Here is a 55,418-nt window from a genome sequence, read left to right as displayed (position 1 = left end):
GAAATTGTTAAAGGTCTGGAACACCGAGTCGCTGATGACCAGCGTCTTGATCATGTCGGTGCCGAGGGCGACCAGGGACTGCTCGAGGTTGACGTTGCGGTGGTGGCGCTGGTAGGCCGAGCTGTTGGCCACGGCCAGCAGCTTGCCGGTCATCCCGGCATCCTTCGAGATCAGGGCGGCCAGTTCCGGCATGCCGAGATCGTCGGCCTGCAGGTGTTCGATGAGACGCACGAGGATCTGCGGCATGGCCGGCAGACGGGCAATCAATAGGCGATTGCGGATATCCTGATCCGATGGTTGCATGATCTCAAAGCGGCCGCTAAGTCGGTTGTCCGAGGCAGCCCAGGACGGGTTGCCACAAGGTCTTTCGCATTGATCTACCAAACAGAACAATGTTTCAAAGTTTGTTCTGGGCACGAAAAACTTATCTTAGCATATAGACATTTCTGATCGGGAACAATACTTTCTATCAAAAGTGTTGCCGAGATGACGCTCTAATAGTAATGCTGCACTGAACAATTTCAGGCAGGATGAAATAATCTGTCGCCATACATACATTTATGAAATTTTATTTCATAAAAGCAAAAACCCGCTCAGTGCGGTGAGCGGGTTTTATCGGGACGTGCCCTGGCCTTCCTCAGGGCATCGGGTGGCCGTTGCGGATCCGCACCCGCCGGTAGCGCCGCGCCGTCACCCAGAACGCCAGCGCCACCAGGGCGAAGCCGGCCTGCCCCAGCGCCAGCGCGAACACCGAGTGCGACAGCATCGGCGTGATCAGGCCGGCCACGATCGCGCCCATCAGGGTGGTCACGAACGACTGGCACGAGGCCACGGTGCCGCGGATGTGCGGAAACAGGTCGAGCGCCAGCAGCGTGGCGCCCGGGGCGATCACCGAGCTGCCGAAGGTGAAGAAGAACATGTGGGCCACGCTCCACGGCAGCGAGGGCGGCAGGAATGCGTGGTAGGCCACGTTGAAGGCGATCGCGCCCAGCATGAAGAAGAAGCCGACACGGATCTGGCGCGCGAAGCTCATCTTGCCCGCCATGCGGTTGGCCGCCAGCGCGCCCAGGAAGATCCCGCTCACGGTCGGCACGAACAGCCAGGCGAACTGCGACGGCCCCAGGCCAAGGTGCTCGGGCAGCATCACCGGCGCGGCCGAGATGTACAGGAACAGTCCGGCGAAGTTCATCGCCACCACGCCCGCCTTCATGTGGAACAGGAAGGAGCCGAAGATGGCGCCGTAGCTCTCGGCCAGGAAGCGCGGGTTGAAGGGCTGGCGCTTTTCCTTCGGCACCGTCTCGGGCAGGTGCTTCCAGCAGAACCAGCCCAGGCCCACGGTGTACACGCATAGCGCCAGGAAGATCGCGCGCCAGTCGAAGAAGACGACGATCCAGCCGCCCAGCACCGGCGCGATGGCCGGGGCGATCGAGAAGATCATCGTCACCATCGACAGCAGGCGCGCCGCCGCGGCATCCGAATACAGGTCGCGGATGATGGCGCGGCCGACCACCACGCCGGCCCCCGCCGACACCCCCTGCATGATGCGGAACACCCACAGGTAATGCACCGACGACGCCGCCGCGCAGCCGAAGGTGCCGATCGCGAACACGACCAGCGCGACCAGGATCACGTTGCGCCGGCCGAAGGCATCGGACAGCGCGCCGTGCCACAGCACCATGCCGGCGAAGGCGAGCATGTAGGCCGTCAGGGTCTGCTGCACCTCGATGGCCGAGGCGTTCAGTTCGGCGCGGATCTGCGGGAAGGCCGGTAGATACGCGTCGATCGAGAACGGTCCGAGCATCGACAGCGCGGCCAGCAGCGTGGCCAGGCCGCCGGCGGTCAGCATCGCGATCTTGTGCGGTTCCGGCAGCGGGACCGGGGTGACCGGATCCTTGGGCAAGTCGTCGGGTTCGGTCGGCGGCAGCATCGGTGTCCTTGTTATTCCGGTTTTTGTTCCGGTTTTTGTTCCTGCTTCTGTTCCTGCTTCGGCTTGGCTTCTTCACGGCGGTTGAAGCCAGCCACCATGTCGAAGCGGAACAGGCGGCATTCGAGCGCGCCGTTGAAGAACGGAGTCTTGCGCGCCTCCTTCAGGCGCAACAGCTTGGGCAGGCCCAGGTCGGCCGTGAACAGGAAGACCGTCCAGCCTGCGAAGCGCTGCTTGAGCGTGGTGCCGAGGGCCGAGTAGAACGACACCGCCATCTCGTCCTGCGGCACCGTGGAGTCGCCGCGCACGCCGATCCGCTCGCCATACGGCGGGTTGGTCAACAGGATGCCCGGTTGCTGGGTCGGCGGCGAGACGTGCTGGGCCTCGATCTGTTTCAGGGGCACATCGAACAGGATGCCGGCCACCTTGAGATTGTGGCGCGCCATCGCGACCATGTCGCCCGAGATGTCGGAACCGAAGATGGTCGGCTCGCCCGGCAGCGGGTTCGGCTTGATCCCGGCCTTGAGTGCTGCCCAGGCGTCGCGGTCGAAATCGGCGAATTTTTCGAAGGCGAAGCGGCGGCGCGCGCCCGGCGGGATGCCCTGCGCCATCTGGGCCGCTTCGATCAGGATGGTGCCGGAGCCGCACATCGGGTCGAACAGGGGGATGCCCGGCTTCCAGCCGGCCACGCGCAGCATGCCGGCGGCGAGGTTCTCGCGCAGCGGCGCGTCGCCCGTCTCTTCGCGCCAGCCGCGCTTGAACAGCGCTTCGCCCGAGGTGTCGAGGTAGATGATGAAGTTGCGCTGGTCGAGGAAGCCGACGATGCGCATGTCCGGCTCGCGGGTGTTGACCGAGGGGCGCTTGTTGAACTGGTCGCGGAAGCGGTCGCAGACGGCGTCCTTGATCTTCAAGGTCGTGAATTCGAGGCTTTTCAGCGGCGACTTCACCGCGGTGACGTCGACGCGGATGGTGTGGTGCACGCCGAACCAGTCTTCCCACGGCTGCTCGAGCACCAGGTCGTAGATGTCGTTCTCGTTGTTGTAGCTGCGCTGGCCCATGCGCATCAGGACGCGCGAGGCGATGCGCGAATGCAGGTTGATGCGGTAGGAGTCGACCAGCGAGCCGGAGCAGTGCACGCCGCCCGGCACCTGGTTGTGCACCTTCATCGTGGTGCTGAGCTGGGCGATTTCGCCGAGTTCTTCGGCAAGCGCCGCTTCCATGCCGCGCGGGCATGGGCAAAAGTATGAGGCCATGAGGGGTACCCTTTGTCCGTTGGAAAACGTAAAACCAGGTCAGCGATATCAGTACCGCCAACTGTCGAGCCGTCATCCCCGCGCAGGCGGGAATGACGGTTTTTAAGCAGGTAGTCGAAACGATGTGGCGGTCTGCTGAGCCGGTCAGAACGGCTTGACGACCACCAGGACCACAATCGCCACCAGCAGCAGCACCGGCACTTCGTTGAAGTACCTGAACCACTTATGGCTGCGCTTGTTCTGCCCTGCTTCGAACTTCTTCAGCAGCGACCCGCACGCATGATGGTAGCCGATCGTCAGGATCACCAGCGCCAGCTTCGCGTGCAGCCAGCCGCCGCGGATGCCGTAGCCCATCCATAGCCAGATGCCCAGCAATACCGCCGGCACCGCCAGGATCGAGGTAAAGCGGTACAGCCGGCGCGCCATGCCCAGCAGGCGCTCGGTTGCTGCCGGGTTGGTTTCCTGCGCCAGGTTCACGAAGATGCGCGGCAGGTAGAACAGCCCGGCGAACCAGGAGGCGATGAAGATGATATGGAAGGCCTTGATCCAGAGGTACATGCAGTTTCCTTGTTCTTGTTTATTACGTATTTAGTTGCGTACCGGGTTGCGTACCTTATGTGCGCACTTCGCCGTGCCCGAACACCACGTACTTGAGCGAAGTGAGCCCCTCCAGCCCGACCGGTCCGCGCGCATGCAGCTTGTCGTTCGAGATGCCGATCTCGGCACCGAGCCCGTATTCGAAGCCGTCGGCGAAGCGCGTCGAGGCGTTGATCATCACCGACGCCGAATCGACCTCGCGCAGGAAGCGCAGCGCGGCGCTGTAGTCTTCGGTGACGATCGATTCCGTGTGCTTCGACGACCAGGTGTTGATGTGGTCGATTGCGCCGTCGAGCCCTTCCACCACGCGGATGGCCAGGATCGGCGCCAGGTATTCGGTACTCCAGTCCTGCTCGGTCGCGTGCTTGAGGTAAGGATAACCGGCCAGGATCGCATGCGCCTCGGCGTCCGCGCGCAGCTCGACCTCTTTCGTCCTGTACAGCTCCGCCAGCTGCGGCAGCACGGTCGGCGCAATGGAGCGCGCCACCAGCAGCGTTTCCATGGTGTTGCAGGTGCCGTAGCGGTGGCACTTGGCGTTGAAGGCAACCGGCAGCGCCTTGGCGATGTCGGCCTTGTCGTCGATGTAGACGTGGCAGATGCCGTCCAGGTGCTTGATCATCGGGACGGTCGCTTCGTTCATCAGGCGCGCGATCAGGCCCTTGCCGCCGCGCGGCACGATCACGTCCACGTACTGCGGCATGGTGATCAATGCGCCGACGGCGGCGCGGTCGGTCGTCTCGACCACCTGGACCGCGTCCAGCGGCAGGCCGGCGCCCTGCAGGCCTTCGCCCACCAGTTTGGCGAGGGCCCGGTTGCAGTGGATGGCTTCCGAGCCGCCGCGCAGGATGGCCGCGTTGCCGCTCTTGATGCACAGGCCGGCCGCGTCCACCGTCACGTTCGGGCGCGCCTCGTAGATGATGCCGATGACGCCCAGCGGCACGCGCATCTGCCCGACCTGGATGCCGCTCGGGCGTGATTTCATGTTGGTGATTTCGCCGACCGGGTCGGGCAGGGTGACGATCTGGCGCAGGCCGTCGACCATGGTCTGGATGGCGCTGTCGGACAGCGTCAGGCGGTCGAGCAGCGCCGGTTCCAGGCCGGCGGCGCGGGCAGCGTCCATGTCCTGTTGGTTGGCAGCGCGCAGCACGGCGGCGTCGCGCTCGATGGCGTCGGCGATCAGGAGCAGTGCGCGGTTGCGCGTGGCGCCGTCGGCGCGCGCCATCGCGCGCGAAGCGGCTCGGGCCTTGCGGCCCATCGAGTGCATGTGTTCGGTGATGTCCATCGTCGTTCCTGTAGGGTGGTCGGCCATGCCGACCGCGCGTTCAAACAAAACTTGAATAACTCAACTGCCGGTGGACGCGCGCTCGGCGGAGCCGAGCACCCTACCGCGCTACGCGCAGCGCCAGCTGCAACATGGCACCCCACGCATCCCCGGCAAACGCCTTCGCGCGCAGGCCCTTGACCATGCGGTCCACCTGCGCCGCTTCCTGCAGGGCCGCCTCCAGCGTGGCCACCGAGACGCGGCGCAGCGCCGGCTCCATCATGCGCTCGCGCGGCCCCCAGATGCGGTATTCCTTGAGCAGCGCGCCCAGCGGGCGTCCCTGCGCCATCCCGGATTTCAATTTTAGCAGCGTGCGGATTTCTTCACTGACAGCCCACAACACCAGCGGCAGCGCCTCGCCCTCCCCTTTCAGGCCGTCGAGCATGCGCGCCAGGCGCGCCGCGTCGCCATGCAGCATGGCTTCGGACAGCTTGAAGACGTCGTAGCGCGCCACGTTCAGCACGGCGTCGTGCACCTGCTCGAAACTCAGCTTGCCCGGCTCGTACAGCAGGCCGAGCTTCTGGATTTCCTGGTGCGCGGCCAGCAGGTTGCCCTCGACACGGTCGGCGATGAAATCCAGGCTCTGGCGCTCGGCGCTCTGGCCCTGGCTGCCCAGGCGCATGCCGATCCAGCCCGGCAGCTGGGCGCGTTCCACGTTCGGGATCTCGATGTAGACGGCAGCCTGCTGCAGCGCCGTCACCCACGATGCCTTGGCCGTCTGCCAGTCCAGCTTGGGCAGGGTGATCAGGGTGAGATTGTCGGGACCGAGGTCCTTCGCGTAAGCCTGCAGCGCGGCGCTGCCGTCCTTGCCCGGCTTGCCGGACGGGATGCGCAGCTCGATCAGCTTCTTGTCGCCGAACAGGGACATGGCCTGGTTCGCCGCCAGCAGTTCGCCCCACTTGAAATTGCGCTCGACCGTGAGCACGTCGCGCTCGGTGTAGCCCTGGGCGCGCGCGGTGCGGCGGATGCGGTCGGCCGCTTCCAGCGCGAGCAGGTGCTCGTCGCTGGTGATCACGTACAAGGGCGCCAGGCCCTTGGCCAGGTGGCCCTCGAGGGCCTCAGGCCGCAGTTGCATGGTTTCGTTCCAGCCCGCTCACAGGGGCTTGATGGCAGCCAGGCGGCGCATGATCTGCTGCACCAGGTCGGCCTGCATGTCGCGGTACAGCATCTGCTCTTCCGATTCCTTGGCCAGCACCTGCGATTCGTCGAAGGCGATGTTGCGGCGCAGGGTGATTTCGGTCGGGCCCAGCAGTTCGCGGTTGTTGGCGTCGCGCACGCGGAACACCAGCGTGTAGCTCAGCGAGTATTCGCGCACCCGGCCCAGGCTGTTGAGCGACAGGATCGACTTGCCGCGCGATTCGCCCAGCACGTCGAACAGCGCCTGCGCCTTCGAGGCGTCGTTCTCGATGCGCACGGAGTCGCCCGCCCGCAGGTTGCGCTTGAGCTCCGTGCCCAGCGGCGAGGTCTCCGGGAAGGCCAGGTAGATGCTCTGGAAGGGCATGTTGTACTGGCCGGTCGAGCCGCGCAGCTGGAAGCCGCAACCGGCGAGGGTTGCAGCCACCAGCACGGTCGAAAGCAGGCGCACCACGATGGTGTTCATCGCTTACACCACGATGTTGATGAGTTTGCCCGGCACGACGATGACCTTCTTCGGCGTACCCTCGATGAACTTCTGCGCCGCTTCCGATGCCAACGCGGCGGCCTCGATGGCGGCCTTGTCGGCATCTTTCGGCACCTTGACCGAGCCGCGCAGCTTGCCGTTCACCTGGATCATCAGTTCGATCTCGGACTGTTCCAGCGCGGCCGGGTCGACTTCAGGCCACTGCACGTTGAGGATGTCGCCGTAGACGGCGGCATAGCCCAGATCCTGCCACAGCGCGTGGGTGATGTGCGGCGCCACCGGGTTCAGCAGGCGCAGGAAGATCGAGAAGCCCTCGGCGATCACGGCATCGGATGCTACGCCTTCCGCCAGCTTGCTCGACTCCAGCGTATTGAGCATCTTCATGCAAGCCGAGACGACCGTGTTGTACTGGATGCGCTTCAGGTCGTAGTCGGCCTGCTGCAGCACCTTGTGCACTTCGCGGCGCAGCGTCTTCTGTGCGTCGGAAAGCAGACCCTGCTGCTGGCCCTTGAGTGCCGATGCAATCCGCTCGCGCTGCGCGTAGCCGTAGGCCCAGACGCGGCGCAGGAAGCGGCTCGCGCCTTCCACGCCGCTGTTCGACCACTCCAGGGTCTGCTCGGGCGGCGAGGCGAACATCGTGAACAGGCGCGCGGTGTCGGCGCCGTACTGCTCGATCTGGGCCTGCGGGTCGATGCCGTTGTTCTTCGACTTCGACATTTTCTCGGTGCCGCCGATCTGGACCGGCTGGCCGTCCGACTTCAGGACGGCGCTCTGCGGGCGGCCCTTGTCGTCGAAGGTCAGCTCGACGTCGGCCGGGTTGAACCAGATCTTCTTGCCGGAGGCGTCTTCACGATAATAGGTCTCGTTGAGCACCATGCCCTGGGTGAGCAGGTTCACGAACGGCTCGTCGAACTTCACCAGGCCGAAGTCGCGCATCACCTTGGTCCAGAAGCGCGCGTACAGCAGGTGCATGACCGCGTGCTCGATGCCGCCGATGTACTGGTCCATCGGCATCCAGTAGTCGTTGCGCTCGTCGACCATCTTCTCGTTCGAACCCGGCGAGGTATAGCGCATGTAGTACCAGGACGAATCGATGAAGGTATCCATCGTGTCGGTCTCGCGGCGCGCCGGCTTGCCGCACTTCGGGCAATCGCACTTCAGGAAGGCGTCGTCCTTGTTCAGCGGGTTGCCGGTGCCGTCCGGGACCAGGTGTTCCGGCAGCACGACCGGCAGGTCTTGTTCAGGCACAGGCACCGCGCCGCAGTCGCCGCAGTGGATCATCGGGATCGGGGTGCCCCAGTAGCGCTGGCGCGAGATGCCCCAGTCGCGCAGGCGGAAGGTGACCTTCTTGTCGCCCAGGCCTTGCGCGGCCAGGTCGCCCGCCACGGCATTGACCGCCGCGATATAGTCGAGGCCGTCGTACTTGCCCGAATTGATGGTCTTGCCCTGTTCTTTGTCGCCGTACCACTCCTGCCAGGCGTCCAACGAGAATTCCTGGCCTTCGACGGCGACCACCTGCTTGATCGGCAGGTCGTATTTTTTCGCGAACGCGAAGTCGCGCTCGTCGTGGCCCGGCACGCCCATCACGGCGCCGTCGCCGTAGGTCATCAGGACGTAGTTGCCGACCCAGACCGGGACCTGTTCCTTGGTGACCGGGTGCGTCACGGTGAGACCCGTCGGCATGCCCTTCTTTTCCATCGTCGCCATGTCGGCTTCGATGACGGAACCCAGCTTGCACTCGGCGATGAAGGCCTGCAGTTCCGGGTTGTTCTGTGCCGCGTGCTGGGCCAGCGGGTGTTCCGCCGCCACGGCGCAGAAGGTCACGCCCATGATGGTGTCGGCGCGGGTGGTGAAGACGTACAGCTTGCCCTCGTTGATGAGTTCACCCGACTCGTCCTTGACCTCGTGCGGGAAGGCGAAGCGCACGCCGGTCGACTTGCCGATCCAGTTGGCCTGCATGGTGCGCACGCGCTCCGGCCAGCCCGGCAGCTTGTTCTCGACGTGTTCCAGCAGTTCGTCCGCGTATTCGGTGATGCGCACGTAGTACATCGGGATCTCGCGCTTCTCGATCAGCGCGCCCGAGCGCCAGCCGCGGCCGTCCACCACCTGTTCGTTCGCCAGCACGGTCTGGTCCACCGGGTCCCAGTTCACGGTGCCGGTCTTCTGGTAGATGATCCCTTTTTCCAGCATCTTGAGGAACATCCACTGGTTCCACTTGTAGTATTCCGGCTTGCAGGCGGTCATCTCGCGCGACCAGTCGATGGCCAGGCCCATCGATTCCATCTGCCCGCGCATGTGCGCGATGTTCGAATAGGTCCACTCGGCCGGCGGTACGTTATTCGCCATTGCCGCGTTCTCGGCCGGCATGCCGAAGGCATCCCAACCCATCGGCATCAGGACGTTGTAGCCGTTCATCCGCAGGTAGCGGTACATCACGTCATTGATCGTATAGTTGCGCACGTGACCCATGTGCAGCTTGCCCGACGGGTAAGGCAGCATCGAGCAGGCGTAGTACTTGCCTTTCGGGAAACGCGGGTCGTTCTCGACGGCTTTATAGGCCTCGATCGACTTCCAGTAGGCTTGGGCGGCCTGTTCTACTTCGGCTGGACTATATTTTTCTTGCATGGTTTCTGCAGACGTAATGAGGGGTGGAACCGGACATTATACTGGTTCGTTTTGCAGTGCGGCGAAAGGCAGATTCAAGCAAGAACCAGTTTCAACGCTGTTGCATCGAGAACCACAAAACTAAAAACCGTCCTCTTTGGCACTGCCAAAAAGGACTTCCCGCGCAGGCGGGAATCCAAGTTCGTCGCATCGCGTTGACCTGGACTGGGCCGCGGTAACGCAAACAAAATTGGATTCCGGCCTTCGCCGGAATGACGGTTTCGAAGCTGCGGGCCGAGGTTCAGCGCAGCACCAGCTCCAGCGCCGGCTTCTCGCCATAATCTTCATAGCGCTCGTTGATGCCGCCGACGCAGAAGGTGATCTCTTCCAGCAGGTCGGGCACGGCCGCGCGCAGCTTGTCGGCGTCGGTAATGACGATCTCCAGCACCTCGTTCGGCTTGAGCCGGAACTTGGTCATGTTTTCCTCGTCGCGCAGGTAGCTCATGCAATCAACCCAGGCGTCGATGGAATCGGCATACGACTCCGGGAAGCCGAACGCGCGCCGGGATTCAAGGTGGAAGGAAGCCTCGTCGACGATGGCGGCGCCGTTCAGTTCCGCGACTGCCATGATCAAGCCTTCAGACCCAGCACGTCGTGCATGTCGAACAGGCCGCTGGGCTTGCCGGACAAGAAGCGCGCCGCGCGCAGGGCGCCGTGGGCGTAGGTCACGCGGCTGCTCGACTTGTGGCTGATCTCGATGCGTTCGCCGGTGCCCAGGAACATGACGGTATGGTCGCCCACCACGTCGCCGCCGCGCACGGTGGCAAAACCGATGGTCGACGGGTCGCGCTCGCCGGTCACGCCTTCGCGCCCGTAGACGGCACATTGCTTCAGGTCGCGCCCCAGGGCGTCGGCGATCACTTCGCCCATCTTGAGCGCGGTGCCGCTCGGCGCGTCGACCTTGTGGCGGTGGTGCGCTTCGACGATCTCGATGTCGTAGCCTTCGCTGAAGCTCTTGGCCGCCATTTCCAGCAGCTTGAGGGTGACGTTCACGCCCACGCTCATGTTCGGCGCGAATACCACGCCGACCTTTTCGCTGCCGGCACGGATGGCGGCCTTGCCGGCATCATCGAAGCCGGTGGTGCCGATCACCAGCTGCACGCCATTGGCGGCGCAGTATTCCAGGTGCTGCAGCGTGCCTTCGGGACGGGTGAAGTCGATCAGCACATCGGCATCCTTCAGCGCGGCGGCCAGGTCGGACTGGATGATCACGCCGGTCAGCTGGCCGGCAAAGGCGCCGGCATCCATGCCGATGGACGGCGACCCGGCGACGTCGAGCGCGCCCGCCAGCACGGCGTCGGGCGCGGCCTGGATGGCGTCGACCAGCATGCGGCCCATGCGGCCGCTGGCGCCGGCAACGGCGATTTTCAGTGGGGCGGTCATGGCTGCGCCGCTCATGGCTGGATCACCGGCGCGCCGCCGACCTTGGCCGGTTCCACCCGGCGGGTTTCCTGCTTGGCCTTGGTGCTCACCTTGGCCGGGCCGGCGATGCGGTCGATGTATTCGCGCTCGGTCGGCAGGTTGCCGCCTTCGAAGCGCTCGACCTGGTCGCCCTTGAAGAACACGGTGACGCGGCTGGTGGTCAGCTCGCCGTTGCCGCGCGCGAGGTAGAACGGGTAGTCCCAGCGGTCGGCGTGGAACATGTCGGTCAGCAGCGGGGTGCCCAGGATGAAGCGCACCTGCTCGCGGGTCTGGCCGACCTTCAGCTGGTCCAGCATCTCCTGCGAGACGAAGTTACCCTGCTGGATGTCGGGGCGGTAGGGCGAGAAGATCCACATGAACTTCTGCAGCTTGGTGGCCTGGACGGTCTGTGCGCCGGCGTTGGCGGCGGCTGCCGCTTTTTCGGCGTCGGCGGCGGTTGCGGCCGGGTCCGTGTTGACCGGTGGCGCCGGGCGCGTCTGGTTGCGCCAGGAGGCGCAGCCGGACAGCATCAAGGTGCATGCGAGGCCGGCCGCGAGCGCTGCCCGGGCAGAAAATCGACGAATTACAGCTTGTTTGACGCGCATAGGTAACCTCAAAACGTTTGAGCGGGAGCTCCAAAACGCTATATCATAAAGCACTCCGCCAATATACGAGCAACAAACATGAGCAACAACCCGACCGACCTGAAGGCCAGCGGCCTGAAGGCAACCTTGCCGCGCCTGAAAATCCTGGAAATCTTCCAGAACAGCGCCGTACGGCACCTGACGGCGGAAGATGTCTACAAGATCCTCTTGGCCGACAACATGGACGTGGGCCTGGCCACCGTCTACCGCGTCCTGACCCAGTTCGAGCAGGCCGGCCTGCTGAACCGCAACCACTTTGAAACCGGCAAGGCCATCTACGAGCTCAACGCCGGCTCGCACCACGACCACCTCGTCTGCCTTGACTGCGGCCACGTTGAAGAGTTCTACGATGAAGAGATCGAGTCGCGCCAGCACAAGATCGCGGTCGAGCGCGGGTACAAGATTGCCGAGCATTCGCTGGCAATCTATGGCAATTGCGTGAAGGTGGGCTGCCCTCGCAAGCAGTAATGTATTTTGCGCGTTCTGGTGCAAGGACGCGCTGGCGGTACGCTACGGAATTGGGTTCCGGCCTTCGCCGGAACGACGGTTTTAAGGTTACAGGTATCTCTTGAGGTTACAGGTATCAATTAGCAGTAGCGTTACTGCGAACTAAACCGACGTCATCCCGGCGAAGGCCGGGATCCAATTCCGCACCGCCGCCACCAACCCCAAACCGCGGCCACGTCGCCTCACGACTGGCTCAAGGCATTCGACAACAGCTTCGCCGTAATATCCACGATCGGAATCACCCGCTCATACGCCATGCGCGTCGGCCCGATGACCCCCAGGGTGCCGACGATGCGGCCGTTGACCTCGTACGGCGCCGTCACCACGCTCATCTCGTCCATCGGCACCAGCTTCGATTCGCCGCCGATGAAGATCTGCACCCCGCCCGCCTTGCTCGACACGTCGAGCAGCTGCATCAGCCCGGTCTTCTGCTCGAACATCTCGAACATCTGGCGCAACGATGTCATGTTCGACGACAGGTCGGACACGGACAGCAGGTTGCGCTCGCCGGCGATGACCATGTCGTCGCCCTCGGCCATCGCCTCGCTGCCCGCCTCCACCGCCACCTGCATCAGCTTGCCCATGTCGTCGCGCAGCTGGCGCAGCTCGCCCGTCAGGCGGTTGCGCACTTCGTCGAAGGTGAGGCCGGCGTAATTCTGGTTCAGGTAATTGGCCGATTGCGTCAGCTGCGCCGGCGTGTAGTCGACGTCGGTGAGCAGCAGGCGGTTCTGGACGTCGCCACGCGGGTCGACGATCACCAGCAGGATCCGTTTCTCGGACAGACGGAGGAATTCGATCTGCTGGAACACCGACTCGCGGCGCGGGCTTTGCACCACGCCGGCGAACTGCGACAGCGAAGACAGCATCTGCGCCGCGTTGGCGATGATCTTCTGCGGCTGCTGGCTTGGCAGGCGCATGTTCTGGGCGCCGACCGCGTGCTCGTCGATCTGCTGCACGGTGAGCAGGGTGTCCACGAACAGGCGGTAGCCGCGCGGGGTCGGGATCCTTCCGGCCGAGGTGTGCGGGCTGGCCACGTAACCCATTTCCTCGAGGTCGGCCATGATGTTGCGGATCGTGGCCGGCGACAGGTCGAGGCCGGAGATCTTCGACAGCGCGCGCGAGCCGACCGGCTGGCCGTCGGCGATGTAGCGCTCGACGAGGGCTTTGAGGAGGGTCTGTGCGCGGGGTTCGAGTTGCATGGGGTCGGCTATGCTGGAAGCGGAAAAGGCGGTGCCTTGTTTCACCCACATATTATGCCCGTTCGGCCGGACACAGCGCCAGTCATCCGTGCTCGCGCTTGAGCCAGTCGAGCAAACCGTCCAGGCTGGTCACTTCGGCATCCGGCCTGATCTCGCCGGCCAGGTCGTTAGCCTTGCCGATCCGGTTCATCCACACGGCGCGCAGCCCGGCGCGCTGGGCGCCCTGCACGTCCAGCAGCAGGTCGTCGCCCACATACACCGCTTCCCCGGGCGCGACGCCGAGGAGGCGGCAGCACTCCAGGAAGATCGACGGGTGCGGCTTGGCCACGCCAAAGGTGGGCGCGGCAACCGACGCGTCGAAATGGCGCGCCAGGCCGATCGTCTGCAGGTCGGCATTGCCGTTCGTAACCGAACCGAGCCGCACCCGGTTCTTCAGGCGCAGCAGCCCGGGCAACACATCATCGTAGGGGATCACCGCGTTGCGCGCGGCGAAGAATTCGGTCATCGCCAGCTCGACCTTGGACGCATCCTCGCCGGCCTGCTCGAACGCGGCGACCAGGCCGGCCCGGCGCAGCGCGCCGAGGTCGAGCTGGAATTCGGGCTGGCGCGCCAGCAATTCCAGCCGCGCCTGGCGCAAGGTCTCGATCGTGAACTGCTCGGCCACCCGCGGTGCGTGTGCGCGCAGCCACGCGAACAGGATCTGCTCGGCCTCGAGGATGACCGGCGCGATCGGCCACAACGTATCGTCGAGGTCGAACAGTACGGCTTTGGGCCAGGGGCGGCGCAGGAGCGTCATGGTGCGGTCCGGGTTGGAAGTGGTGAGCCCAAGGATAGCGAGCCCGCCGGTAGAAATCAAATCCGCACGGCTGCGCGATGCTGCCGCTACCGCCGGTTACACCGTGATACAAAGGCAAACCGTCCAGCGGCTTGCCAAATGGACTAAAATGTTGGGCGATTTGTCTAACCCTACAGTGCGATGCGCAGTGCTCATGCGGTGCAGGTGCGCGCGCCTTGTGCGATCTACCAGTCAGATTTTTTGGAGAAATTATGAAGAGTTCCAACCTGCGTGCCGGTGTCGCGCTGGCGTGCGCGCTGGCGCTGTCCGGCTGCGGCGGCAGCGACGGTGACATGTTCCTGGGAGGCGAGTTTGCCGGCGTGACGAAGCCGGGCCTGGTATTGCAGAACAACGGCGGTTCGGACCTACCCATCACGCCGACCGGCAATGGCTCGGGCAGGTTCGCTTTCGCCGAGCTGGTGGAAACCGATTCGCGCTACAGCGTGACGGTCAAGAGCACCCCGAGCAATGCCGAAAAGTGCGAAGTCAGCAACGGTACCGGCAAGGTGGCCTTCGACATCACGAACATCTATGTCTACTGCACCATCAAGACGCACGCGCTGACGGGCACCATCACCGGCCTGACCGGCAACCTGGTGCTGGTGAACGGTTCGGACCGCATCCCGGTGGCCGCCGGTGCAACCACCTTCGCGATGAGCCGGGTGAACGAAGATGCACCGTACGGCGTTGCCATCCTGACCCAGCCCGACAACCAGACCTGCACCGTCGCCAACGGCAGCGGCACGATGGGCACCTCCGACGTCAGCAACGTGACCGTCAGCTGCGTCAACCGAACCTAATTCTCCTGGAGCTCATCGAATGAAGTTTTCCCTGATCCGTCCGGCAAGCGTGCTGGCACTGGCCCTCGGCCTCGCCTCGTGCGGCGGTGGCGAGGACACCTACCCGATCGCAGGCACGGTCAACGGCCTCGTGTACCCGGGCCTGGTGCTGACCGCGAATGGCAACACCCTGTCGGTCGCACCGCCGGCCAAGGCCGGCGAAGACGTGCGCTTCGTCTTCCCGAAAGAACTCAAGTATGGCGACGAGTTCAGGGTAACCGTCACCGGGCAACCGGCGCACCAGACTTGCGGCATACCGAGGGAGCTCGAGCGCAGCAGCTACGGTACCGGCGGCGAGCTGGCCCAGATCAATGCCTATATCCAGTGCAGCATCAATGCGTACGAAATCGGCGGCGAGATCACCGGCCTGCCCGGCAATACCGAATTGGTCCTGGCCAACGGCAGTAGCGGCGGCACGTTTACGGCGAACCCGACTGTAGACGGCGTCATCAAGTACGCCCTGCCAGCCGTCCAGTATGGCGTGACCTATGGCGTGACGGTGCTGAAGCAACCGGCCGGGCACTTCTGCACGGTACAGAACCCGACCGGCACCATGGGCGACGAACCAGTGACCAATATCAACGTCACCTGCGTCCGGACCTGAGACATTCACAAAAATTATGTCGAGTATTTGAAAGGAAAATTGGACTTATATGCTGTGACGCAGCATACTAACTCCTGTCTCCTCCAACTCTCCTCAGAAAAGAATTGGATTCAAGCCCGCCTCACAGCGGGCTTTTTTTTGCCCGCGCGCCGGGCCGAGGGTATTGCGAACAAGGGGAACGCATCGCTCCACGGGGTACGCTGGATGCAGGACGTGGCGACTGAAGGGACGAACAGCGCGGGCGACCGCGATTGTGCAGCGCCGCACTTGTCTTCATAGAGTGGGCGCCCACTCTACGAAAGGTGTCTAGTAGGGCAAGTTGGCAAGGGCCACGTATTGCTCGAGGCTCACCGCTTCCGGGCGAACACCGGGGTCGATGCCGGCCTCGACCAGTTGCTGCTCGGTGAACATGCCGGCCACGCAGTTGCGGATCACCTTGCGCCGCTGCGAAAACGCCTTGGCGACGACCTGCTCCAGCCGGCCGGCGTCGCAGGCCAGTTGCTCGCGCTTCGGGATCATGCGCACGATCGCCGAATCGACCTGCGGCGGCGGATCGAAGGCCGTCGGCGGCACGATGAACAGCAGGTCCATGTCGTAACGCCATTGCAGCATCACGGTCAGGCGGCTGTAGGCCTTGGTGCCCGGCTCGGCCACCATGCGCTCGACCACTTCCTTCTGCAGCATGAAGTGCTGGTCCTCGACCAGCGGCGCGAACTCGGCCAGGTGGAACAGCAGCGGGCTCGAGATGTTGTAGGGCAGGTTGCCGACGATGCGCAGCTTCTGCCCTTCCGGCACCGGAATCGATCCGAAATCGAACTTCAGGGCGTCGCCCGAGTGCACCGTGAGCTTTTCGCGCGGGTAGGCTTTTTCCAGGCGCGCCACCAGGTCGCGGTCGAGCTCGACGACGTGCATGTGGTCGAGCGCCTTGAGCAGCAGGGCCGTCATGGCGGCCAGGCCCGGGCCGATCTCGACCATCGCCTGGCCGCGGCGCGGCGCGATGACGTCGATGATATTGTTCAGGACATGGTCGTCGGTCAGGAAATTCTGGCCGAAGCGCTTGCGTGCGACGTGTTTCATGTGGGTCTTCTTGTTGTCGTGTTGGTGTTACGGGCGACGCGACGCTGCCATCTGCATGGCGGCGCGGATCGCCTCTTCCATGCTGCCGCAGTCGGCCCGTCCGAGGCCCTGCGCGGCCAGGTCGAGCGCGGTGCCATGGTCGACCGAGGTGCGCACGATGGGCAGGCCGAGCGTGACGTTGATGCCGCGCCCGAAGGTCGCGTGCTTGAGCACCGGCAAGCCCTGGTCGTGGTACATCGCCAGCACGCAGTCGGCGTCTTGCAGGTATTTCGGCTGGAACAGCGTGTCGGCCGGATAGGGGCCGCGGGCGTCGATGCCACGCGCCCGCGCCCCTTCCAGCGCCGGGGTGATGACCTCGATCTCCTCGCGCCCCAGGTAGCCGTTCTCGCCGGCGTGCGGGTTCAGGCCGGTGACCAGGATGCGCGGGGCGGCGATGCCGAATTTCGTTTTCAGATCATGATCGATGATATCGATGACCTGTGTCAGGTTGTCGCGCGTGAGCGCGCCCGGCACGTCCTTGAGCGGCAGGTGGGTCGTGGCCAGGGCCACGCGCAGGTAAGGCTGGCTGCCTTGCGGCTGGCCTGCCAGCATCATCACGACCCTGGACGTGTTCGTCTTCTCGGCCAGGTATTCGGTATGGCCGGAAAAAGCCACGCCGGCGTCGTTGATCGTGCTTTTCTGCAGCGGCGCCGTGACGATGCCGTCGAACCAGCCTGCTTGCGCCCCTTCGATCGCGAGGTCGAGGGTGGCCAGCACGGCGCGGCCGTTTTCCGCATCGAGCTGGCCCGGCACCACATGGGCGCCGAGCGGCACGTCGATGACGGCGAGGCGGTCCTTGCCGAAGTGCGGCAGGCCGCCGTTGCGCAGCGCCTGGACCGACAGTGCCGACAGGCGGATGGCGGGGTCGATCAGGCTGGCGGTGAGCGCCAGGAAGGCGGCATCGCCGACCAGCACGCAGTTGGCCGATTCGCGCAGCGCCCAGGCCGCGCGGATCGAGATTTCAGGGCCGATGCCGGCCGGCTCGCCGACCGTGATCGCAAGGACTGGTCGGTTTGCGGTCGACATGGCCATGGATTACTGCTCCTCGCGGAACTCGACGTAGGCGCGGTCGCGCACCTGGCGCATCCAGTCTTCCATCGCTTCCTGCAGCTTGCGCTCGCGCAGGACCTGGCGCGCCATGGCGCGTTCCTTCTGGGCGCTCATGTCCTCGCTCTTGCGCTCGGCGACGCGGATCAGGTGGAAGCCGAACGGCGATTCGATGACGTCCGACACCTCGCCCGGCTTGAGGCTGCCGAGCGCCTGGTCGAACTCGGGACCGGCATCGCCCGGCTCCAGCCAGCCCAGGTCGCCGCCTTTCGGCGCGGTGGAGGTGTCGTGGCTGTTCTGGCGCGCCAGGTCTTCGAAGGTCGCGGTCTTGTTGTCGATCTTTTCCTTCATCTCGCGCAGCTTGCGCTTGACCTCGTCCACGTTCATGGTCGGCGTCGGCTTGAGCAGGATGTGGCTGGCGCGGGTCTGCTGGACGATTTCCTGGCCGCCGGCGGCCGCATCGGCCAGGCTGCGCTTGTCCGCCATCCGGAGGATGTGGAAACCGACGTTGGTCTTGATGATCGGGGTGACCTGGCCCGGATTGAGCTTGCGCAGCTCGGCGGCGAAGACCGGCGGCAGGCGGTCGGCGTCGCGCCAGCCGATCTCGCCGCCCTTGAGCGCGTCGGGCGCGTCCGAGTAGGTGGCGGCCATCTTGCTGAAGTCGGCGCCGGTACGCAGCTGGCGCGCCACTTCCTCGGCGCGCGCGCGCCGCGCCGCGATCTGCTCGGGCGAGGCGTTCTCGGGCACGGCGACCAGGATCTGCGACAGGTTCATCTCGACCCGTTCGGCCGCGGCCGCTTTCGAGGCGGCCAGGTAGGTGTCGATCTCGGCTTCCGACACCTGGATCTTGGCATCGACCTCGTGCTCGCGCAGGCGCTGCATCATGATCTCGTTGCGGATGTCCTCGCGGAACTGGCCGAAGGCGAGCCCTTCCTTTTCCATCTGGTTGCGCATCTCCTGCACCGACATCTTCTGGTTCTCGGCGATGCGGCCGATGGTGGCGTCGAGGGTGCGGTCGTCGACCCGCACGCCCATCTCCTTGGCCAGCTGGACCTGCGCGCGCTCGACGATCATCGCCTCGACCACCTGGCGCTCCAGGGTGGCCACGTCCGGCAACTGGACGTTGCGGGCCTTGAGGTTCTGCGCAGTCTGGGCGACGCGGTTGCGCACCTCGTTCCTGGTGATCACCTCGTCGTTGACCACCACGTGGATCGAATCGACCACCTTGGCGCTGCTCGATGCGGGCGGCAGGAAGCCGCTGCCCGGCTTGGCGGCAGGCGCCGTCGCCGGGGCCGCCGGTGCTGCCTGGGCCATGACCTGGCCCGCGGTAAGCGCGCACAGCAGCGCGGCTGCCAGCTTCATTTGGTGCAAACGGGTGGAACGCATCATCTGGAAAACACTCATTCAGGTGAAAGGATTTTCAATTACAGCTATTTAGTTTACGGACGGGCAGTTAAGCTGGGCTTAATCTGGCGGCCCTCAAGGACGGCCGACGTTCGTGTTCAACTGCGTATAACCCGGAACGCTCTTGTTGAAGGTGTCCAGGGGATTGCTGCCCAGGCCCAGGCGCGACAGGCCATTGAGCTCGAGCTGGAAGAAGATCGGCGTCGACGTGGTCTGGGCCGCGGTCACGAAGCGCTGTGCACCGAAACGGAACACCCAGCAATCGGCCTTGTACTCGAGACCGACGAGGCTCTCGAGCAGCTTGCCCTTCCCCGGCGTCGCATCGCCCACGGTGTACGAGCGCAGCGCATAGCTCACGCGCCCGACGCCATACCAGCGCGCCGACAGCGGCCACTGCGCCGAGAGATCGACGTTGCGGAAGCTGCCACGCTGATAACGGTATTCGGCGTTGAGGACCTTCATCCGGGCCGGCTGCCACTGCACGCTCAGGTTCGAGCTGTACAGGTTGCTGCCGGTCGCGTCATATTGTACGCCGCTATCGAAGCTCCAGGTCTCGGAAATGCGGCCCGACGCCGCCACCAGCACGTCGGAACGGCTCTGGTGCAGCGGCTCGTCCGGCAGGCGCACGCGCGGTTCGTCGAAATAACGGCGCTGGCCGAAGGCCAGGCGCAGGCGTTCGATCCCGTCCGGCTGGATGAAGCGCGACACCAGGGCGGCGGTGAGCTGGTCGGCGTCGGACACGCGATCGAGCCCGACGTAGCGGTTCTCGCTGAACAGCTGGGCATAGTTGAAGCCGGCGCGGCCGGTGTCGAAGACCGGGAACTGGCTCTGGTCCTTGTACGGCGTGCGCACGTAGAACAGGCGCGGCTCCAGGGTCTGGGTCATGGCGCGGCCGAACAGCGCGGTATCGCGCTCGAACACCATGCCGCTGTCGAGCGAGAAGGTGTGCAGGTTCCGGGAGAGCTTGCGCTCGCCGGTGTAATTGTGCTGGTCCAGGTCGTACTTGCTGAAGTGCCCGATCAGCTTCGGCGTGATGAAATAGCCCGGGCGCACCCACGGGTAGCTGACCTGGGCCACGGCCACGGCGCGGTTGCCGCGCACGAAGTCCGGGTGCCAGAAGCGCACCGCCTCGGCGTCCACCGCCCAGTCGAACCCGGCCACGTCGTAGCGGCCGGCGTGGAAGTTAATCTGCGGCAGGCGGTCGTACGGACGCGGCACGGTCAGGCTCGGATTGCTGGCCGCGGCCGGGTCCTGCAGCACCTGGTAGTTTTGGGCCCGCGCGGACAGGCTCCAGAAGCGGCCGGCATAGTCGGTGCGGATCTCGCGCAGCAGCTGGCGCTCGGCGCTGACCGCCACCGTGCGCGAGAAGTCGCTCGGATACTCGTTGTCCGACGCCCCGTGCAGGTTCCAGCCGTAGGACCAGCCCGGCGCCAGGGTCTGGGTGTGGATCGAATCGACGCGCCAGCGGTCTTCGCCCGTTTCGCGGTCCTTGCGCAGGCCCTCGACATGGGTCTCGCCCTGGTACATGCCGCCGCCGGTCGCGCCGAGGTAGCGGCCGGTGGCGCCCAGCTGCAGGCCGCGGTCGAACATCATGCGCGGGTAGACCGTCAGGTCGCGATTCGGCGCGATGTTGAAGTAATACGGCACCATGACCTCGGCCTTGCCCTTGGAGCCGAAGCCCACCGAGGGCGCCAGCCAGCCCGAACGGCGCGCGCCCGACAACGAGAACGACAGGGCCGGGGTGCCGATGATCGGCACGTCCTTGAAGTAGATGACGGTCTTGCCGGCCAGGCCGACGTCGCGGCCGCTGTCCAGGCGCAGCGTGCTCGATTTCAGGTACCAGTCCGGGTCCGGGCCTTCGCAGGTGCTGTAGGTGCCATCGCGCACCAGCGCCACGTTCTCGCCGAGGAAATCGATGCGCGCGGCCGTGCCCTGGGCGTTATTCATCTGCAAACGGTACTCGGGGCGCAGCACGTAACCCTTGCCGGTCTCGAGGTTCAGCTGCAGCTCGTCGCCCTTGTAGCGGTCGCCGAAGCGCCACATGTTGACGTTGCCGGTGGCCGTGACTTCGTCCTCGACCCGCATGTAGCAGGCGGTGTCGGCAGTCAGGCGGGTCTGGCCACGTGTCAGTTCGACATTGCGCTCGAGGTTTAGCTGGCGGTCGGGACGGCCGGTGATTTCCTCCGCACTGATCGTGATCGGCAGGTCCTGCTCGTCGGGTTGTGGTGCGGCCGGTACAGCCTGTGCATACACCGGACCGGATGCGACAGCAGCCAGTGCATAGAGCGCGAGCGCTTGGCGCGGGGGAAATGGGTGGGCCGTAAACCAGCTCATGGAAGATCTGCAAGCGCCATAAAGGGCAGTATTTTTGGAATGAATCCCTTATTATATGGGAATTAGCTCAACCAACCGGATTCACCAGGCCGCTTCATGTCTTCTTTGTATCAAAATTCCCCCACTTCCGCCGGCCAGGACGCACGCCTGCAGCAGCTGACCGAATGGCTGGGCACGACCGGCCTGGTGGAAGTCGGGACCGGCCGTCCGGCATCGTCGGATGCAAGTTTCCGCCGTTATTTCCGCTACGACGTGGTGCCCGCCATGCGTGACAAGCTGGGCGCGACCCTGGTGGCGATGGATGCCCCGCCGGAGCGCGAGAACGTGCCGGCCTTTATCCACGTGCAGGGCCTGCTGATGGAAGCCGGCGTTACGGTGCCGGCGATCGTCGCCCAGAAGGTCGAGAGCGGCTTCCTGCTGCTGTCCGACCTCGGCGTCACCACTTACCTGCAGCGCCTGGATTCCGACAACGCCGCCTTCATGTATTCCGACGCGGTCGATGCGCTGCTCAAGTTCCAGCTGGCCAGCCAGCCGGGCAAGCTGCCCGAATTCGACCGCGCCTTCGTGCTGCGCGAGATGAACCTGTTCCCGGAGTGGTATATCCAGCGTCACCTGGGCGTGACGCTCAGTGCTCAGCAGCAGGAAACGCTCGACAAGGTGTTCGAGGCGATCACCGCCAACGTGCTGGCGCAGCAGCAGGTGTACATGCACCGCGATTTCCATTCGCGCAACCTGATGTGGCTCGAACACGGCAACCCGGGCGTGCTCGACTTCCAGGACGCCGTCTACGGCCCCGTCACCTACGACCTGGCCTCGCTGCTGCGCGACGCCTACATCCAGTGGGATGAAGAAATCGTGCTGGACTGGGTGGTGCGCTACTGGCAAAGCGCCAAGGGGGTCGGCCTGCCGGTGAACCCGGACATCGACGCCTTCTACCGCGACTTCGAATTCATGGCGCTGCAGCGCCACCTGAAGATCCTGGGCATCTTCTGCCGCCTGAACTACCGCGACAGCAAGCCGATCTACATGGGCGACCTACCGACGGTGATGGATTACGTGCGCCGCACCGCCAACCGCTACACCGAACTCAAGCCGCTGCTGCGCCTGCTCGACGCGCTCGAGGACAAGGCGCCGGCGGTGGGCTACACCTTCTGACGGAGCGCGCATGAAAGCCATGATTTTCGCCGCCGGCCGCGGCGAGCGCATGCGTCCGCTCACGGACGCCTGCCCCAAGCCCCTGCTCAAGGTGCGCGGGCGGCCGATGATCACCTACCACGTGCTCAACCTCGTGCGCGCCGGGATCACCGACATCGTCATCAACCATTCGCACCTCGGCCACATGATCGAGGAAGAGCTGGGCGACGGCAGCAAATATGGCGCGCGCATCGTGTACTCGCACGAGCCGACCCCGCTCGAGACCGCGGGCGGCATCGCCAACGCCCTGCACCTGCTGGGCGACGAACCCTTCCTGGCGGTGTCGGGCGACATCTACGCGCCCTACTTCGATTATTCGCAGGTGTTCGACGTCCTAAAGGACAAGGACATGCTGGGCATCCCCTACCCGCCGGACAAGCGCGACATCGCCTGGCTGTGGCTGACGCCGAACCCGTGGCACAACCCGGATGGCGACTTCGTGCTCGACCTGTACACCCTGCGCAACGAGGGCCCGGTGAAGTGGAACTTCGCCGGTATCGGCGTCTACCGCCCCGAGATGTTCGCGGGGATCCAGGCAGGCGAGTTCGTCAAGTTCGGTCCCCTGATGCGCAAGTTCATCGAGCAGGGCCGCGTCGGCGGCGAGCTGTACGAAGGCCCGTGGGTCAACGTCGGCACCGCGCAGCAGCTGGAAGAACTCAACGCGCCGCTGGGGGCGGCCAAGACCGGCTCATGACGCCGGACATCGCGCCTTACCTGGAACGCCGCGCGCGCCTGGCTGCGCAGATGCAGCCGGGCGCGGTCGCCATCCTCGCGACCGCGCCGGAAACCCTGCGCAACGGCGACAGCGACTATCCCTACCGGCACGACAGCTACTTCTATTACCTGACCGGCTTTACCGAGCCGGAAAGCGTGCTGGTGCTCGTCGCAGCCCAGGGCGACACCCCGGTGCGCTCGGTCCTGTTCTGCCGCGAGAAGAACCTCGAGCGCGAGACCTGGGACGGCTTCCGCTACGGGCCGGACGCGGCGCGCACCGCATTCGGTGTCGACGAGGCGTATCCCATCGGCGAACTCGATGCGCAAATGGGCAAGCTGCTCGCCGACGCGCCCGCCCTCTACTACGCGCTGGGCCACAGCGCTCAACTCGACGCCCAGGTGAGCGGCTGGCTGAAAGCCGTGCGTGCGCAGGGCCGCAGCGGCATCGCGGCGCCCGCCTCGGCCCACCACCTGCCCGGCATCCTCGACGAAATGCGCCTGCTGAAGGATGGCGGCGAGCAGGCCATCATGGCGCGCGCAGCCGGCATCGCCGCCGGCGCCCACGCACGCGCGATGCGTTTTACGCGCCCGGGCGTGTTCGAGTACGAGATCGAGGCCGAGCTGCTGCATGAATTCCGCCGCCACGGCGCGCAATTCCCGGCCTATACGCCGATCGTCGCTTCCGGCGCCAGCGCCTGCGTCCTGCATTACAACGCCAACAACCGGTCCTGCCGCGACGGCGAACTGGTGCTGGTCGACGCCGGCTGCGAGTTCGACGGCTATGCCTCGGACATCACGCGCACCTGGCCGGTGAACGGCCGTTTCAGCGAACCGCAAAAACGCCTGTACGAGCTGGTGCTGCAGGCCCAGGACGCGGCGTTTGCCGCCATCGTCCCCGGCCGGCCCTACAGCGACTTCCATGACGCGGCGGTGCGGGTACTGACCGGCGGCATGCTCGACCTCGGGCTGCTCGACAAGTCACGATACGGCTCGGTGGACGATGCGATCGCCGCCAAGGCGCACCAGCAGTTCTACATGCACGGCACCGGCCACTGGCTCGGCATGGACGTGCACGACGTCGGCCCCTACCGCGACCTGACACAGGCCGCGCGTCCGTCGCGCCCCCTGATGCCGGGTATGGCGCTGACGGTGGAGCCGGGCATCTACGTGCGACCGGGAGAAGGCGTGCCCGAGGAGTACTGGCACATCGGCATCCGCATCGAGGACGACGTCGTCGTCACGCAGGACGGCTGCCGCGTGCTGAGCGCAGCAGCGCCGAAGGGCGTCGCGGAGATCGAAGCGGTGATGCGGGAGGGAGCATGACGGACATGTCGCTGGACGCGAAGGACAATGCGGGCGCTGCCGCCAATGCCGGGCGCGCGATCGACCTTTCAGTCGACATCGCCATCTGCGGCGCCGGCCCGGTAGGCCTGGCGCTGGCGGCCTTCCTGGCCCGGCGCGGCGTGCCGGGAGAGCGGATCGCCCTCATCGACGGCAAGTCGCTGGGCCAGGCGATCACCGACCCGCGCTCGATCGCGCTGTCCTGGGGCAGCGTGCAGCTGCTGGACGAAGTCGGCGCCTGGCCGTTGCCGGCCACGCCGATCCACGAGATCCACGTCTCGCGCCGCGGACAGCTCGGCCGCAGCCTGATGGACCGTTCCGAACACGATTTGCCGGCGCTGGGCTATGTGGCGCGCTACGGCGACCTGGTGGACGCGCTGGCACGCGCCTGCGACCACGCCGGCGTCGCCACGCTGCGCCCTGCGCGCGTATCCGGGCTCGACGAAGGCGCGGACCGCGTGCTGCTGCACCTGGACGATGGCCGCAGCGTCGCCGCGCAGGTGGCGGTGCAGGCCGAAGGCGGGGTGTTCGGCCAGCAGGAAGGCAAGGCGCAGCAGCGCGACTATGGCCAGACGGCCCTGATCGCGCGCGTGCGCGTGAGCGATCCGGTACCGCACCGCGCCTTCGAGCGCTTCACGGACGAAGGCCCGCTGGCGCTGCTGCCGCAGGAGGACCCGGGCGGCAAGGACGGCCACCAGTACGCGCTGGTGTGGTGCATGCGCCCCGAACGCGCGATCGACGTGCAGCTGCTGGACGACGCCGGCTTCCTGGCCCAGCTGGGCGAGGCCTTCGGGACCCGCCTGGGCCGCTTCACGTCCGTGTCGCCGCGCGTCGCCTTCCCGCTCGGGCTGAACGCCGAGGCGCGGGCGACCGGCCGCACGGTCGCGATCGGCAATGCGGCGCAGACGCTGCACCCGGTGGCCGGCCAGGGCCTGAACCTCGGCCTGCGCGACGCCGCCGTGCTGGCGCGCCAGCTGGCGCGCGCGGCCACGCCCGAGTCGATCGATGCCTTCATGGAAGCGCGCGCGCAAGACCGCCGCCTGACGATCGGCCTGACCGACGCCATGGCGCGCGCCTTCACGGCAACCGGCCCGCTGCAGCCTCTGCTGGGCCTGTCGCTGGCGGCGCTAGATGTCGTCAAGCCGGCACGCCTGCTGCTGGCCGACCTGATGATGTTCGGCCGCCGCTGAGGACTCGACAAGAAAAATAAATGGGGTCAGAGTCGAATTATTCGCCAATAAATCAACATCAACTGACACCAGCAACTGTTTCATCTGCTGGCGCTAGATCCTGTGATCAATTGGCAAATAATTTAACTCTGACCCCAATAGAGGGTAAAAAAGCGGCCTACTCGACCGCCTTCACCATCGACTCGATGACTTTCTTGGCGTCGCCGAACACCATCATCGTGTTCGGCTGGTAGAACAGCTCGTTGTCCAGGCCGGCATAACCCGAAGCCATCGAGCGTTTGTTCACGATGATGCTCCTGGCTTTATAGGCTTCGAGGATCGGCATGCCGGCGATCGGCGATTTCGGGTCCTTGGCCGCCGGGTTCACCACGTCGTTCGCGCCCAGCACCAGCACCACGTCGGTCTGGCCGAATTCGCCGTTGATGTCTTCCATCTCGGCGACCTGGTCGTAGGGCACCTCGGCCTCGGCCAGCAGCACGTTCATGTGGCCCGGCATGCGGCCCGCCACCGGGTGGATCGCATAGCGTACCTGCACGCCGTGTTCGGTCAGCTTGTCGACCAGTTCCTTCACCGAGTGCTGGGCGCGCGCCACCGCCAGGCCGTAGCCCGGGACGATGATCACCGACTCCGCGTTCTGCAGGATGAAGGCGGCATCCTCGGCCGAGCCCGACTTGACGGGCCGCTGCTCCTTGGCCCCGCCGTCGGCGGCTGCGGCTTCTCCGCCGAAGCCGCCCAGGATCACGTTGAAGAACGAGCGGTTCATCGCCTTGCACATGATGTACGAGAGGATCGCGCCGCTCGAGCCCACCAGCGAACCGGCGATGATCAGCATCGAATTGTTCAGCGAAAAGCCGATGCCCGCCGCCGCCCAGCCGGAATACGAGTTCAGCATCGACACCACCACCGGCATGTCGGCGCCGCCGATCGGGATGATGATCAACACGCCCAGCACGAAGGACAGCGCGGCCATGATGATGAACGGGGTCCAGGCCGGTTCAACACCTTCCGCGAAACAGAACACCAGGCCCAGTGCGATGATCGCGATGGCCAGCACCAGGTTGAGGATGTGCTGGCCGGCGAAGCGCACCGGCGCGCCCTGGAACAGGCGGAATTTGTACTTGCCCGACAGCTTGCCGAAGGCGATCACCGAGCCCGAGAAGGTCACCGCGCCGACGAAGGTGCCGATGAACAGCTCGAGCCGGTTGCCGAAGGGCAGCGGGGTCTCGCGCGTGGCGATATTGAAGGCCCAGGGCTCGGACACGGCCGCAATCGCGATGCACACCGCCGCCAGGCCGATCAGCGAGTGCATCGCCGCCACCAGTTCCGGCATCTTGGTCATCTCGACCTTCTTCGCCGCATAAGCGCCGATCGCGCCGCCGACGACCACGCCCAGGATCACCAGCGGGAAACCGAGACCGCGCCCGGTATCGAGTTCGGCCTGCAGCTTGAACATCAGGGCCACGGTGGTGAGCACGGCGATCGCCATGCCGGCCATGCCGAAGGTATTGCCCATGCGCGCACTCGACGGCGACGACAGGCCCTTGAGCGCCTGGATGAAGCAGACCGACGCCACCAGGTACAGCAGCGTCACGACATTCATGCTGATGAAGCTCGTGCTTGCGGGGTTCATGCCTGCTCTCCCGCAGTGGAAGCCGGGGCGGCCTTGCCCGCCTTGGGCTCCTTCTTCTTGAACATTTCAAGCATGCGCTGGGTGACCAGGAAGCCGCCGAAGACGTTCACCGCGGCCAGGGCCACGGCCACGGTGCCGGCGATTTGCCCGGTCCAGCCTTCGGTCAGGCCGGCTGCCAGCATGGCGCCGACGATGACGATGGCGGAGATCGCGTTGGTCACCGCCATCAGCGGCGTGTGCAGCGCGGGGGTGACGGTCCAGACCACGTGGTAGCCCACGTAGATCGCCAGCACGAAGATGATCAGGTTGATGATGGTGTGGCTGATGTCCATGCTTCGCTCCTCGTGTCCTGTTCTAGGTACGTAACACCGCGCCATCCGCGCACACCAGGGTGGCGCGCACGATCTCGTCCTCGCGGTCGATCACGAACCGGTCTTCCTTGTCGATGACGAGCTTGAGGAAGTCCAGCACGTTGCGCGCATACAGGGCGGAGGCGTCGGCCGCCACCAGGGAAGCCAGGTTCGGCTCGCCGATGAGGTGCACACCGTGTTTCACTACCGTGCGGTTCAGCTCCGTCAGCGGGCAGTTGCCGCCCTGCTCGATAGCCATGTCGACGATCACCGAACCGGGTTTCATGGCCTGCACCGTTTCTTCGGAGATGAGGACCGGCGCCTTGCGGCCCGGGATCAGGGCGGTGGTGATGATGATGTCGGCCAGCCTGGCGCGTTCATGCACCAGCGCCGCCTGGCGCTGCATCCAGCTGGCCGGCATCGGGCGCGCATAGCCGCCAGTTCCCATGGCGATCTCGCGCTCCTCGTCGGTCTCGTAGGGGACGTCGATGAACTTGGCGCCGAGCGACTCCACCTGCTCCTTCACCGGCGGGCGCACGTCGGAGGCTTCGATCACGGCACCCATGCGCTTGGCCGTGGCGATGGCCTGCAGGCCCGCCACGCCCACGCCCATGATCAGCACGCGGGCAGCCTTGACCGTGCCGGCCGCCGTCATCAGCATCGGCATGAAGCGCCCGTAGGTGTTCGCGGCCAGCATCACGGCCTTGTAGCCGGCGATGTTGGCTTGGCTCGACAGCACGTCCATCGACTGGGCGCGGGTGATGCGCGGCGCGGCTTCCAGCGCAAACGCGGTGATGCCGGCGCCGGCGAGCAGCGCCAGGTTGTCGGAGTCGAAGGGATTGAGCATGCCGACCAGGACGGTCCCGGCGCGCATCTGGGCACGCTCGGCGGCATCGGGACTGCGGACCTTGAGCACCATGTCGGCGCCCAGCGCGGTGGCGGCATCGACGATGGTGGCGCCGGCAGCCTCGTAGGCCTGGTCCGGGCACGCAGCACGCACGCCGGCGCCCGACTGCACCAGCACCTGGTGGCGCCCGGCCAGCTTCTTGACGGTTTCGGGAGTTGCAGCGACGCGGGTCTCGCCCGGCCTTGTCTCGGCCGGTATGCCAATTCTCATGAATCCCTCCGTTCAGTGGACCATTGTTCCTACAATCTACCATGTAATTACAGCAATTGCTCAATCACAAATACCAAAAAGCCAATATTTGATTGTGGCGAAAAAGTCGCGGCAGAACCAGCCAAACTGCCTGGCTGTTTGCAACAGATCAATGCGAATTAACGACAGGCAAGCGCACTGGAGAGGGCATGGATGAGCAGAGGTGCGGTGTGTCAAGGTAAAATATCGGCTCATTTTCAAGGACGCGCATGACCGATATCTTCAAACCATCCGTGACCGTCGCCGCCATCATCGAGCGCGATGGCCGTTTCCTGCTGATCGAGGAAGAGACGAGCGAAGGCGTGAAGCTGAACCAGCCGGCCGGCCACCTCGATCCGCACGAATCGCTCGAACAGGCCGTCGTGCGCGAGGCGCTGGAAGAGACCGCGCACGAGTTCATCCCGACCGCGCTGGTCGGCATGTACATGTCGCGCTACCACTCGAAGTCGCGCGGCGCCGACGTCACCTACCTGCGCTTCACCTTCTGCGGCCACGCGGGCCGCGAGCTCGACCAGCCGCTGGACGACGGCATCCTGCGTACCTTGTGGATGACGCGCGACGAAATCGCCGCCACCGCCGAGCGCCACCGCAGCCCGATCGTGCTGCAGTGCGTGGACGACTACCTGGCCGGCCAGCGCACGCCGCTGGGTCTGCTGTACACCCACCCTTCGGTATTCGAGGGCGGGATCTGATGGCACATCGGCAAACCTGCCGCGCGGCACTGTCTGCCGCCTGCGACGGTTTTCCGATGTCCCATTTATTAATCTGGAAATAACATGAGCAAGAAAAAAGTCGTGATCGGGATGTCGGGCGGTGTCGATTCCTCGGTCGCGGCGTGGATGCTGAAGGAACAGGGCTACGACGTGGTCGGCCTGTTCATGAAGAACTGGGAAGACGACGACGATTCGGAATACTGCTCGACGCGCCAGGACTGGATCGACGCCGCCAGCGTGGCCGACGTGGTCGGCGTGGACATCGAGGCGGTCAACTTCGCCGCCGAGTACAAGGACCGCGTGTTCGCGGAATTCCTGCGCGAGTACCAGGCCGGCCGCACCCCGAACCCGGACGTGCTGTGCAACGCCGAAATCAAGTTCAAGGCCTTCCTCGACCATGCGATGAAGCTGGGCGCCGACCTGATCGCGACCGGCCACTATGCGCGCGTGCGCGAGAACGACGGCCGCTACGAGTTACTGAAAGCGTTTGACCACACCAAGGATCAAAGTTACTTCCTGCACCGCCTGAACCAGGCGCAGCTGTCGAAATCGCTGTTCCCGCTGGGCGAGATCCCGAAGACCGAGGTACGCAAGATTGCCGAAAAACTGAAGCTGCCGAACGCGGCGAAAAAGGATTCGACCGGCATCTGCTTCATCGGCGAGCGCCCGTTCCGCGACTTCCTGAACCGCTACCTGTCGCACAAGCCGGGCCCGATGAAGCTCGACAACGGCCAGGTGGTGGGCGAGCACATCGGCCTGTCGTTCTACACGCTGGGCCAGCGCAAGGGCATCGGCATCGGCGGCCTGAAGTCGCACAAGAATGCGGACGGCACCAGCGAACCGTGGTTCGTGGCGCGCAAGGATGTGGCCACCAACACGCTGTATATCGTGCAGGGCCACGACCATCCATGGCTGCTGTCCTCGCGCCTAGAAGCCGGCCAGGCCAGCTGGATCGCGGGCGAGCCGCCCGAGCCGCGCGCACTATCGGCCAAGACGCGCTACCGCCAGGCCGACGTGGCCTGCACCGTGCAAGCCAATGGAACCGATCGGTTCAGCCTCGACTTCCTTGAACCGCAATGGGCGGTGACGCCGGGGCAGTCGGCCGTGCTGTACGACGGTGACGTGTGCCTGGGCGGCGGGATCATCGACGCCAACACCGCCGTTTGATGTAGGGTGGCCGGCTTCGGCGGCCACCCTACCGCCCTGCCAGCCACGCGGCCAGGGCCCCCGGCACCATCGGCCGCGCATAGTAATATCCCTGGGCCTCGTCGCAACCCACATCGCGCAGCAACTGCGCCACTTCCGCGGTTTCCACGCCCTCCGCCACCACCCGGTGGCCAAGGTCGTGCGACAGCTTGATCATCGCCTCCACCAGCGCCAGCTTGCGCTCGTCCCCTTCGATGCCGCGGACAAAGGACTGGTCGATCTTGACCACGTCGGCCGGCATCGCCTGCAGGTAGGCCAGGCTGCTGTAGCCGGTGCCGAAATCGTCGATCGCGATCTTGACGCCGGCCCGCGCCAGGCGTTCCATGGTGTCTTGCGCCGCCTTGGGTTTGCGCATCAGCGCGCTCTCGGTCAGCTCCAGCGCCAGGCTGGCGGCCGGCAACGCGTGGCGTGCCAGCCCATCCAGCACGCGCTCGCAGAAATCCGGCTCCTCGAGGTTGACGGCGGAGACATTGACGGCCACTTGCAAGGCCACGCCGGCGCCGTGCCATGCCGCCAGCTGGCGCATCGCCGCCTTCAGCACCCATTCGGTCGTGGCGCGCGCCAGCGAGGTGCTCTCGATGATGGGAACGAACTCGCCCGGCGAGATTGCGCCGCTGTCGGGATGATTCCAGCGCAGCAGGGCTTCCACGCCGTGGCAGGCGCTGTCCTGCAGCGATACCTTCGGCTGGAACACCAGGTGCAGCTCGTCCGTGTTTCCAAGGGCGCGCGCCAGTTCGCCGATCAGCCAGAAACGGCGCTGGTAGGCGGCGTCGTGTTCCGGCGAAAAGACACGCAGGCCGGATTCGGCGTCGAGCGCGTCCTGGGCGGCACTGTGCAGATTGCGCAGCACGTCGAGCGGCGCGTCCTCGCCCACCGCGAAGCGCGCCAGGCCGACCGTACTCGTGGTCAGGAAGCGGGTCTGGCCGGCCGGCGCCTGCTCGCCCAGCCAGTCCAGCAGCGCGCCGCTGAAGCGCACCAGCGACGCATCGTGCGGCGCCAGGAACACGAACTGGGCCGTCCCCACGTGGTACACCTTGCCGCCACCGGCAAGCACGCGCAGTGCCGGGACCGCGGCGCGCACGATCTCGTCGAGATGGGCGCTGCCCATCACGCGCATCGCATCGCTCAGCTGCTCCGGACTGGCCAGGCTGACCAGGGCCGCCAGCTGCACGTCGCCATGCGGCAGTTCGATGGCGAGGTCGCGCACGTCGCTGGCGAACTGGTTCCGGTTGGGCAGGCCGCTGATCGGATCGATGCGGCCGAGCGCATGCTGCAGTTCGATCTGCGCCATGACCATCGCCGCCAGGTCTTCCAGCGCGGCGCATTCGGCCTCGGTGACCGTGCGCGGCTCGGTCCCGAGCACGCACATCGCCCCCAGGCAGTGGCCGGTCTTGGTCATCAGGGGGGCGCCCAGGTAAAAGCGGATGCCGCTCTCGGCGAGCGGGCTGTCGCGAAAACATGCGTCCTCCAGCAGGTCCGGCAGCGCCAGCACCTGGCCGCTTTCGGCCACTGCCGCGCAAGGTGCTTGCAGGCGCGGGATCTGGTCGTGCTCCACCCCCACCTTCGACTTGAACCACTGGCGGTCGACGTCGGTCAACGACACCGCCGCAATCGGCAGCTGGAACAGCTGCGCCGCCATGCGCGTGATGCGGTCGAACGCTTCGCTCGGCGCGGTATCGAGCAGCTCGAGCTGGCGCAATGCTTCGAGACGGCCCGCTTCGCGCAGGTGGGGTTCATACGGTGAATTCATGAGCGCCCTGGGGTGTGCGCCCATCCAGGCGCCTGTATTTATCGAAATTGATGACCATGTGCACCATTGTTGCGATAAAAGATGCGGAGAGTCAACAAAAAATGACGATCTCCCGTCGATTTCGTCAAATATGTGCTGTTTCAGGTAGAATTCATGCATTACGCTCAATGTTGCCCACCGATGTCCCATACAGACGACCCGATCCTTACTTCGCGCGAAGCAGCGCATCTGTTGGGCGTTGCCGTCAGCACGACACAGATCTGGATGGAGAGCGGCGCACTGCAGGCCTGGAAAACGCCCGGCGGACACCGGCGCGTGCGCCTGAGCGACGTGTTGCGGCTGCGCCGCCAGCGCGAGGCGGACGGAGAAGGCGATCCGATGTACGACCCGGCAGGAGGGCTGGCGGACAGCGAAGACGCTGGGGAATTCGTTGCAGCCGCTGCCCCGTCGTATCCGGTTCCGGCAGGCGAGCAGGCGCGGCTGGCGGCGCTCGCAGGCTCCGGCCTGCTCGACACGCCGCCGGAGGAAGCGTTCGACCGCTTGGCGCGGCTGGCCGCGCAGGTCACCGACTGCCCGATCGCGATGGTGACCTTGCTCAGCGCGCGGCGCCAGTGGTTCAAGGCGCGTGTCGGCATCGATGCCGCGGAAACGCCGCGCGAGTGGGCATTCTGCAGCCATGCGCTGGCCTCCGGCGACACCCTGGTGGTGATCGATGCGGCAAGCGACACGCGCTTTGCGTCCAATCCGATGGTGACGGGCGAGCCGCATGTGCGTTTCTATGCGGGCGTGCCGTTGGAAGACGCGCAGGGACACCTGCTGGGCGCCCTGTGCGTGCTCGACCGCGAACCGCGCCGGCTGCGCGAACGCGAGCTGCGCGCGCTGCACGAGCTGGCGGCGATCGCATCGGACGAGATCAAGCGGCGCGGCTGACAGGGCCGCGACGGCCGGGAAATCAGCCCGGGTTGCCGGCCCCGCCCTGCTGTTTCTTGACGAACGCGATCACGGTGTTGCGGATGGTCTTGAGCACGGCGTCGGCCTTGAACGGCTTGACGATGAACCCGTGTACGCCGCGCGCGAGCGAAGCCTGGATGGTGGGGGCGTCGAGGGTGCCGGAAACCATGAAGATCAGCGCCTTCGGCAGGTGGATGCGCAGCTCCTCGACCACCCTGCTGCCGTCCTCGACCTGCTCGCGTGCGATGCAGACGATCTGCGGCCGGTGCTTGATCGCGAGCCCGTAGCCGAGCTGGCCGGTGTGCGTCTGCGCGACGACCTCGTAGCCCCCGTCGGTCAGCACGGTATTCAGCAGGCCACGCGCGATCGCGCTCCCGTCCACAATCACTGCCTTGAGCATCCCGTCAATCCTTCAGTGTGATTCATAGGCCAGCATGTTCCAGGTGACGCCCAGCCGCACGTCGAGCTTGAGCTGCACCAGCCGGCGCGATATGTCGAGTATCTCACGCCCGGCGCGCAATCTTTCCCCCAGGGGCGTCTTGAGGATGCCCGCCCCCGCCATGACGGCATCCAGGCTGCCGTAGGCATTGAGCAGGCGCGCCGCGGTCTTCATGCCGATCTTCGGCACGCCGGGCACGCCGTCGGTCGGGTCGCCCATCAGCGCCAGCAGGTCGTGCAGCAGCTCCGGGGCCACGCCGAAGCGCTGGCGTACCCAGGCATCGTCATGCCATTCGTTCTTGAAGTGGTCCCATACCAGCGCTCCATGCGCGATCAGGGGGTGCAGGTCCTTGTCGGTGGTGGCCACGATGGCCTCGCCCCGCCCCTCGAGCAGCCAGCGCATCACGCCGGTCCCGATCACGTCGTCGGCCTCGACCCCCGGCACCGAAATCACCTGCAGGCCCGCCTTGCGCAGGCGCTCGTGGAATTCGGGCAGCGCTTCGCGCAGGTAGACCGGCATCGCTTCGCGGCCCTCGCGGTAGCGCGGGTACAGCGCATGGCGCCAGTTCGGACCGCCGTAGTCGAACGCCGCCAACACATGGGTCGGTGCATGCGTCTCGAGCAGGTTGCGGAAGGACGAGAAGGCGTGGCGCAGCGCGATGCTGGCCTTCAGGTCGGAGTCCGGCTCGGGACTGGCTTCGTAGACGCGGCGCACGATGTTCAGGCCATCGATCGCGAGCAGCTTTCCCTGTTTGCTCATGTGCTTATGGTGTTCGGACAGAAAGTTACGGCGCCGACATGATAAACCCGGCAGCGCGCCCGGGAAAGGCGCGGCGCCGCTCCTGGCCTCGCTACTTCAACAGGTCGTATTTGCCGCCGCGCTCGAGCGCGCGCCGGTAGGCCGGACGCGCATGGATCTTTTCCAGCCAGGCCGACAGCTTCGGATGCTGGCGGTCCAGGCCCCCGCGCGAGGCCGCCGCCTCGAGCGGGAAGCTCATCTGGATGTCGGCGGCGCTGAATTCGCCGCCGGCGAACCAGGCCGATTTGCCAAGTTCGCTCTCCAGGAAATCGAGCTGGCTGCGGATGTTCGGCAAAATGAAATTGTCCTTGACCTTGCGGGCGATCGCGCGCGCGATCGGCTTCGCAAAGAACGGCATCGGGCCGTTCTCGATGCGGTCGAACACCAGCTTCATCAGGAGCGGCGGCATGGCCGAGCCTTCGGCGAAGTGCAGGAAATAGGTGTAGCGCAAACGCTCGGGCGTGTTTGCCGCCGGAACGAGGCGCCCGTTGCCGTAGCGGCCGACCAGGTAGTCGACGATCGCGCCGGACTCGGCCACTACCGTGTCGCCATCGGTGATCACCGGCGACTTGCCCAGCGGGTGGACCGCCTTCAGCTCGGGCGGCGCCAGCATCGTCTTCGGGTCGCGCTCGTACCGCTTGATCTCGTAGTCCAGCCCCAGCTCTTCGAGCAGCCACAGGATGCGTTGCGAGCGCGAATTGTTCAGGTGATGGACGACGATCATGGGTGTTCCCGCAGAATTCGATAGGCCGCCAGCTTACCATGTTGCGCACCAGCCAACAGTAGCCGACGGCATCCGACAGCGTCCATTGGGTGCGGGACCGCACGATGCGGCGGCCCCGGCCGGTGTATCGTCGCCCCATGAGCGGATCGGTGTATATCGGCATTTCCGGCTGGCGCTACGTGCCGTGGCGCGGCGTGTTCTATCCCCCCGGGCTGGCCCAGCACCGCGAGCTCGAATACGCCGCGCGCCAATTGCCGACCATCGAGATCAACGGTTCGTTCTACTCGCTGCAGCGACCGTCCAGCTACGCGGCCTGGTACGCGGCCACCCCGCCCGGCTTCGTGTTTGCCGTCAAGGGCAACCGCTTCCTGACCCACATGCTCAAGTTGCGCGACATCGAAGGGCCATTGGCCAACGTGCTGGCCTCCGGTGTGTTCGAACTGCGCGAGAAGCTCGGCCCCTTCCTGTGGCAGTTTCCGCAAATGGTCAAGTTCGAGCCCGAGCGCTTCGAGCATTTCCTGTCGCTGCTGCCGCAGGACACCGACGCCGCACTGGAATGCGCCCTGCAGTACCAGCCGCGCATGGAAGGCAAGGTCTCGCTCGATGCCGGTCCCAGGCGCCCGATGCGCCATGCGGTGGAGATTCGCCACGACAGCTTCATGGACCCGGCGTTCATCAGGCTGCTGCGCAGGTACAACGTGGCGCTGGTGGTGGCCGATACCGCCGGCCGCTGGCCCCTGTGCGAGGACGTCACGGCCGATTTCGTCTACGTGCGCCTGCACGGCGACCAGGAACTGTATGCGAGCGGCTATGGGGACGAGGCGATCGCCGCCTGGGCCGAACGCATCCGCGCCTGGCGCGACGGCCGGCAGCCGCGGGATGCGCGCGTGATCTCGACCGAGGCGCCGCCGGACAGGACGGCGCGTGACGTGTACTGCTACTTCGACAACGACATCAAGGTGCATGCCCCCTACGACGCGCAACGCTTGATCGCAGCGGTAAACGGTGTTGGCGCAGACCGGGGCTAGAATGGTCCTCCGCCCATGCAGTGACCGACCAGGAGGCCATGATGAAATTGCTTCGAGTCAGTACCGCTGTCAGTACCATCGTCACCACGCTGCTGTTCTCCTCTTCCGTGCTCGCCGTCGACGGCACCCCGCTGCGCGAGTCGAACGGCGTGCTCGTCGATTCCGCGGGCAAGACGGTCTATACCTACGACAAGGACGAATCCGGCGGCGGCAAGAGCAACTGCGTCGGGGCCTGTGCCAGGAACTGGCCGCCGGTAAACGCGGACGGCGTCAAGATTTCGCCGCCCTACTCCGCCATCACGCGCGAGGACGGCAGCAAGCAGCTGGTGCACCGGGGCAAGCCGCTGTACACCTTCATCAAGGACAAGAAAGAGGGAGACAAGACTGGCGACGGGGTCGGCGGCGTCTGGCACGTCGTCACCGACGCCGCGCGCCATTAGGCACGCATCAGCCGGGCGTCAGCGCCGTTCGTGGATCTTGATGACCTTGCCCTTGCCCTTGCCAGAAGGAGGCACGGGTTCGGCAGCAGCGTCGTTCGGCCCGCAGGTATTGCAGCTGTTGCAGCCGCTGCTAGCGCTGCCGCTGCCGCAGCTGGCCGAGGTGTCGAGCCACCTCACCAGCCACTGCGCCGGCCTGGACTGGCGGCCAGCTTGCGACAGGCGATGCACGATGGCGCGGCGCCAGCCGGAAGGCAGGTACTTCGCGCCGATATACAGCACGGCCAGCGCGACGATGATCCCGGCTACCGCTTCTTGCCACACCGTCTGCCACATGGCCTACCCCTGGGTGAAGTACAGCGCCACGCGGTACACGATGAACGCGGCCACGTAGGCCAGCCCGAACATGTAGCCGGCCATGATCCACGCGTAGCGGCGGCTGCCGGTCTCGCGCGCGACGGTGGCCAGGGTAGGCAGGCAGTGCGGCGCGTAGACGTACCAGGTGAGCAGCGACAGGCCGGTGGCCAGCGACCACCCCTGCGCGATCAAGGGAGCCAGGGTGTTGCCGACTTCGTCCCCGCCCGACAGCGCATACACGGTGCCGAGGGCGCCGACCGCCACTTCGCGCGCAGCCATGCCCGGCACCAGGGCGATCGCGATCTCCCAGCCGAAACCGATCGGGGCCAGGATCACGGACAAGGCACGGCCGATCATGCCGGCCACGCTGTAGTAGATCGGCGGCTGGGTTGCGCCTTCCGGCGCGCCCGGGAAGCTCGACAGCAGCCAGAGCAGGATCATCATGGTAAGGATCAGGGTGCCGACCCGCTTCAGGAAGATCTTGGCGCGTTCCCACAGGCCGGAAGCCAGCGCGCCCGGTTGCGGCCAGTGGTAGGCCGGCAGTTCCATCATCAGCGCCTGCTGCTTGTATTCGCTGCGGCGCTTCATGAACCAGGCCACCGCCATGGCGCTCAGGATGCCGGCCATGTACAGCACGAACAGCACCAGGCCCTGCAGGTTCATGATGCCGACCTCGCGGTTCGGGATGAAGGCCGCGATCAGGAGCGCATACACCGGCAGGCGCGCCGAGCACGTCATGAGGGGCGCGATCATGATCGTCACCAGGCGGTCGCGCGGGTTCTGGATCGTGCGCGCGGCCATGATGCCGGGAATCGCGCAGGCGAACGAGGACAGCAGCGGCAGGAAGGCGCGGCCGGACAGGCCCACGCTGCCCATGATGCGGTCGAGCAGGAAGGCGGCGCGCGGCAGGTAGCCCACGTCTTCCAGCAGGAGGATGAAGAAGAACAGGATCAGGATCTGCGGCAGGAACACCAGCACGCTGCCGACGCCGGCGATGATGCCGTCCACGATCAGGCTGTGCAGTACGCCTTCGCCGAGCAGGGCACCAACTCCTTCGCCCAGGGCGCCGACGCCCGCTTCGATCAGGTCCATCGGCGTGCCGGCCCAGCTGAACACGGCCTGGAAGATCAGGAACATCAGCGCGGCCAGGATCACGGGCCCAAGCACCGGGTGCAGGACCACGTTGTCGATCTTCTCGGTCAGGTTGCCGCGGTCGCCGGCGGTCGTGACGGCCAGGTCGAGGATGCGGCGCACTTCGCGCTGGGTTTCCTCGACCGGCACCGTGTCGATCGCCGACAGCGGCTTGGCCTGTACCTTCGCATCGAAGGACATGCGGTCCAGCTCGGCCAGCAGGGCCCGCTCGCCGCCGGACTGGATGGCGACGGTTTCCACTACCGGCATGCCAAGGGCCGTCGACAGTTTTTCCTTGTCGATCGCGATGCCGCGCTTCCTGGCGACATCGACCATGTTCAGCACGAGCACCATCGGCAGGCCGAGGCGCTGGAGCTCGAGCACCATGCGCAGGTTCAGGCGCAAATTGGTGGCGTTGACCACGCACAGGATGGCGTCGGGCGCGGCTTCGCCGGCGCGCAGGCCGGCCACCACGTCGCGCGTGATGCCTTCGTCCGGCGTCTGGGCGTTCAGGCTGTAGGCGCCCGGCAGGTCGAGCACCCGGAAGGCGCGCCCCCCGGGCGAGGTGAAGCTGCCCTCCTTGCGTTCGATGGTGACGCCGGCGTAGTTCGCAACCTTCTGGCGCGAGCCGGTCAGGCGATTGAAGAGCGCGGTCTTGCCGCAGTTGGGATTGCCGAGCAATGCGACCAGGGGCGTGCGCGACGCCACCTGCTGTTCCATGACACCCATCCGCTTATTCCGGCTTGATCGACACGAGGGCCGCTTCGTAGCGGCGCAGCGCGAAAGTCGACTCGCCGACCTTGACCGCCAGCGGGCCGCCCAGCACGCGCTTGAGCACGCGGATGCGCTCGCCCGGCACGAAGCCGAGTTCCATCAGGCGGCGCTGGACGTCGTGGCTGCCGTCCTGCGCGCCTGGTGCCAGGTGGATGACGGTGGCGCTCTGGCCGGTCTGGAGGGCGTCGAGCGTGGTGAGGGTGGGGGCTAGAGTCATGGTCGCGTCCGGTAAGTGTAGCGCTGATGAGACAGATACCCAGCATCATAAACCTAAATGCGAATTATTTCTATTTGCGCTTTGATCACAGGCCAGAGAAAGATCACGCACACCCCAAATTCCTGTTGCAAACGCGCCCGAGTTTACGGAGAATAGAACACGAATGAGATTGATTCTCATTTAAATGCCAAGTGAACAAGTGTCTGTGCTCAACGAGCTCGAGGAATCGAACGATGATCGTCTGTGTCTGCAACAACATCTCCGACCGCGAAATCCGCCAGGCGGTCGACCTGGGTATTAGTTCGGTAGCCGAATTGCACAAGGAACTGGGCGTCGGCACCATGTGCGGCAAGTGCGTCAGCTATGCACGCGAAGTCCTGCACGAACACATCGACAGCAAAACCACGATCACCGAAGTACGCCGCGTTCCGCAAGCGGCCTGATTCACACCACGTCTCTCTGGCCCCGCTGCAGCGGGGCTTTTTTTCGCCCCGTGCGGCCCGCGGACGGGACCCGGGCAGGCCGGAATGAGACACGCTTGCGTTCCATTTTCGTAGTAGTGAGAAGCGTTCGCACAACGGAACGAGAACGCTTTTTATTACGGCCCGTTTTTTCGCTTTTTCCCGTATTTCACGGGCTTTCTTCTGCTTTTTCGGCACTTTTCGCCCGAAATCGGGCGGCTTGTTTGTTATCATGGAGCCCATTCAAATCATCAAGGGCATCTACATGAAAGGCGACCAGAACGTTCTTCGTTTGCTGAACGCACAGCTGACCAACGAACTCACCGCGATCAACCAGTACTTCCTGCATGCGCGCATGTACCGCCACTGGGGCTTCGGCAAACTGGCGAAGAAGGAATACGACGAGTCGATCGGCGAGATGAAGCACGCCGACAAACTGATCGACCGCATCCTGATGCTCGACGGCCTGCCGAACCTGCAGGCGCTGCACAAGCTGCTCATCGGTGAATCGACCCAGGAAATGCTGGAATGCGACCTCAAGCTCGAGCGCGCGGCCCAGGTGACGGTCAAGGAAGGCATCGCGGCGGCGGAAGCGGCGGCGGATTACGTCACCCGCGACCTGTTCCTGATGATCCTCGAGGACACCGAAGAACATATCGAGTGGCTGGAGACGCAGCTGGACCTGATCGTCAAGGTCGGCATCCAGAATTATCTGCAGAGTCAGATCAGCGAGTAATGTCGCTGTTGACGGTCTTGCGTGAATAATTGGGTTCCCGCCTTCGCGGGAACGACGTGCAACTGGTGCCGAACAGTGCTCGCGTCACGAGTGCGCTGCGAACTTCGATCCCGGCCTGCGCCGGATGACGGTTCTAAAGCCAGCCAAGTAGGCACGTCATCCCCGCGCAGGCGGGGATCCAAGCTTGCTTGAATGCCGCAAACGCCGGCGTTCAGCGCCACTTCCTCATCCACCGGTCATAAAACCCCAGGTCCCGCGGCACCGCGCCCGGAATCGCACAGATCGCCCCCGCGAACTCGTTGGCCCGCGCCAGGCTCACGTCCAGCGCCCACCCGCGCATCCTGCCCAGCAGGAAAATCGCCGAGAACGCATCGCCCGCTCCCACCGTATCGATGACGAACGGCGGCGCCGGGTTATCGCGGTGCATCAGCACTTGCCCATCCGCGCCGAAGTACACCGAGCCGCGGTGTCCCAGCGTGACGATCAGGGCATCGAGCGAGAACATCTTCAGCAGTGCCTGGCACGAAGCGCGCACCTCCTCGGCCGACAAGGGCGGATCTTCCGGCTTGATCTGGAAATACCAGGTGAACAGCGCCTGCAGTTCTTCCTCGTTGACCTTGGCGATGTTGGCTGCCTGCAGCGAACGGGTGACGCAGCGCTCGTCGGCCTGCCCGTCGCGCAGGTTCAGGTCGAGGTAGCGCAGCGCGTGCGTGGCCTCGAGGATCGCCATCAAGGCCGAGCGCGAGCGTTCGTTGCGCTGGGCCAGCGTGCCGAAGTAGACGCTGCCCGGCTGCGCGTTTTCCACCGCTGCCAGCGCCTGCGCACGGTCGACGAAGTCATAGGCCTGGTTCGGCAGGATGGTAAAACGGTGGCCGCGCGCGCTGCGCTCGACCAGCACACGGCCGGTTTCTTCCATCGCATCGACCTGCAACCCGGCCTCGCTCATGGCAAAGCGTTCGAACTCGGCGCGCACGGCCTGGCCCGCCCGGTCGTTGCCGATGCGCGTGACCATCAGTTGCGGCGCCATGAAGGCGGCAAGGTGGCGCGCCACGTTGAACGGCGCGCCGCCGACGACCTGTTCGGTGCCGAAGTCGTCGACCAGCGCTTCACCGAAGACGACGGCGGTCGCGGCGGCGGGCGCGGGCGTGCTCACGCGACGAAGGGCACGGTGTCGCGGAACGAGGCGCGCTCGGACAGCTTGTCGAACAGGCGCGCCAGGTTCGGGTAGGCGCCGCGCCAGTCGATCTCGGGAAAGCGGAAGGCCAGCCAGCCCAGCGCACAGCCGACGGCGACGTCGGCCAGTGTGTAGGGTACGCCCATGCAGTGCGGCGAATCGCCCAGCCTGGCGGACATCTCGCGCAGGCCGGCGTGCACCTTGTTCATCTGGCGCTCGATCCACTTCGCGCTCTGCAGTTCGGGCGCGCGGTCGCGCCGCTCCATGAAGACCAGGACGGCGGCATCGAGCACGCCGTCGGCCAGCGCTTCCCACACCTTGACTTCGGTGCGGTCGCGGCCGTTCGACGGCAGCAGCTTGCACACGGGAGAGACGGTGTCGAGGTATTCGGCGATCACGCGCGAATCGAACAGGGTGCTGCCGTCTTCCATGACGAGGCAGGGGATCTTGCCGAGCGGGTTGACCTGCTGGATCGTGGTTTCCGGGGCCCAGACGTTTTCCTGCTCAAAACTGAAATCGAGCTTCTTTTCCGCCATCACGACGCGGACTTTTCGCACATAGGGGCTGGTGAATGAACCGATGAGTTTCATACAGGACCGGATAAGAAGATTGAATGCCAGTATAGCATCGGCCTTTTGGCGCTTGTCTGCGCCGGGCGGCACAGCGGGGGCGCCACGGGCTCGCATGCGCAAGGCCGCGGGCCCCGGCCGGTGGTAAAATCCGCGTTTTTGCCCGGACCGCCCGCCATGACCTCTACCGTCCCCTCATCTGCCCAGTCGGCTACCCTGTCGGCCCTGTCCCCGCTGGACGGCCGCTACGCGTCGAAAACCGACAAGCTGCGCCCGATCCTGTCCGAAGCGGGCTTCATGCACCATCGCGTCAAGGTCGAGATCGCGTGGCTGCAGGCGTTGTCGCAGGCCGGCTTCGCCGAGATCAAGCCATTCTCCGCGCAAGCGAACGCTCACCTCGAGCGCATGGCCGCCACGTTCGGCGAGCAGGAAGCCGCGCGCATCAAGGAAATCGAGGCCGTCACCAACCACGACGTCAAGGCGGTAGAGTACTGGCTCAAGGAGCAGGTGAAGGACGTGCCGGAACTGGTGGCTGCAAGCGAATTCATCCACTTCGGCTGCACCTCGGAAGACATCAACAACACCTCGCACGGCATGATGCTCAAGGCCGCGCGCGACGGCGTGCTGCTGCCGTCGCTGCAGGCCATCATCGCCAAGCTGACCGAGATCGCGCACGCCAACGCCGCGCTGCCGATGCTGTCGCGCACCCACGGCCAGACCGCAAGCCCGACTACCCTCGGCAAGGAATTCGCCAACGTCGTCGCGCGCCTGCAGCGCGCTGCCAAGCGCATCGCCGACGTCGAAATCCTCGGCAAGATGAACGGTGCGGTCGGCAACTACAACGCGCACCTGTCGGCCTACCCGGGCTTCGACTGGCCGGCCTTCTCGAAAGAGGTCATCGAACAGCGCCTCGGCCTGGTCTTCAACCCGTACACCATCCAGATCGAGCCGCACGACTACATGGCCGAGATGTTCGACGCCATTGCGCGCGCCAACACCATCCTGCTCGACCTGAACCGCGACATCTGGACCTATGTCTCGTTGGGTTACTTCAAGCAGAAACTCCGGGCGGGCGAGATCGGTTCGTCGACCATGCCGCATAAAGTGAACCCGATCGATTTCGAGAATTCGGAAGGCAACCTGGGCCTGGCCAACGCGGTGCTGCGCCACATGGCGGAAAAGCTGCCGGTCTCGCGCATGCAGCGCGACCTGACCGACTCGACCGTGCTGCGCAACATCGGCGTCGGTTTCGGCTACACGCTGCTGGCCTACGACAGCTGCCTGCGCGGCCTGAACAAGCTGGAAGTCAACGCGGCCCGCCTCGAGCAGGACCTGGACGCAAGCTGGGAAGTGCTGGCCGAGCCGGTGCAGACCGTGATGCGCCGCTACGGCATCGAGAACCCGTACGAGCAGCTCAAGGAACTCACCCGCGGCAAGGGCATTACCCGCGAAGCGCTGCAGGAGTTCATCGGCAAGCTGGCGGTGCCGCAGGAAGCCAAGGACCTGCTGCTGCAGATGACGCCGGCGAACTACACGGGCCTGGCGGCCGAGCTGGCCAAAGCCATCTAACCCGTAGGGTGGGCAGGAATACCTGCCCACCTACGCACCTGCACATCGCAGCTGCCTCAATACTCCCACATCACCTTCACACCGAGCCGGCGTTCGGCCTCGGCACGGTACAGCACCGTCCCGTACTCCCCATGCCCGCCGGTGAGGTTCTCGCCGGTCAGCGACAGTTCCAGCCCCGGGCGGATGCGCCAGCCGAAGCGCGCGTCGAGCGCCGTGTAGGCCGGCACCTCGGGCGCCGACTTGCCCGCCACCTTGCGTACCGTGACCTCCACGTCGCGGCGGTCGTCGATGCTGTACAGCGAGCGCAGTTGCGCCGTGTGCGCCGGGTCGCGCGCGTCGACCTGCAAGGCGCTGACGTCGGTGCTGCCCGGCTTGAGCTTGAGCTTCTGGTGCATGGCGGTCCACCCGGCCGACAGGCGCCAGCGCGGCATCACCTGCCAGCTGCCCCAGGCCTCGATGCCGCTCGAGCGCCCTTCCATCAGGCTGTCGAAGGTGATGAAGGTGCGTGCCGGGTCGTACTCGGTGGTGCGCAGGTGGTCGTAATCGTGGTGGAACAGCGTGACCGAATAGGACAACGGTGCCGCCGGTTGCCCGCGGTAGCCCAGCTCGAACACCTGCGCCACTTCGCCGCGCACACGCGGGCCGCCGCGCAGCAGGTAAGGCGGGCGTCCCGGCAGGTACGCCTCGGCATCCAGGCGCGACGGCGCGCGCACGGTGCGCGAGGCAGCGGCCCAGAAGGCATGGCGCGGCGACAGGCGCCACGACAGGCGTGCGCTCGGCAGCCATTCGACGCCGGTGTACTCGTTGTATTCGAGGCGGCTGCCCAGGGTCAGGTACCAGTCCTGGTTCAGTGCGATCTCGTCCTGCGCGAACAGGCTGGCCCACTGCTGGGTGGTGCGCGCCGGCAGGAAGGCGATCACGGCACTGTTGTCGACGCGGTCGCGGCTGTGGCGGTAGTTCGCACCCCATACGATGCGGTGGTTACCGATGGCAGCCAGTGTGTGCTGGAACTGCACGTCGGTGGTATATAAACGCTCGCCGAACAGTGGGTCGGCGCGGCGCAGCGTGTGGTCGAAATAGGCCTGCGCCATCAGGCCCCCACCGCCGTCCAGCGCACGCTCCCAGCGCGCCGTCAGGTTGACGCCGTCCGAGCGCACGCCGCCCAGCGTCGTCGGCACGCCGGGCGCAGCGATCTCGCCCGGCGCCGGCTGGTCGAAGCGGCCGCGGTAGGCGTTGCCGACCAGGCTGAAACGATCGGCGCCGCGCTCCCAGTCGGCGCGTGCGCCGACCAGGGTCCGGCGGTACGAGTCGTCCATGGGCGCGCCGCTGGCCAGCTCGCTGTCCTCCCGATACGTGGTCTTGCCGAAAGCGCGCCAGGCGATACCGCCCGTGCTGGTGCCGCCGTGGCGGAACGCGGCCGTGGCGCCGTCGCTGGCGGCCTGCAGCACCGCCAGGCTGCCCTGGGTCTCGCGCGCGGAGCGTGTCGTGATGTTGATGACGCCGTTGACCGCATTCAGGCCCCACAGCACGCCGCCCGGACCGCTGATCACTTCGATGCGCGCGACGTCCTCGAGCAGCACTTCCTGGGCATCCCAGAACACACCGGAGAACAGCGGCGAGTAGACCGAGCGGCCGTCGATCAGCACCAGCAGCTTGTTCGAATAGCTGTTGCCGCTCTGGTTCATGCCGCGCGCACTGATCGAGTAACTGAAGCCGCTGATACGCGCCACGTGCAGGTTTGGCGCCATGCGCAGCACTTCGGGCAGGGTGGCGGCGCCGGAACGGCGAATGTCCTCGGCGGTAATCACGAACACGGCCGCGGCGGCATCCTGGAGCCGCTCGGGACGCTTGGATACCGACATCACCTGGATGTTGGCGAGTTCCTCGATCGAGAGGTCGGCCAGGTTTTCCGTGCGCGCCATATCGCGCTCCTCGGCGGCAGCCGGCAGCGCCAGTGCTGCGCACAACAAGAGCGCGAGGCGCCGGCGCGCCGGAAAGCTTGGGTTGCCCATGATTGCTGCTCCCTGGCTACGAGTGTGTTCGCCAGTAATGTTTAATAAAAAAATCCTTCCCGCAATTTTACATTCCGGCCGCCTTGCTGGGCACCCGTTATGAGACGTGCTAGTGTATTGGGCAAAAAAAAGCACTGGGCAGCAATACGCGGTGTTCTTTGGTATAGTTAGTTCTAATGCGTACGAATTTCCATTTAGGAATCATTGATGCACCGCTACACTACCACGGCCATCGTCCTGCATTGGGTGATCGCACTCCTGATCATCGGGACGTTCACGCTCGGGCTGGTAATGACCGATATCCCGGGTATCACGCCGACCAAGCTGAAGTATTTCAACTGGCACAAGTGGGCTGGCGTCACCGTGCTGGCGCTGGCGGCGCTGCGCTTGCTGTGGCGCCTGTTCCGGCACCCGCCGGCCTATGCGGACGCCATGCCGGCCTGGCAGCGCGGCGCGGCGCACGGCCTGCACTGGTTGCTGTACATCCTGATGTTCGCCGTGCCGCTGTCGGGCTATTTCTACAGCCTGTCGACCGGTTATCCGGTAGTGTGGTTCGGCCTGCTCGAACTGCCGGTGCTGATCGGTCCCGACCCAGCCCTGAAGGCCGTCCTGAAGGATGTCCATTACTGGCTCAACATGCTGCTGGCCCTGCTGGTCGGTCTGCACGTGGCGGCCGCGTTCAAGCACCTGATCGTCGATCGCGACGGCGTGATGGCGCGCATGCTGCCTTTCTCTACCCGCTAGGAGTTCTCATGAAGACAATCAAGGGCCTGCTGCTCGCTTCCGCGCTCGCCAGTGCCGTCGCCGGCGCCGCGGTGCTGAAAACCGACCCTGCGAAGAGCAGCGTCACGGCCACGTTCAAGCAGATGGGCGTGCCGGTCGAGGCGAAGTTCAGGCAATTCAATGCGCAGATCGACTACGACGCCACAAAACCGGCCGCATCGAAGGCGAGCGTCGACATCATGACGGCCAGCCTCGACCTGGGCGATCCCGAGTACAACAAGGAAGTCGCCAAGAAAGAATGGTTCAACGTTGCGCAGTTCCCAAAGGCCAGCTTCGTCTCATCGGCGATTGCCCCGGCGGGCGCAGGCAGGTTCAATGTCACCGGCAAGCTGACGATCAAGGGCCGCAGCGCCGACGTGAGCTTCCCGCTCACGATGAAGACCGAGGCCGGCAAGCAGGTATTCGAAGGACAGTTGCCGATCCGGCGCCTGGCCTTCAACATTGGCGAAGGCGAGTGGAAGGACACGAGCATGGTCGCCGATGAAGTCGTCATCAAGTTCCGCGTTACCGCGGCGCAGTAGTTACCTCAGCAGTTACCTCAACACGCAGCTCCATAAGGGATAGTTCCAGATGAAAATCAAGCACATGATCGCGGCCGTGGCCGCCCTGAGCGCCGGCGTCGCCTTCGCAGCCGATACCTACAAGATCGACCCGAGCCACACCTACCCGAGCTTCGAAGCCGACCACATGGGCATCTCGGTCTGGCGCGGCAAGTTCAACAAGACCGAAGGCACCGTGACCCTGGACCGTGCGGCCAAGACCGGCACCCTCGACATCACCGTGTACATCGACAGCATCGATTTCGGCCACGACAAGATGAACGAGCACGCGAAGGCGCCGGATATCTTCAACGCCGCCCAATTCCCGACCGCGACCTTCAAGTCGAAGTCGATCAAGTTCACCGGCGACGTGCCGACCTCGGCCGAAGGCGAGCTGACCCTGCACGGCGTCACCAAGCCCCTGACCCTGGCCATCAACAAGTTCAAGTGCATCGACCACCCGATGCTCAAGCGCGAAGTGTGCGGCGCCGACGTGACCGGCCAGTTCAAGCGCAGCGACTTCGGCATCAACTTCGGCCTGCCGCGCTTCTCGCCGGAAGTGAAGCTGGCGATCCAGGTGGAAGCGGTCAAGCAGTGATCGGGTAGGTGGGCGGGTTTCCGCCCAGGCTACGAAAAAGCCCCGGTGCTGTCAGGCACCGGGGCTTTTTTGCATGCAGGCGCCGCCTGGCGGCGGCGCCATGCCACCAATTAACGGCCGTCGCCGTCGGCGTCGCCCGGGATGGCGCGCTCGACCTTGTGCCATGCGGCGCGCGAGGCGTGCTTGGCCTGCTCCCAGCTCAGGCGCGAATTGCCCTTGGTGCGCTCCCATTCGCTCGACAGCTCGTTTTCGTGCATGTCGTAGTTGCCCGGATAGCGACCCGCCGAGTTGTAGCCCAGCGCATAGGCCGGTGCGTAGTCGTCGTAGGTGTAGCCCGGGGTGTAGTACGGCTGGGTCTGGTACTGGTTGCGCCAGTGGGCGTCTTCTTCCTGCGGGTTGACCATCTTGGCCACGCCCTTGCCGGCCATGCCGCCGATGGCGGCGCCGATGCCGGCGCCTGCCACCGCGCCGATCGGGCCGCCCACGGCGCCGCCGATCACCGAACCGCCCACTGCCGCGCCCGCGCCGGCGCCGGCGCCGGTGGCCAGGTGGTGGTCCTTCAGCTCATCGCCCGGTTTCGGGTTGATGACTTCGCCCGTGCCCTGGCCGGCTGCGCCGCCTGCCAGGCCGCCGATCACGGCGCCGGCAGCGGTGCCGATCGGGCCGGCCACCGAGCCGGCCGCCGCGCCCACTGCCGCGCCGCCGGCGCCGCCGACACCCTGCGCCAGGTGGTGGTCGTTGAGGTCATCGCCCGGTTTCGGGTTGACGACTTCGCCCGCGCCACGGCCGGCTGCGCCGCCCGCCAGGCCGCCGACGACGGCACCGGCCGCCATGCCGACCGGGCCGGCCGCGGCACCGGCCATCGCGCCCACGGCAGCGCCGCTACCGGCGCCGACGCCCTTGGCCAGGTAGTGTTCCGACAGGTCGTCGCCGGCCTTCGGATTGACGACTTCGCCCACGCCCTTGCCGGCCATGCCGCCGGTCACGGCGCCGATGGCAGCGCCAGCCACGGTGCCGACCGGGCCGGCGGCCGAGCCGATGCCGGCGCCCAGCACCGCACCGCCCACCGCGCCGATGCCGGCGCCGATCACGTGGGTGCCGCCGTTGTCGGTGAAGGATTGTTCGATGTGGCGCGCGTCTTCGTCCGAACGGGCGTTCACGCCCATCACGATGCCGCCGCGCTTGATGCCTTCTTCATAGTGGGCAGCGCGGTCTTCCGGAATGCCTGCGCCGATCAGCGCGCCGATCAGGCCGCCGGTGATGCCGCCGGCGCCGGCGCCGGCCAGGGCCGCGGCCAGCGGGCCGGCCACCACCAGGCCGACGCCCGGCAGCACGAGGGTGGTGCCGACGGCGGCGATGCCTGCCAGGACGGCGCCGATGGTGCCGCCGATACCTGCGCCAATGCCGGCGCCTTCGGCAGCCTTGCTGCCCAGTTCAGTGTCGGTATCCTTGAAGTGGGTCTTGCGCGCGTCGTCCGACATCATCAGGTTGACGTCGTCCTTGGTGTAACCGCGTGAGGAGATCGAAGAGTAGGCGCGTTCTGCGCTGGCACGGTCCGGGAACAGGCCGGTCACCATGCGGGAATTCTGGTTCTGGTTATTCGTCGTCGAATCGAAGCTGCTCATGGCGAATCCTTTCTAGAGGTTCAGGTGCGTGGACGTGCAAACGTGTTGCAAGTAGTGAAACCATATGCCCCCCACCACACCTCTTCTGTTCGCTGACGCACTCTGTCTAGGAGTTTTCTGGAATGGCAGAACGGCGTTCACGATTCGCCGTCTAACGTTCGTTGCCGCACCGACCTGATGGGGACGGGTCTCTAGACTTTTCTCCATGGCCACGGCAATCAATGGCCTGGGGGTATGTTTTCTACATTTGAAGGAGGTACACCATGTTATTCATCATTTGGATCGTTGTCGGTGGCATTCTGGGCTGGCTCGCCAGCATGGTCATGAAAACCGACGCTGAACAGGGCATGATTCTCAATGTCGTGGTTGGTATCGTCGGCGCCTTCCTGGGCGGCTGGCTGCTCTCGCCTCTGTTCGGCACGGGCACCATCAACTCGGACGACTTCAGCGTCTCGTCGCTGCTGGTCTCGTTCCTGGGCGCCGTCATCCTGCTGGCAATCGTGAACCTGCTGCGTCGCGGCCGCGTTCGCTAATAAAATCAGTGTGTAGCCCCTTATAAAACCAACGCCGCGTGCGTTGGTTTTTTTTCGCCCAGAATTCTTCCGCCTGAACCCGCTATGCGCCCGCATTTGTTCTGGACAATACTTTTCACAAGCGTCGTCAGCCTGCTCGTAGGCTTCCTTGCGCTCAACTTCATGCCGAGCGAGAAGCAGATCGAGACCCGCCTGACCCACCAGTACGACACCAACGACCCGCAGTTCCGCCGCTCGCTCGGGGTCCTGCTCGGCCCGCCCATCCTCGAGGGCAACAAGGTCGAGGTCCTGCTCAACGGCGACCAGATCTTCCCGGCCATGCTGGAGGCGATCCGCTCGGCCAGCAAAACGATCACCTTCGAGACCTATATCTACTGGTCCGAATCGATCGGGCGTGAATTCGCCGACGCCCTGATCGAGCGCGCACGCGCCGGCGTGAAAGTACACGTGATGCTCGACTTCATGGGCAGCATGAAGATGGACCTGACGCAGATCGACGAAATGAAGCAGGCCGGCGTGCTGGTAGAGCGCTACCACAAGCCGGTATGGTGGAAGCTGGCGCGCCTGAACAACCGCACCCACCGCAAGCTGCTCGTCGTCGACGGCAAGGTCGGCTTCACTGGCGGCGTCGGCATCGCCGACCAGTGGCGCGGCAATGCCCAGGACGAGCATCACTGGCGCGACACCCACTTCCGCATCGAGGGCCCGGTGGTGGGCCAGGTGCAGGCCGTGTTCAACGACAACTGGACCAAGGCCACGGGTACCGTACTCGACGGTCCCGACTACTTCCCCGCCCTGCAGCCGGTGGGCGACATGCCGGCGCAGATGTTCTCGAGCTCGCCCACCGGCGGCAGCGAATCGATGCACCTGATGTACCTGATGGCGATCACGTCCGCGCGCAAGACCATCGACCTGGCGGCCGCCTATTTCGTGCCGGACGACCTGACCATCCGCACCCTGATCGAGGCGGCGCAGCGCGGCGTCCGGGTACGCATCCTCATGCCCGGCAAGATCATCGATTCCAACCTGGTCAAGGCCGCCTCGCGCGAGCGCTGGGGCGAGCTGCTGGCGGCCGGCGTGAAGCTGGCGGAATACCAGCCCACGATGTACCACGTGAAAGCGCTGATCGTCGACGAGCTGCTGGTCTCGGTGGGGTCGACCAACTTCGACAACCGCTCGTTCAAGATCAACGACGAAGCCAACCTGAACATCCTGCACGCGGGCTTCGCGCGCGAGCAGACCGCCATCTTCGAAGACGACTGGCGGCGCGCGAACGAGGTGACCAAAGCCACGTTCCGCGAGCGCCCCTGGTGGCAGCGCGTGACCACCGGTGTCGCCTCGCTCGTGGGCGCCCAATTGTAGCTACGCACTGAAAAGCGAAATTTCCCACGAAAAACATTTCGTTTTGCCGCCAGAAATAGTGGTTGACGATATGGATAGGTATTACCGATACTCTTGGGTGCTCCGCAGAGCCCAAGAGTGTTTACCTACCCTAACGACAGACGCGAATGAAAAAGACCCTCCTCTCGCTGGCCATCCTGACCAGCTTCGCCGCACACGCGGACGAAGGCATGTGGATGCCGCAGCAGCTGCCACAAGTAGCCAAGCAACTGAAAGCCGCCGGCCTCAAGCTGGACCCGGCCACCCTGACCAAGCTGACCGAATTCCCGATGGGCGCGATCGTGAGCCTGGGCGGCTGCTCGGCCTCGTTCGTGTCGCCGCAGGGCCTGGTCGTCACCAACCACCACTGCATCTACAACAGCATCGCGGTCAACTCGACTCCGGAGCGCGACCTGCTGGCCAACGGTTTCCTGGCCAACACCTTCGCCGAAGAGCTGCCGGCGGCCCCGGGCAGCCGTGTCTACGTGACCGAGGAAGTGGCGAACCTCACCGACCAGATCATCACGCCTGAAGTCGCCAAGCTGACCGGCAAGGCCCGCATCGACGCCATCGAGAAGAACCAGAAGAGGCTGGTGGCCGAGTGCGAGAAGGACGCCGGCTACCGCTGCACCGTGGCCAGCTACTACGGCGGCCTGGAGTTCTACCGCCTGAAGCAGCTCGAGATCCGCGACGTGCGCCTGGTGCACGCGCCGCCGGCCGGCGTCGGCAAGTTCGGTGGCGACACCGACAACTGGATGTGGCCGCGCCACACCGGCGACTATGGCTTCTACCGCGCCTACGTGAGCCGCGACGGCAAGGCCGCCGAGTTCTCGAAGGACAACGTGCCGTACCAGCCGAAGCACGTGCTCAAGATTGCCGACGAAAAGTCCAGCGCCAAGGAAGGCGATTTCGTCATGGTGCTGGGTTACCCGGGCCGCACCAACCGCCACCGCCTGCCGTCGGAAGTGGCGTTCACCTTCGACTGGAACTACCCGGCCTTCGTGCAGGCTTCGGGCGAGACCCTGGCCATCATCGAGCGCGAGACCAAGAATGACCCGGCCGCCAAGCTCAAGTACGCGGGCCAGATCGCCGGCGTCAACAACTACTACAAGAACCGCAAGGGCATGCTGACTTCGTACGCGAACAGCGACTTCCTGCAGCGCAAGACCGCCGAGCACAACGCACTGAAGGCCTGGGTCAACGCGAACCCGGCCCGCAAGGCCCAGTTCGCCGCCGACATCGAAGCGGCCGAGAAGCTGATCGCCGAGCGCGACGCCGGCACCAAGAAAAGCTTCTTCCTGACCTACGCGCAGCCGAAGTTCCTGTCGTCGGCCAGGTCCCTGTACCGCCTGGCCAACGAGCGCACCAAGCCAGACGCCGAGCGCAAGTCGGGCTACCAGGAACGCGACATGCCGCGCTGGAACTCGGTCATCGCCGGCCAGGACCGCACCTACGACGAGAAGGTCGACAAGGCGCTGGTGCTGAACTTCCTGCTGAAATACAACGCGCAGCCGGCTGCCGAGCATGACGCCGCCTTCGACGCCGCCCTGGGCATCAAGCCGGGCATGAGCGAAACCGAGCTGAAGGCCGCCCTGGACCGCATCTACGCCGGTTCGAAGCTGGCCAACAAGGAAGAGCGCAGCGCGTGGCTGAGCAAGTCGCCGGCCGAGTTCCAGGCATCGAACGACAGCTTCATCAAGGCCGCCGTGGCGATGTACGACGCCTCCATGCGCGACGAAGCCAAGGAAGAGGAACTGGCAGGCAAGATCCAGCAAGCCTACGGCAACTACATGCGCGCCAAGATCGCCTACATGAACAGCCGCGGCCAGGCCGTCTATCCGGACGCCAATGGCACCCTGCGCGTGACCTTCGGCAAGATCGCCGGCCGTGATGTCGGCGCCGACGGCACCGGTTCGTGGACCGCGTTCACGACCCCGAAAGGCATCGTGGCCAAGCATACCGGCGAAGGCGAGTTCAATGCGCCGGCAGCCCAGCTGGCAGCGATCCAGGCCAAGGACTTCGGCAAGTACGTCGATCCGAAGCTCAAGACCGTGCCGGTCAACTTCCTGGCAACGCTGGACATCACCGGCGGCAACTCGGGTTCGGCCGCGCTGAACGCCAAGGGCGAGCTGATCGGCCTGGCCTTCGACGGCACCCTGGATTCGATCATCTCGGACTGGGACTTCAACAAGGCCATGACCCGCTCGATCCAGGTCGACAGCCGCTACATGCTGTGGAACATGAAGCATGTGGACAAGGCCGACAATCTGCTGAAGGAAATGAACGTGCAATAAGCGTTCTGCTGGCGCCCCGGCGCCACGTGACAAGCCACGCCGCCGCAAGGCCGCGTGGCTTTTTATTTGGTCCGACGATACGCGCATGCGTCACTGTTCAGCGCAAAACGTTCCCCGGCGTTCGCTGAAGCTGCTCAAGCATGAGCGTACCCTCAACACGGATACTCGCCCATCGATATCAAACCGGCGAGACGAACATGAAACGACGCACTTTCTTGAAATGGGGAGGGGGAGCTGCCATGAGCGGGGCATTGGCCGCCTGCGGCGGCGGTAGCGCCCCGGACGGCGTTCCGGTCGCGCAAGCGCCGGCCAGGACGGTGGCGGGCTGGACGGAAGTCGCCTTGCAGGCGGTGCGCACCGTCAAGCCGGGTCCGCCGATGGCGGCGCGCTCGTTCGCGATCATGTACACCTGCATGTACAACACCTGGTGTGCCTATGACGCGGTAGCGCAGCCGACACCCATCGGCCAGGGCGCGCGGCGTCCGCCCGAGGAGCGCACCGCTGTCAGCAAGGCCATGGCCATGAGCTACGCGGCCCATGCGGCGCTGGTCGACCAGTACCCGACCGAAAAAGCGGCTTTCGACCATCACCTGAGGCGCCTGGGCTACGAACCGGCACCGGAATCGGCCGGCCCCGGCACACCGGCCGGCCTCGGGATGGCATTGTCGCGCGCCGAGATCGCCTACTGCCATACGGACGGGGCAAACCAGCTCGGCAACCTCGACCCCATGGGTGTCCCGTATGCCGATTACACCGGTTACGTCGCAAAGAATCCTCCCATGAGCGTCGGCGCGCCGACCCCGCGCGAGCTGATTCCCGCCCCCGGCTCCTGGCAGCCGCTGACTTATACCGATGCCGGCGGCGTGCTGCGCACGCCCGCCCACCTGGGCGCGGCCTGGTCACGGGTGCGGCCCTTCGCGCTGGCCTCGAGCGACCAGTACCGGCCGGGGCCGCCGGCGGCCTTCGGTTCGGTCGAGTTCGTGGAGCAGACCAGGCACATCGTCGAGGTGCAGCAATCCCTGACCGATGAGCAGAAGGTCATTGCCGAATACTGGGCCGACGGGCCGAGCTCCGAGCTTCCGCCCGGGCACTGGCTGCAGTTCGGCCTCTACGTATCCGAACGCGACCGGCATACGGACGACGAGGACATCAAGCTGTTCTTTGCCCTCTCCCATGCAATGGCGGACGCGGCGATTGCAGCCTGGGATGCCAAGCGCGCCTATGATTCGGCGCGCCCGATCACGGCGGTGCGCTACCTGATGCACGGGCAGACCATCACCGGCTACGGGTCACTGGGGCCGGCGGGCGGGCTGCGCCGCATCCGGGGCGAAACCTGGGTGCCCTACCAGTCGCTGGCCTTCCCCTCGCCGCCCTTTCCGGAACATGTCTCGGGCCACAGCACCTTCAGTGCGGCCGCGGCCGAAGTGCTGCGCAGCTTCACCGGCAGCGACGCCTTCGGCGCCAGCTACCTGAAGCCGGCGCACTCGGTGACGATCGAGCCGGGGGTCCCGGCGCAGGACGTGCACCTGGGCTGGGACACCTTCAGCGCTGCGGCGCGGCAGGCCGGCATCTCGCGCATCTATGGCGGCATCCACTTCGAGAGCGGCAACACGGCCGGGCTGACGCTGGGGACAAAAGTGGGCGCGCGGGCCTTTGCCAAGGCCCAGGCGCTGTGGCTGGGCCGCGCCTGACGGTTAGGCGGAAGGACTGCCGCCGGGCCCAGGGCTGGCCTGCA

The 55,418-nt window shown here is 65.4% G+C and carries 54 protein-coding genes (2 of these 54 only partly in view); 22 read left to right on the top strand and 32 right to left on the bottom strand.

The window, feature by feature from the left end; genetic code table 11:
• The 11 genes from ACFFJK_RS19995 to ACFFJK_RS19945 form a co-directional block, all read right to left on the bottom strand.
• Positions 1–246: the beginning of an HDOD domain-containing protein gene (locus ACFFJK_RS19995; protein ID WP_379681439.1), read on the bottom strand. It extends 1,902 nt beyond the left edge of the window; 246 of the gene's 2,148 nt are visible here — the first part of the coding sequence; it begins with the start codon at positions 244–246; the stop codon falls past the left edge of the window.
• 391 nt (positions 247–637) lie between these two features.
• Positions 638–1,927 carry a multidrug effflux MFS transporter gene (locus tag ACFFJK_RS19990; RefSeq protein WP_379681438.1) on the bottom strand — a complete coding sequence of 430 codons (1,290 nt, stop codon included), beginning with the start codon at positions 1,925–1,927 and terminating at the stop codon, positions 638–640.
• A gap of 11 nt (positions 1,928–1,938) precedes the next feature.
• Positions 1,939–3,177: a THUMP domain-containing class I SAM-dependent RNA methyltransferase gene (locus ACFFJK_RS19985; protein ID WP_379681437.1), complete on the bottom strand. Its 1,239-nt coding sequence runs from the start codon at positions 3,175–3,177 to the stop codon at positions 1,939–1,941.
• A gap of 144 nt (positions 3,178–3,321) precedes the next feature.
• Positions 3,322–3,735, bottom strand: a complete 414-nt coding sequence (locus ACFFJK_RS19980; RefSeq protein ID WP_379681436.1) for a CopD family protein — start codon at positions 3,733–3,735, stop codon at positions 3,322–3,324.
• Between the two features lie 55 nt (positions 3,736–3,790).
• On the bottom strand, positions 3,791–5,056 hold the full coding sequence (locus tag ACFFJK_RS19975; protein ID WP_379681435.1) for a glutamate-5-semialdehyde dehydrogenase: 1,266 nt from the start codon (positions 5,054–5,056) through the stop codon (positions 3,791–3,793).
• Positions 5,057–5,156: 100 nt separating this feature from the next.
• Positions 5,157–6,170 (bottom strand): DNA polymerase III subunit delta, encoded by a 1,014-nt coding sequence (gene holA / locus ACFFJK_RS19970; protein ID WP_379681434.1) that lies wholly within the window; start codon positions 6,168–6,170, stop codon positions 5,157–5,159.
• Positions 6,171–6,188: 18 nt separating this feature from the next.
• Positions 6,189–6,695, bottom strand: a complete 507-nt coding sequence (locus ACFFJK_RS19965; RefSeq protein WP_379681433.1) for an LPS-assembly lipoprotein LptE — start codon at positions 6,693–6,695, stop codon at positions 6,189–6,191.
• Positions 6,696–6,698: 3 nt separating this feature from the next.
• On the bottom strand, positions 6,699–9,341 hold the full coding sequence (gene leuS / locus ACFFJK_RS19960; protein ID WP_379681432.1) for a leucine--tRNA ligase: 2,643 nt from the start codon (positions 9,339–9,341) through the stop codon (positions 6,699–6,701).
• A 280-nt stretch (positions 9,342–9,621) separates the two neighbouring features.
• The gene (locus ACFFJK_RS19955; RefSeq protein ID WP_379681431.1) at positions 9,622–9,948 is read right to left on the bottom strand and encodes a barstar family protein; all 327 of its coding nucleotides are present in this window, start codon (positions 9,946–9,948) and stop codon (positions 9,622–9,624) included.
• 2 nt (positions 9,949–9,950) lie between these two features.
• Positions 9,951–10,763, bottom strand: coding sequence for a 4-hydroxy-tetrahydrodipicolinate reductase (dapB, locus tag ACFFJK_RS19950; protein WP_379681466.1), 813 nt, complete (start codon positions 10,761–10,763; stop codon positions 9,951–9,953).
• Between the two features lie 11 nt (positions 10,764–10,774).
• The gene (locus tag ACFFJK_RS19945; RefSeq protein ID WP_379681465.1) at positions 10,775–11,311 is read right to left on the bottom strand and encodes an outer membrane protein assembly factor BamE; all 537 of its coding nucleotides are present in this window, start codon (positions 11,309–11,311) and stop codon (positions 10,775–10,777) included.
• A 153-nt stretch (positions 11,312–11,464) separates the two neighbouring features.
• Between ACFFJK_RS19945 and fur the strand changes: the two genes are divergently transcribed.
• On the top strand, positions 11,465–11,893 hold the full coding sequence (gene fur, locus ACFFJK_RS19940; RefSeq protein ID WP_258827092.1) for a ferric iron uptake transcriptional regulator: 429 nt from the start codon (positions 11,465–11,467) through the stop codon (positions 11,891–11,893).
• 221 nt (positions 11,894–12,114) lie between these two features.
• On the opposite strand, the gene hrcA is transcribed toward fur, so the two are convergent.
• A complete protein-coding gene (hrcA, locus tag ACFFJK_RS19935; RefSeq protein WP_379681430.1) occupies positions 12,115–13,131 on the bottom strand; it encodes a heat-inducible transcriptional repressor HrcA in 1,017 nt (338 codons plus the stop codon).
• A gap of 82 nt (positions 13,132–13,213) precedes the next feature.
• Positions 13,214–13,927 carry an HAD family hydrolase gene (locus ACFFJK_RS19930; RefSeq protein WP_379681429.1) on the bottom strand — a complete coding sequence of 238 codons (714 nt, stop codon included), beginning with the start codon at positions 13,925–13,927 and terminating at the stop codon, positions 13,214–13,216.
• Between the two features lie 251 nt (positions 13,928–14,178).
• Between ACFFJK_RS19930 and ACFFJK_RS19925 the strand changes: the two genes are divergently transcribed.
• Entirely contained in the window at positions 14,179–14,766 is a 588-nt protein-coding gene (locus tag ACFFJK_RS19925) for a hypothetical protein (protein ID WP_379681428.1), read from the top strand.
• Positions 14,767–14,785: 19 nt separating this feature from the next.
• On the top strand, positions 14,786–15,409 hold the full coding sequence (locus tag ACFFJK_RS19920; RefSeq protein ID WP_379681427.1) for a hypothetical protein: 624 nt from the start codon (positions 14,786–14,788) through the stop codon (positions 15,407–15,409).
• A gap of 306 nt (positions 15,410–15,715) precedes the next feature.
• Here the strand turns inward: ACFFJK_RS19920 and rsmA are convergent, their stop codons facing one another.
• The 4 genes from rsmA to ACFFJK_RS19900 form a co-directional block, all read right to left on the bottom strand.
• Positions 15,716–16,486, bottom strand: a complete 771-nt coding sequence (rsmA, locus tag ACFFJK_RS19915; protein WP_379681426.1) for a 16S rRNA (adenine(1518)-N(6)/adenine(1519)-N(6))-dimethyltransferase RsmA — start codon at positions 16,484–16,486, stop codon at positions 15,716–15,718.
• Positions 16,487–16,513: 27 nt separating this feature from the next.
• Positions 16,514–17,551, bottom strand: coding sequence for a 4-hydroxythreonine-4-phosphate dehydrogenase PdxA (gene pdxA / locus ACFFJK_RS19910; protein WP_379681464.1), 1,038 nt, complete (start codon positions 17,549–17,551; stop codon positions 16,514–16,516).
• Between the two features lie 9 nt (positions 17,552–17,560).
• Positions 17,561–18,934 (bottom strand): peptidylprolyl isomerase, encoded by a 1,374-nt coding sequence (locus tag ACFFJK_RS19905; protein ID WP_379681425.1) that lies wholly within the window; start codon positions 18,932–18,934, stop codon positions 17,561–17,563.
• 117 nt (positions 18,935–19,051) lie between these two features.
• On the bottom strand, positions 19,052–21,310 hold the full coding sequence (locus ACFFJK_RS19900; protein WP_379681424.1) for an LPS-assembly protein LptD: 2,259 nt from the start codon (positions 21,308–21,310) through the stop codon (positions 19,052–19,054).
• Positions 21,311–21,406: 96 nt separating this feature from the next.
• Here ACFFJK_RS19900 and ACFFJK_RS19895 point away from each other — a divergent pair, with 96 nt between their 5' ends.
• From ACFFJK_RS19895 to ACFFJK_RS19880, 4 genes are read left to right on the top strand one after another with little or no spacing between them, the layout of a single operon-like run.
• On the top strand, positions 21,407–22,465 hold the full coding sequence (locus ACFFJK_RS19895) for an aminoglycoside phosphotransferase family protein (protein ID WP_379681423.1): 1,059 nt from the start codon (positions 21,407–21,409) through the stop codon (positions 22,463–22,465).
• Positions 22,466–22,475: 10 nt separating this feature from the next.
• Positions 22,476–23,198 carry an N-acetylmuramate alpha-1-phosphate uridylyltransferase MurU gene (gene murU / locus ACFFJK_RS19890; RefSeq protein WP_379681422.1) on the top strand — a complete coding sequence of 241 codons (723 nt, stop codon included), beginning with the start codon at positions 22,476–22,478 and terminating at the stop codon, positions 23,196–23,198.
• Positions 23,195–24,541, top strand: coding sequence for a Xaa-Pro aminopeptidase (gene pepP, locus ACFFJK_RS19885; protein ID WP_379681421.1), 1,347 nt, complete (start codon positions 23,195–23,197; stop codon positions 24,539–24,541). The genes murU and pepP overlap by 4 nt, the downstream gene beginning before the upstream one ends.
• Positions 24,542–24,546: 5 nt before the next feature.
• The gene (locus ACFFJK_RS19880; protein ID WP_379681463.1) at positions 24,547–25,749 is read left to right on the top strand and encodes a UbiH/UbiF/VisC/COQ6 family ubiquinone biosynthesis hydroxylase; all 1,203 of its coding nucleotides are present in this window, start codon (positions 24,547–24,549) and stop codon (positions 25,747–25,749) included.
• A gap of 157 nt (positions 25,750–25,906) precedes the next feature.
• Here the strand turns inward: ACFFJK_RS19880 and ACFFJK_RS19875 are convergent, their stop codons facing one another.
• Genes ACFFJK_RS19875 through ACFFJK_RS19865 form a run of 3 tightly spaced genes read right to left on the bottom strand, consistent with a single transcriptional unit; the run spans position 25,907 to position 28,846 of the window.
• Positions 25,907–27,379 (bottom strand): NAD(P)(+) transhydrogenase (Re/Si-specific) subunit beta, encoded by a 1,473-nt coding sequence (locus ACFFJK_RS19875; protein WP_379681420.1) that lies wholly within the window; start codon positions 27,377–27,379, stop codon positions 25,907–25,909.
• Entirely contained in the window at positions 27,376–27,711 is a 336-nt protein-coding gene (locus ACFFJK_RS19870; protein WP_379681419.1) for an NAD(P) transhydrogenase subunit alpha part 2, read from the bottom strand. Before ACFFJK_RS19870 ends, ACFFJK_RS19875 begins: the two co-directional genes overlap by 4 nt.
• A gap of 22 nt (positions 27,712–27,733) precedes the next feature.
• A complete protein-coding gene (locus ACFFJK_RS19865; protein ID WP_379681418.1) occupies positions 27,734–28,846 on the bottom strand; it encodes a Re/Si-specific NAD(P)(+) transhydrogenase subunit alpha in 1,113 nt (370 codons plus the stop codon).
• Between the two features lie 248 nt (positions 28,847–29,094).
• On the opposite strand from ACFFJK_RS19865, the gene ACFFJK_RS19860 reads away from it, so the two are divergent.
• Together ACFFJK_RS19860 and mnmA are read left to right on the top strand one after the other, a co-directional pair.
• Positions 29,095–29,577 (top strand): NUDIX hydrolase, encoded by a 483-nt coding sequence (locus ACFFJK_RS19860; RefSeq protein ID WP_379681417.1) that lies wholly within the window; start codon positions 29,095–29,097, stop codon positions 29,575–29,577.
• A gap of 84 nt (positions 29,578–29,661) precedes the next feature.
• Positions 29,662–30,765, top strand: a complete 1,104-nt coding sequence (gene mnmA, locus ACFFJK_RS19855) for a tRNA 2-thiouridine(34) synthase MnmA (RefSeq protein WP_379681416.1) — start codon at positions 29,662–29,664, stop codon at positions 30,763–30,765.
• Between the two features lie 28 nt (positions 30,766–30,793).
• On the opposite strand, the gene ACFFJK_RS19850 is transcribed toward mnmA, so the two are convergent.
• Positions 30,794–32,554: a putative bifunctional diguanylate cyclase/phosphodiesterase gene (locus tag ACFFJK_RS19850; protein WP_379681415.1), complete on the bottom strand. Its 1,761-nt coding sequence runs from the start codon at positions 32,552–32,554 to the stop codon at positions 30,794–30,796.
• Positions 32,555–32,734: 180 nt separating this feature from the next.
• Between ACFFJK_RS19850 and ACFFJK_RS19845 the strand changes: the two genes are divergently transcribed.
• Positions 32,735–33,484, top strand: coding sequence for a GAF domain-containing protein (locus ACFFJK_RS19845; RefSeq protein WP_379681414.1), 750 nt, complete (start codon positions 32,735–32,737; stop codon positions 33,482–33,484).
• Positions 33,485–33,506: 22 nt separating this feature from the next.
• Here the strand turns inward: ACFFJK_RS19845 and ACFFJK_RS19840 are convergent, their stop codons facing one another.
• The 3 genes from ACFFJK_RS19840 to ACFFJK_RS19830 form a co-directional block, all read right to left on the bottom strand.
• Positions 33,507–33,905, bottom strand: a complete 399-nt coding sequence (locus ACFFJK_RS19840; RefSeq protein WP_379681413.1) for an ANTAR domain-containing response regulator — start codon at positions 33,903–33,905, stop codon at positions 33,507–33,509.
• 12 nt (positions 33,906–33,917) lie between these two features.
• Positions 33,918–34,703: a 5'-3' exonuclease gene (locus tag ACFFJK_RS19835; protein ID WP_379681412.1), complete on the bottom strand. Its 786-nt coding sequence runs from the start codon at positions 34,701–34,703 to the stop codon at positions 33,918–33,920.
• Positions 34,704–34,794: 91 nt separating this feature from the next.
• Complete coding sequence (locus ACFFJK_RS19830; protein WP_379681411.1) at positions 34,795–35,466, bottom strand: glutathione S-transferase; 672 nt, start codon at positions 35,464–35,466, stop codon at positions 34,795–34,797.
• A 137-nt stretch (positions 35,467–35,603) separates the two neighbouring features.
• Between ACFFJK_RS19830 and ACFFJK_RS19825 the strand changes: the two genes are divergently transcribed.
• Both ACFFJK_RS19825 and ACFFJK_RS19820 read left to right on the top strand, forming a co-directional pair.
• Positions 35,604–36,494 (top strand): DUF72 domain-containing protein, encoded by an 891-nt coding sequence (locus ACFFJK_RS19825; RefSeq protein ID WP_379681410.1) that lies wholly within the window; start codon positions 35,604–35,606, stop codon positions 36,492–36,494.
• 41 nt (positions 36,495–36,535) lie between these two features.
• Entirely contained in the window at positions 36,536–36,934 is a 399-nt protein-coding gene (locus tag ACFFJK_RS19820) for a COG4315 family predicted lipoprotein (RefSeq protein WP_379681409.1), read from the top strand.
• An 18-nt stretch (positions 36,935–36,952) separates the two neighbouring features.
• On the opposite strand, the gene ACFFJK_RS19815 is transcribed toward ACFFJK_RS19820, so the two are convergent.
• The 3 genes from ACFFJK_RS19815 to ACFFJK_RS19805 are packed head-to-tail and all read right to left on the bottom strand — an operon-like array spanning position 36,953 to position 39,410.
• Positions 36,953–37,267, bottom strand: coding sequence for a DUF6587 family protein (locus ACFFJK_RS19815; protein ID WP_379681408.1), 315 nt, complete (start codon positions 37,265–37,267; stop codon positions 36,953–36,955).
• Between the two features lie 3 nt (positions 37,268–37,270).
• Positions 37,271–39,148, bottom strand: a complete 1,878-nt coding sequence (feoB, locus tag ACFFJK_RS19810; RefSeq protein WP_379681407.1) for a ferrous iron transporter B — start codon at positions 39,146–39,148, stop codon at positions 37,271–37,273.
• 4 nt (positions 39,149–39,152) lie between these two features.
• The gene (locus ACFFJK_RS19805) at positions 39,153–39,410 is read right to left on the bottom strand and encodes a FeoA family protein (RefSeq protein ID WP_379681406.1); all 258 of its coding nucleotides are present in this window, start codon (positions 39,408–39,410) and stop codon (positions 39,153–39,155) included.
• Positions 39,411–39,643: 233 nt separating this feature from the next.
• Between ACFFJK_RS19805 and ACFFJK_RS19800 the strand changes: the two genes are divergently transcribed.
• On the top strand, positions 39,644–39,853 hold the full coding sequence (locus tag ACFFJK_RS19800) for a (2Fe-2S)-binding protein (RefSeq protein ID WP_379681405.1): 210 nt from the start codon (positions 39,644–39,646) through the stop codon (positions 39,851–39,853).
• A gap of 283 nt (positions 39,854–40,136) precedes the next feature.
• Positions 40,137–40,607: a bacterioferritin gene (gene bfr, locus ACFFJK_RS19795; protein ID WP_027866505.1), complete on the top strand. Its 471-nt coding sequence runs from the start codon at positions 40,137–40,139 to the stop codon at positions 40,605–40,607.
• A gap of 211 nt (positions 40,608–40,818) precedes the next feature.
• Here bfr and ACFFJK_RS19790 read toward each other — a convergent pair whose 3' ends face one another.
• Positions 40,819–41,760 (bottom strand): PfkB family carbohydrate kinase, encoded by a 942-nt coding sequence (locus ACFFJK_RS19790; protein WP_379681404.1) that lies wholly within the window; start codon positions 41,758–41,760, stop codon positions 40,819–40,821.
• On the bottom strand, positions 41,757–42,371 hold the full coding sequence (locus tag ACFFJK_RS19785) for a glutathione S-transferase C-terminal domain-containing protein (protein WP_379681403.1): 615 nt from the start codon (positions 42,369–42,371) through the stop codon (positions 41,757–41,759). The genes ACFFJK_RS19790 and ACFFJK_RS19785 overlap by 4 nt, the downstream gene beginning before the upstream one ends.
• A gap of 156 nt (positions 42,372–42,527) precedes the next feature.
• On the opposite strand from ACFFJK_RS19785, the gene purB reads away from it, so the two are divergent.
• Entirely contained in the window at positions 42,528–43,919 is a 1,392-nt protein-coding gene (gene purB / locus ACFFJK_RS19780; protein WP_379681402.1) for an adenylosuccinate lyase, read from the top strand.
• A gap of 56 nt (positions 43,920–43,975) precedes the next feature.
• Here the strand turns inward: purB and ACFFJK_RS19775 are convergent, their stop codons facing one another.
• Entirely contained in the window at positions 43,976–45,931 is a 1,956-nt protein-coding gene (locus ACFFJK_RS19775) for a TOL_0244 family TonB-dependent receptor (protein WP_379681401.1), read from the bottom strand.
• A 207-nt stretch (positions 45,932–46,138) separates the two neighbouring features.
• On the opposite strand from ACFFJK_RS19775, the gene ACFFJK_RS19770 reads away from it, so the two are divergent.
• Genes ACFFJK_RS19770 through ACFFJK_RS19760 form a run of 3 tightly spaced genes read left to right on the top strand, consistent with a single transcriptional unit; the run spans position 46,139 to position 47,851 of the window.
• Positions 46,139–46,675 (top strand): cytochrome b, encoded by a 537-nt coding sequence (locus tag ACFFJK_RS19770; protein WP_379681400.1) that lies wholly within the window; start codon positions 46,139–46,141, stop codon positions 46,673–46,675.
• Between the two features lie 8 nt (positions 46,676–46,683).
• Complete coding sequence (locus ACFFJK_RS19765; RefSeq protein ID WP_379681399.1) at positions 46,684–47,235, top strand: YceI family protein; 552 nt, start codon at positions 46,684–46,686, stop codon at positions 47,233–47,235.
• Between the two features lie 49 nt (positions 47,236–47,284).
• Entirely contained in the window at positions 47,285–47,851 is a 567-nt protein-coding gene (locus ACFFJK_RS19760) for a YceI family protein (protein ID WP_379681398.1), read from the top strand.
• A gap of 110 nt (positions 47,852–47,961) precedes the next feature.
• Here the strand turns inward: ACFFJK_RS19760 and ACFFJK_RS19755 are convergent, their stop codons facing one another.
• Positions 47,962–49,476, bottom strand: a complete 1,515-nt coding sequence (locus ACFFJK_RS19755) for a hypothetical protein (protein WP_379681397.1) — start codon at positions 49,474–49,476, stop codon at positions 47,962–47,964.
• Positions 49,477–49,739: 263 nt separating this feature from the next.
• Between ACFFJK_RS19755 and ACFFJK_RS19750 the strand changes: the two genes are divergently transcribed.
• The 4 genes from ACFFJK_RS19750 to ACFFJK_RS19735 all read left to right on the top strand — a co-directional run bounded on the left by ACFFJK_RS19750 (position 49,740) and on the right by ACFFJK_RS19735 (position 55,374).
• On the top strand, positions 49,740–50,009 hold the full coding sequence (locus ACFFJK_RS19750) for a GlsB/YeaQ/YmgE family stress response membrane protein (protein WP_036212790.1): 270 nt from the start codon (positions 49,740–49,742) through the stop codon (positions 50,007–50,009).
• 162 nt (positions 50,010–50,171) lie between these two features.
• Entirely contained in the window at positions 50,172–51,371 is a 1,200-nt protein-coding gene (cls, locus tag ACFFJK_RS19745; protein WP_379681396.1) for a cardiolipin synthase, read from the top strand.
• Between the two features lie 146 nt (positions 51,372–51,517).
• Positions 51,518–53,683 (top strand): S46 family peptidase, encoded by a 2,166-nt coding sequence (locus tag ACFFJK_RS19740; RefSeq protein WP_379681395.1) that lies wholly within the window; start codon positions 51,518–51,520, stop codon positions 53,681–53,683.
• A 239-nt stretch (positions 53,684–53,922) separates the two neighbouring features.
• Complete coding sequence (locus tag ACFFJK_RS19735) at positions 53,923–55,374, top strand: vanadium-dependent haloperoxidase (protein ID WP_379681394.1); 1,452 nt, start codon at positions 53,923–53,925, stop codon at positions 55,372–55,374.
• Between the two features lie 3 nt (positions 55,375–55,377).
• Here ACFFJK_RS19735 and ACFFJK_RS19730 read toward each other — a convergent pair whose 3' ends face one another.
• Positions 55,378–55,418, bottom strand: the 3' portion of a protein-coding gene (locus ACFFJK_RS19730) for a CatA-like O-acetyltransferase (RefSeq protein ID WP_379681393.1). 634 nt of this gene lie beyond the right edge of the window; the window shows 41 of its 675 coding nt (coding positions 635–675); its start codon lies beyond the right edge, outside the window; it ends in the stop codon at positions 55,378–55,380.

This window comes from Massilia consociata (assembly GCF_042432755.1).
Classification (GTDB): domain Bacteria; phylum Pseudomonadota; class Gammaproteobacteria; order Burkholderiales; family Burkholderiaceae_D; genus Telluria; species Telluria consociata.
Note: the sequence above shows the minus strand (reverse complement) of the source record. Positions and strands in the feature narration are given on the sequence as shown.

Excerpts from the sequence above, each read along its gene's own strand:
- ACFFJK_RS19990 (WP_379681438.1), bottom strand. The coding sequence starts at position 1,927 with ATGCTGCCGCCGACCGAACCCGACGACTTGCCCAAGGATCCGGTCACC.
- ACFFJK_RS19985 (WP_379681437.1), bottom strand. The coding sequence starts at position 3,177 with ATGGCCTCATACTTTTGCCCATGCCCGCGCGGCATGGAAGCGGCGCTT.
- ACFFJK_RS19980 (WP_379681436.1), bottom strand. The coding sequence starts at position 3,735 with ATGTACCTCTGGATCAAGGCCTTCCATATCATCTTCATCGCCTCCTGG.
- ACFFJK_RS19975 (WP_379681435.1), bottom strand. The coding sequence starts at position 5,056 with ATGGACATCACCGAACACATGCACTCGATGGGCCGCAAGGCCCGAGCC.
- holA (WP_379681434.1), bottom strand. The coding sequence starts at position 6,170 with ATGCAACTGCGGCCTGAGGCCCTCGAGGGCCACCTGGCCAAGGGCCTG.
- ACFFJK_RS19965 (WP_379681433.1), bottom strand. The coding sequence starts at position 6,695 with ATGAACACCATCGTGGTGCGCCTGCTTTCGACCGTGCTGGTGGCTGCA.
- leuS (WP_379681432.1), bottom strand. The coding sequence starts at position 9,341 with ATGCAAGAAAAATATAGTCCAGCCGAAGTAGAACAGGCCGCCCAAGCC.
- ACFFJK_RS19955 (WP_379681431.1), bottom strand. The coding sequence starts at position 9,948 with ATGGCAGTCGCGGAACTGAACGGCGCCGCCATCGTCGACGAGGCTTCC.
- dapB (WP_379681466.1), bottom strand. The coding sequence starts at position 10,763 with ATGACCGCCCCACTGAAAATCGCCGTTGCCGGCGCCAGCGGCCGCATG.
- ACFFJK_RS19945 (WP_379681465.1), bottom strand. The coding sequence starts at position 11,311 with ATGCTGTCCGGCTGCGCCTCCTGGCGCAACCAGACGCGCCCGGCGCCA.
- fur (WP_258827092.1), top strand. The coding sequence starts at position 11,465 with ATGAGCAACAACCCGACCGACCTGAAGGCCAGCGGCCTGAAGGCAACC.
- hrcA (WP_379681430.1), bottom strand. The coding sequence starts at position 13,131 with ATGCAACTCGAACCCCGCGCACAGACCCTCCTCAAAGCCCTCGTCGAG.
- ACFFJK_RS19930 (WP_379681429.1), bottom strand. The coding sequence starts at position 13,927 with ATGACGCTCCTGCGCCGCCCCTGGCCCAAAGCCGTACTGTTCGACCTC.
- ACFFJK_RS19925 (WP_379681428.1), top strand. The coding sequence starts at position 14,179 with ATGAAGAGTTCCAACCTGCGTGCCGGTGTCGCGCTGGCGTGCGCGCTG.
- ACFFJK_RS19920 (WP_379681427.1), top strand. The coding sequence starts at position 14,786 with ATGAAGTTTTCCCTGATCCGTCCGGCAAGCGTGCTGGCACTGGCCCTC.
- rsmA (WP_379681426.1), bottom strand. The coding sequence starts at position 16,486 with ATGAAACACGTCGCACGCAAGCGCTTCGGCCAGAATTTCCTGACCGAC.
- pdxA (WP_379681464.1), bottom strand. The coding sequence starts at position 17,551 with ATGTCGACCGCAAACCGACCAGTCCTTGCGATCACGGTCGGCGAGCCG.
- ACFFJK_RS19905 (WP_379681425.1), bottom strand. The coding sequence starts at position 18,934 with ATGAAGCTGGCAGCCGCGCTGCTGTGCGCGCTTACCGCGGGCCAGGTC.
- ACFFJK_RS19900 (WP_379681424.1), bottom strand. The coding sequence starts at position 21,310 with ATGAGCTGGTTTACGGCCCACCCATTTCCCCCGCGCCAAGCGCTCGCG.
- ACFFJK_RS19895 (WP_379681423.1), top strand. The coding sequence starts at position 21,407 with ATGTCTTCTTTGTATCAAAATTCCCCCACTTCCGCCGGCCAGGACGCA.
- murU (WP_379681422.1), top strand. The coding sequence starts at position 22,476 with ATGAAAGCCATGATTTTCGCCGCCGGCCGCGGCGAGCGCATGCGTCCG.
- pepP (WP_379681421.1), top strand. The coding sequence starts at position 23,195 with ATGACGCCGGACATCGCGCCTTACCTGGAACGCCGCGCGCGCCTGGCT.
- ACFFJK_RS19880 (WP_379681463.1), top strand. The coding sequence starts at position 24,547 with ATGTCGCTGGACGCGAAGGACAATGCGGGCGCTGCCGCCAATGCCGGG.
- ACFFJK_RS19875 (WP_379681420.1), bottom strand. The coding sequence starts at position 27,379 with ATGAACCCCGCAAGCACGAGCTTCATCAGCATGAATGTCGTGACGCTG.
- ACFFJK_RS19870 (WP_379681419.1), bottom strand. The coding sequence starts at position 27,711 with ATGGACATCAGCCACACCATCATCAACCTGATCATCTTCGTGCTGGCG.
- ACFFJK_RS19865 (WP_379681418.1), bottom strand. The coding sequence starts at position 28,846 with ATGAGAATTGGCATACCGGCCGAGACAAGGCCGGGCGAGACCCGCGTC.
- ACFFJK_RS19860 (WP_379681417.1), top strand. The coding sequence starts at position 29,095 with ATGACCGATATCTTCAAACCATCCGTGACCGTCGCCGCCATCATCGAG.
- mnmA (WP_379681416.1), top strand. The coding sequence starts at position 29,662 with ATGAGCAAGAAAAAAGTCGTGATCGGGATGTCGGGCGGTGTCGATTCC.
- ACFFJK_RS19850 (WP_379681415.1), bottom strand. The coding sequence starts at position 32,554 with ATGAATTCACCGTATGAACCCCACCTGCGCGAAGCGGGCCGTCTCGAA.
- ACFFJK_RS19845 (WP_379681414.1), top strand. The coding sequence starts at position 32,735 with ATGTCCCATACAGACGACCCGATCCTTACTTCGCGCGAAGCAGCGCAT.
- ACFFJK_RS19840 (WP_379681413.1), bottom strand. The coding sequence starts at position 33,905 with ATGCTCAAGGCAGTGATTGTGGACGGGAGCGCGATCGCGCGTGGCCTG.
- ACFFJK_RS19835 (WP_379681412.1), bottom strand. The coding sequence starts at position 34,703 with ATGAGCAAACAGGGAAAGCTGCTCGCGATCGATGGCCTGAACATCGTG.
- ACFFJK_RS19830 (WP_379681411.1), bottom strand. The coding sequence starts at position 35,466 with ATGATCGTCGTCCATCACCTGAACAATTCGCGCTCGCAACGCATCCTG.
- ACFFJK_RS19825 (WP_379681410.1), top strand. The coding sequence starts at position 35,604 with ATGAGCGGATCGGTGTATATCGGCATTTCCGGCTGGCGCTACGTGCCG.
- ACFFJK_RS19820 (WP_379681409.1), top strand. The coding sequence starts at position 36,536 with ATGAAATTGCTTCGAGTCAGTACCGCTGTCAGTACCATCGTCACCACG.
- ACFFJK_RS19815 (WP_379681408.1), bottom strand. The coding sequence starts at position 37,267 with ATGTGGCAGACGGTGTGGCAAGAAGCGGTAGCCGGGATCATCGTCGCG.
- feoB (WP_379681407.1), bottom strand. The coding sequence starts at position 39,148 with ATGGGTGTCATGGAACAGCAGGTGGCGTCGCGCACGCCCCTGGTCGCA.
- ACFFJK_RS19805 (WP_379681406.1), bottom strand. The coding sequence starts at position 39,410 with ATGACTCTAGCCCCCACCCTCACCACGCTCGACGCCCTCCAGACCGGC.
- ACFFJK_RS19800 (WP_379681405.1), top strand. The coding sequence starts at position 39,644 with ATGATCGTCTGTGTCTGCAACAACATCTCCGACCGCGAAATCCGCCAG.
- bfr (WP_027866505.1), top strand. The coding sequence starts at position 40,137 with ATGAAAGGCGACCAGAACGTTCTTCGTTTGCTGAACGCACAGCTGACC.
- ACFFJK_RS19785 (WP_379681403.1), bottom strand. The coding sequence starts at position 42,371 with ATGAAACTCATCGGTTCATTCACCAGCCCCTATGTGCGAAAAGTCCGC.
- purB (WP_379681402.1), top strand. The coding sequence starts at position 42,528 with ATGACCTCTACCGTCCCCTCATCTGCCCAGTCGGCTACCCTGTCGGCC.
- ACFFJK_RS19775 (WP_379681401.1), bottom strand. The coding sequence starts at position 45,931 with ATGGGCAACCCAAGCTTTCCGGCGCGCCGGCGCCTCGCGCTCTTGTTG.
- ACFFJK_RS19770 (WP_379681400.1), top strand. The coding sequence starts at position 46,139 with ATGCACCGCTACACTACCACGGCCATCGTCCTGCATTGGGTGATCGCA.
- ACFFJK_RS19765 (WP_379681399.1), top strand. The coding sequence starts at position 46,684 with ATGAAGACAATCAAGGGCCTGCTGCTCGCTTCCGCGCTCGCCAGTGCC.
- ACFFJK_RS19760 (WP_379681398.1), top strand. The coding sequence starts at position 47,285 with ATGAAAATCAAGCACATGATCGCGGCCGTGGCCGCCCTGAGCGCCGGC.
- ACFFJK_RS19755 (WP_379681397.1), bottom strand. The coding sequence starts at position 49,476 with ATGAGCAGCTTCGATTCGACGACGAATAACCAGAACCAGAATTCCCGC.
- ACFFJK_RS19750 (WP_036212790.1), top strand. The coding sequence starts at position 49,740 with ATGTTATTCATCATTTGGATCGTTGTCGGTGGCATTCTGGGCTGGCTC.
- cls (WP_379681396.1), top strand. The coding sequence starts at position 50,172 with ATGCCGAGCGAGAAGCAGATCGAGACCCGCCTGACCCACCAGTACGAC.
- ACFFJK_RS19740 (WP_379681395.1), top strand. The coding sequence starts at position 51,518 with ATGAAAAAGACCCTCCTCTCGCTGGCCATCCTGACCAGCTTCGCCGCA.
- ACFFJK_RS19735 (WP_379681394.1), top strand. The coding sequence starts at position 53,923 with ATGAGCGGGGCATTGGCCGCCTGCGGCGGCGGTAGCGCCCCGGACGGC.